Here is a 42,489-nt window from a genome sequence, read left to right on the forward strand (position 1 = left end):
TCAAGATCTCGCCGGATGGCCTGAACTGGTCGCCTGAAGCGAGCATCGGCACAAAGGTAGCTCTCAAAGACGGGCGAGGAATTGGGTCCTCCCCCTTCGTGAAGTGGGTTCCCACCGGCGGACCTAAAGGTATGGTCATCATCGCCTCGAAATGGTCACTGGACACAGCCGGCGCCATCGACGGCGGCCAGAACTTCTACGTCAACTACAACCTCGGCGACGGTCCCTGGGAAAGGCTCCCCTACGCCGTCACCTACGACGCCTCCGACACTCAAGGCGGGTCCTTCACCGGCTTTGCCCAAGGCTTCGACACCAGCGTTGACGGCAGGACGCTCTACCAGGCCACCAACGTTGAAAATCCTGCTACCACATACAACGACGTTCGAGTCGGCTCGATCCCCTTGGACGCCCAGCAGTACGAGGCCGAACGCGCAGTCCGGCAGGATGCAGCCCTGGTGAACGATCCGGATGCGTCCAACGGCTCAAAAGTAGGCAACATCAACAATGCCGGCAGCTCGGTCACCTTCACCGTGAGGGTGCCAACTGCAGGAACCTACACACTGAATATGCGCTACACGAACGGAACCGGAGCAAACAGCTCGCACGCCGTCAAAGTCAACGGGGGCACATCGACTACCTTGAACTACCCGGCGACCGTCGACTGGGGGCGCTACGGCTGGGTGCAGATGAATGCTACTTTGACGGCCGGAGCCAACACAGTGTCCTTCACCAAGGGAACCTCCTTCGCCGAACTTGATGTCCTCCAGGTCTTCAACCCTTCCAGCAGCCTGGATCCGCAATTCCGGGTTACCAACCGCAACAGCGGCAAATCTCTGGAAATTCTCAGCGCTCTAACAACCGACGGCGCGGGAGCCGGACAGTGGGCCGACACCGGCAATGCCACACAGCTATGGAGCATCAAGCAAGCCAGCTTGTCGGTTCGTGCGTTGGCGGTCCGGTACGGGGTTCACAGGCGAACGGTGAGGCAGGCACTGGATTCAGCGTCATACCGCACGCAGGATCCTGGCCCGGCTCATCGAAGAGCACGGTCCGCAGGAGCTCTCGTATTCCACGGTGCGTGATTACGTCAGGGTCCGCCGGGCCCAGATTGACCTAGAGGCAGGACGCCGCGTTGAGGTGTTCGTTCCGCAGGAACACGCGCCGGGCGCCGAAGCCGAGGTGGACTTCCGCGAGGTCTATGTCGTGCTGAACGACCGCTTCCGCGGATGGGAAGCCCAAGACGATCACCGGCGAATCAATGGCAGGATCCGCACCATCGGTCAGGACTCCGAGATTGAACGGCCGTTCCTGGCCTCTTTGCCGGCGGAAGAATTTGATCCGGGACTGGTGCTGAACCCCAGGGTTGATAGGTCCTCGATGGTCACGGTCCCAATGGTGAAGTACTCCGTCCCAGCCCGGCTCATCCGTCGAAGGGTCCGGGTCTCACTGCGGGCGTCCGAGCTCGCAGTCTTCGACGGCCACACCGTGGCCGCCAGACACCAGCGGGTCCCCGCCCGCTCCGGTCCTGGCCCAGGGCATCGCCCGTAAGAGTTCGGAACAGGTGAACATCCCCGATGCAGGAACCCAAGGTCCCCGCGGAGGTGAATCCGACCTCATGCCACGGGCGCCGGCGGGCACTGGGGTAACTCCCCTCGAAACTTTCCCCAAAAGTGTCCGATACGGCATCCGGGTGGGGTAATTTGATCGCTATGTTGACCGGATTCAAGAATTTCATCATGAAGGGCAACGTCGTAGACCTTGCCGTCGCCGTCGTGATTGGTGCCGCCTTCGGTGCCGTAGTCACGGCCCTAGTCCAAAGCGTTCTCATGCCGTTCATCGCGGCCTTGGTCGGATCTCCGAACTTCGATAGCTTCGCCGTCGTGACCCTCAACGGAAACGACATCAAATTCGGTGTCCTGCTCACGGCAATTGTTAACTTCGTGCTCGTGGCGGCAGCCATTTACTTCGTCATCGTCGTGCCCATGAACCACATGGTCGAGCGCCGCAACCGGCGCCTCGGCATCAACCCGGACGTCAAGGAAGAAGCTGCCGAAGACCCCCAGATTGCCCTGCTCACGGAAATCAGGGATTCCCTACAGCAAGGCCGCATGCCCTAATCAAGTCGGCGGACCCAAAGCCCACCAAAAATCAGCTGTCAGGCTGAACCGCGGCCCAATTGCTTCGGCACGCTTACGTTCCACAGACCGACGCTGCGATAGCGTGTCTCTCAGCGGCGCAGGGATAAATCCCGGCGTTCGCGCAGCCGCAGGCTGGCTGTGCTTGTTTTCCGTCATCGATGAAAGGACATGAAAGTGGCTGTTTCGATTGAATTGGGCAAGGCATTGGACAAGGCGTACGAGAACTCGACTCTGGACGAAGTCCTGTCGGCCCCGCCCTCGGCTCTTGCCGGCCTGACCGAAAAGCACGACGAACTGCTTGCCGGTATGGGAATCAAAACCATCCGCGATCTGGGAAGCAACAAATACTTCGCTACGGCCGGTGTTCTGGTCGCACTCTCCGGCAAGGTCGGGTAGTCGGTCTGGACTGTTAGCGCGTCTCACTGAAAAGGTCCGGCCCGGCGCACGCCAAGTCGGACCTTTTCCATTCCAGAATGGATTTCTCCCACTCAAGAGATCTGACATGCTACCAACGACGGCACCCCGACTCCATACCCCCGGGCGGCATCTGCCGTTCCCTAGCGGGATACAGGAACCCTTTACCCAACCGGTGCGAAAAGCCCCGAGGTGCCGTGTTGCCGCAGGATCAACAGCCGCGCCCATCCTCATCTGAACCCATAGAACGCCGGCCTCCGACGACCCAGACGCCCCCGCGCACGAGACCTACGCACCGTACCGCGAGCCCAAGACCCACAACAAGGCTCCGTGAACCTGGGGCCACTTTCAACCGCCCCTTTGGGGCCAAAAATACATGACACAATCAGTCTGCCTAGTGCATAAAGCCGCGCCCTACGTTCCGCAGAATGTCCGGTAGGGGCCGAAGCTCTCTGGCGCAGGCCCGACAAACTTTTCCAAGCCCGAGCGCTCACTGAATGGCGAAGTTACCGCCGCGAGCAACTGTTCGGTGGGGACCATGTTCCCCTCTGTTGCCGCGGAAAGCGCCTCTTCCACCAAGTGGTTGCGGGGAATATAGATTGGATTGACCCGGTCCATGGCATCACCATCAGGCGTGAGAGCACGCCAACGTTCCAGCCACGAATCGAACGCTGCCAGATCAAGAATCATGCGGCGAGTGGGTTCAGTCTGCCCGCGGGCGGCCTTTCCCAGGTTCCGGAAAAACGAGGTGTAGTCCGCACGTGACTCCTGAACCAGCTCAAGCAGGTCATCCACCAAAGGTGAGGCAACGTCGTCGTCGATTCCCTCAGGTAGCCCAAGTTTGGCCTTCATGCCCTCGAACCAGGTGGCGCTGTATTGCTGGCGGAACCCGTTGAGTGCCTCGACGGCATGGGCCACCGCCTGCTCCTCATCCTCATGGATAAGGGCGGCGAGTGATTCGGCGAAACGGGCGAGGTTCCACTCGGCAACCAACGGCTGGTTGCGATAGGCATACCGTCCGGATTCATCAATGGAGCTGTATACCGCACCCGGATCGAAGCCTTCCATAAAGGCGCACGGACCATAATCGATGGTTTCGCCGGACACAGTCATGTTGTCGGTGTTCATGACACCATGCACGAAACCGACGAGCATCCACTGGGCCACCAGCTTCGCTTGGACCGCAATGACGCCCTTTAGGAGACCGAGGTAGCGGTTGGCTTCCCCAGCAGCGGACGGGTGGTGGCGTTCGATCGCGTGATCAGCAAGGCGGCGCAACAGATCCATGTCGTTGGTGGCTCTGGCGTATTGGAAACTGCCTACCCGCAGGTGACTGCTGGCAACCCGGGTCAGAACGGCGCCCGGCAGGAGAGTCTCGCGCTGAACCGGACGGCCCGTTGCGACGACTGCCAGAGACCTCGTGGTGGGAATGGTCAGAGCATGCATAGCCTCGCTCACGATGTATTCGCGAAGCATGGGCCCAACCACCGCCTGGCCGTCGCCGTTCCGGGCAAAGGGAGTCCGCCCCGAGCCCTTGAGGTGGACGTCGCGGAGCTTCCCGTCAGCGCCGGCGATCTCACCCAACAGGAGGGCGCGCCCATCCCCCAAACGCGGTGAGTACCAGCCAAACTGGTGACCGGAGTATGCCATCGCCACCGGGGTTGCGTCCTCCGGGAGGGAATTACCGATCAGCAGCCGCACGCCCTCCGGGCTGCGGAGAAAACCGGGATCAAAACCGAGCTCGACGGCGAGCGCCTCGTTGAGTGCCAAAAGCTGCGGATCAGGGGCTTCCTCCGCCCGCCAAGGAATAGCCATCTCAGGAAAGTCCCGGGCGAAATGGCCCTCAAAGGCGACGGTGGTATGCGCAATTTCGCTCATCATTCAAGGATAGCGATGCGGGAAGGGCCGCCGCAGGCGGTGCCTAGATCATTCCACCGCGCTCGCCGATGATCAGTTCCAAGGATCGGAGCACAGCGAACGGGACAACGCCGCTGGTGCGCGGGTTTTGCGGCGATACTTTGTTGCAGATTTCAAAACGGTAATTCCCGCTGTTTCCTGAAGCCTCAATCAAGTGCGTCGTTAGCTCGGCCGCCGGGTCGGCCCTTACGGAAACGGCCACAGTGTCCCAGTCCTCTACTGCAAGGGCGACGGCGGCTGCCACGTTGAGCGACTTCGGGAACAATTGTGTGGCTCGGGCGGCGGACCCTGCAAAGATCTCAATGGGGCCGGCAGTATTCCGAATGCGATCAGCCTCAACCTCGTCCATCCAGGGCTGAATCAGGGAACCCGGGAGCTTGGTTGTGGTTATCCTGACGGCGTCATAGCCCGTTGCGCGGGCGCCCGAAGCCAACAGGTCCAGGCCACCAATGGAGCCCGGGGTCAAGAAAAGCCTGCCCCGGCCCGCGGCGGACAAGCGTTGGGAGAGGTGTGGGTCCGCAAGCGCCCCGAGCGATGTAGCGAGCAGGTCTACACCCGCAGAAAGCACGGCCTCGCCATGCTCAATCAAGACCTCCTGCCCAGCACATTCAACCAGTAGGTCACAGAGCTCCAACGCTTGGTCCATCTCAAGCTGGGGTGCTGGCGCGTTGTCTATGGCGCTGCGGCAAATGATTCCCTCAAGGATGGCCCCCTTGACTTTTCCAGCGGCAATGTCAGCAGCAACACGAGCCCCAATGGCTCCATGTCCGATGATTCCGATCCTGCGGGCTCCTGGCTTCATTCGATTCCTTGCTTGATGGAGTGGATGGACGAACCCGCGCCGTGATCGTCTAGACGTTCAGGGTAAGTTCGTCCGCGGAGGAAGCCTTCGGGTCATAGGCGACGATGGAGGCTTCAGTTTTTTTCAGTAGCAGCGCCAGTTGTTCGATCTCCTTGGCGGTCAGGCCGGCGAGCATATTGCGCTGAGTTTCCAGATGCTTTGAAATGACCTCGTCAATGAGCTTCTTGCCGTGGTCCGTCATCTGGGCGTACACAACACGACGATCCTCCTTCGACCGAACCCGCTCAATAAGGTTTTGTTCCTCCATGCGGTCCAGCCGGAAGGTGATGCCGCCCGTGGTCAGCATGGACGAACTCGCCAATTCACCAGCCGTCTTCCGGTGCGGAGGTCCGGATCGACGCAAGTTCGCCAAAACATCAAAGGATGCCAACGTGAGCCCGTACTTCTCATAGTTCGCATCCTGCACAGCTCGCTGCCGTGCCACCAGGCTCTGCAACCGGCCAAAGACGCCGATGGTCTTGGGATCAAGGTCCGGGCGTTCGCGATGCCAGTCTTCAATAATGGCGTCCACGGCGTCCGTGTCTGTGTTCCGCGATTCGGTGGTCATGCGCACTCTCTCCTTCATTCGGTCTAAGCATCTTAACACTGAGCTTCCCAACGAAGGCAGCAATCGTGAGCACTTTCCACCAGCATCTTGCAGCGTCTCCCATTATATCTTAGTCTTGAGATAGTTAGAGTCGAGGGAGATCGAATCCATGATGACTCTTGCGAAATTTGGCAATTACCAATCCGAGAGAGGTCCATCATGCGCGACGTTATCGAAAGCAAGTTACCGGAACTTGAGGAGCTGATTGATTCGGCCATCGCCTCCCGTGAGAGCCGGGTTGTTGACTTCAATACCCTGAAATTCCAGACCAAAATGGGTGAAAAATTCCGACGCGGACAGGTCCGCTACATCGGTTCCGGAGCTACCGGAGACCACTCGGACGATGGCAACATCCTCCAGGCGGAACACTTCACCTTCTCCAACATGGTGCTGCCCGCCGGATGCGTAGGTCCTGAGCACACGCACCCGGACGTCGAAGAGGTGTTCTTTGTCCTCGAAGGAGAGGTGGAGTTCAGTGTGCACGACGTCGAAGACGGCAACAAGAAGGCGAGCCGCGTGCTGGGTTACCGCGATCTGATCCGGGTCCCGGCCGGCGTTCCCCGGAGTTTGCGCACTGTCAGCGAAGAAGACGCAATTATCTGCGTGATCATCGGCGCCAAGAAACCGGAGATCCCGTTCTATCCGCCGACGTCGGAGATGTATGGCGTAACCCGCTAAATCTTCAACAACCCGGGTACTGGCCGATGCGGCCGGTACCCGGGTTTTGTTTTGCTGAATTACTAGGGACACAAAAGAGCCTGCAGCTCGAGGACTTCGAGCTGCAGGCTCTTCGACGGGCTAAGCGATTCCTTCTGAGAGAATTGCGGCCTGCTTCTGTGCATCGGCATCATGCACCCGGCGGATTCTGGCTACTCCAAGATCGTGCTGATACAAATGCTCGTCCTTATCCGCATCTGCAGCCAGAGCCTCCAGGAGTTCCCGGTCCTGTTCCAAGACCACCCAGTGTTTTTCCTCAAGAGTTGTCTTGTACATGAATCGCCAGACGTCCCGCTCCCAGTCGGAAACGGTCCGGGTACGCCAGTGGAAAACGGCGGAGGTATGGGCATCGATGGGAGTGGACATTCCTACGATCCCGAACGAACCCCCGGGACCTGCTGAATCGGCGTACGGGATCTCCAGATCCACGTAGTCCATGGATTCACGGCAGTACTCCACCCAGTCAAAGTTCTTGCCGCGCTGATCCGTTTTCTCAAAGAAGAATCCGCGGTCGGTCTCACGGATGCGGAAGCGGGCACTCGTATCACCGCCAAACATCGAATGCGAGTCACGGTGGAGGAACGCACCGTGCATCGGATCCAGCACGTTGTCCATGTAGAAGCGCCACGGACTGTTCCATTCCGCGTAGTTGGAAAACCAGGAAACCTCGGGATTGGCCAGGCGGTCGGGCAGTTTGAACTCCGTCACCTCCGAGTCCTCCGTCAAAGGCATGAAGGCAAAGATCATGTCAGCGCCTTCCTGAACAGCCAGCGACGCCGTCACCGTCTTGCCCTCAAGCGCGCAGCCCGGCATGCCTGGAACCGAAATCACGGTGCCGTCACCGTTGACCTGAACGCCGTGGTACTTGCACGCCACCCGGTCCCCGAGGTGTTGGCCCACGGACAAAGGGGCGCTGCGGTGGGGACAGCGATCCTCCAACATCCGGATTTGCCCCCTGGCATCACGGAACAGGAGCCAATCCACGCCCAGCCGCCGGACTTTGACCATGTCGCCGGGTCCAACGAATCGCGACGGGTAGATGGGATACCATCGGTCCCTCAGTCCCGTCGCCGCCAGTTCTGCGGCGTCGAGTTGGCGGCGCGTGCCGACGACAGTTTTGACCTTGGCCCTGCCGGCCCTGGCTCCGGCTGGAGCGCTTGCAGTTGCAGTTGTCATGTCCTACTCTCCCAGTCGTCGCATTTCGGAACGGAATCGGGTTTCATCCCAGGGTTGACCGTCCGGGGCGTTCAAGCCCAAATTGTTCAGGCCCGAGACGATTGCCGGCAGTTCGTGGCTACCACTGGCAAAAATCTCGGACAGGGCTCCAGCGAGCTTGAGCTCATAAGGATTGGGCGGACCCACCCGGGACTGGTTGGCGTCAAGATATTGTTCAGGCACTGTATTCCTCCTGTGTTTGGGTGACAGTGTGCAGACCTTCAGCGATGTTCATGAATGATCTGCTCCACTCATTGAATGAGTGAGATCGGCTCTGGTGTGCTGGAACAGCGGTGTTGTCGATGATGACAAAAACCCCGTTACTGATGCCGCCGGCGATGCTTTGCGGTATGGAGATATCGGTATCGATGTCAGGCGCAGCGGCAATGACCAACGACGGCGCCCGCACCCGCCGGAGCGTGGCCACAAATCCCTCAAGAGACATGTCCACCAACGGGTCACCAAGGATGAGGCTCTTGACCTGCTCCGGGTGCAGCGCAGCGAGCACTATTGCGCCGTACGCGGCTGTTCCGCTGGCCAGAATGTGCGCAGGACCTGCCGTTGAGTCGTAAAGCGCGGACGAGGCTGCTTCAACCCACTCATCCATCTGACCAGGCGGTCCGGCGACGTCCAAGGCAACGCCGATTCCGGGTTCCCAGGCACGGGCTCCCAAAGCATCAAGCTGATGGTCAAACCATTCGCCGGCTCCCCCGCCACCGTGCAAGCACACGACGTCATGCTGTGGCATGACATCGCGGAGTGGCATGATGTCGCCGGGCGCATGGCCAGGGCGCGGATCTACTTCCGTACTTGATTTCATGTGCTCCCCTGCTCCTCTACTGATGTGGGGTTGGAATATGCACCGGCGGAACGAACGCACCCGGTACGGGATCCAAAGCGGTAACGTCGATCTCGATCACCGCGGGCCCCCGAACCGCGAGCGCTTCCACCAAAGCCCCATCAAAGGAGCCGGGGCCCCGCACCCGCCAGAACGGCAATTTCAGCGACTGGGCCAGCAAGGCAAAGTCCGGTGTGTGCAAGTTGACTCCTGCCTCCGCAAAGCCGTTGGCCTTCTGCATGTTGCGCAGGACCCCGTAGCCGCCGTCGTTGAAAACGAGCACCACGCACCAGACCCCTGAGCCGGCAAGGGAGGCGAGTTCACCAAGATGAACGGCCAGGCCGCCGTCGCCTGCAATCACTACGGTGGGAACGTCCGGGCGGGCGCAGGCCGCTCCAATGCCCATGGCCAAGCCCTGGCCGATGCCGCCTCCCAGCGGAAAGATGTTTGTTTCACGCGAGTACATCTCCAGCAGGCGGTTACCCCACTGGCTGGAGGGTATGGTCACATCACGTGCAACAACGGATTCCCGATCCAGGCGGTCCCTGATGCTGTGGCAGATTTCCGCATAACCGCCGATGTACTCAGTCAGCGCGGCCCTTACCTCGAGGCGTACATTGTGCACCTGTTGCGACCAGCCGGGGTCCACAGAGTGGCTACCCACCTGGCTGACGATCGCCTCCAAAATCGCGCGGGAGTCGCCCACCAGACCCACCGTGGCCGGATACACGCGGCCCACGGCTTCAGGGTTGAGATCCAGCTGGATGTGGGTGGCGGGCAATTTGAGTGAATAGTGCTGCGTCTCGTTGGAACGGAAGTGCGTGCCAACACTCAGCAACACATCAGACTGTTCGATCAGCCGGACGGCGGCGGGCGTGGTAGCAAAGTTGCCGATGACAAGATGGTCATCTTCCGGAACCACGCCCCGGCCCGAGTTGCTGGTCAGCAGCCCCGCGCCGAGATGGTGCAGCAGAGCGGCAAGTTCCCTTTCCGCACCGGCCGCTCCTCCGCCGGCCCAAATCAGAGGTCGCTTGGCACCTGCCAGGAGCCGAACGGCTTCGGCGACAGCATCGGCGTCGTACTCAGGTAAAGGCTTCACCTGTGCATCGATGGGGCGCTGGTCATCCGGGTGGGCCAAATACTGCAAATCTGTAGGCCACTCGATGCTGGCTGGTGTGTGAGGCGAGGAGAGCAGGTGTGCGATTGCCTCCTCCAGGTCCGCCTCCGCATCCTTGCCATTGAAAATGGTGCGGGCATAGCCGGAGACCGCGTGGAGCATCTGCAATTGGCGTGGGACCTCATGGATCACGCCACGGTTGCTGCCCATGAATTCGCTGTCGATCTGGCCGGTAATGTGCAGCACGCGGCTTCCCGCGGTGAGTGCCTCCACCATGGAACCCGCGGCGTTGCCGGCTCCTGTGCCAGTGCTGGTCAGGGCAATTCCGATTTTGCCGGAGGCGCGCGCATAAGCGTCAGCCGCGTTGACTGCGGCTGCCTCGTGGCGGACGGCAACAAAGTTCAGCTCCCTGTCCACTGCCTCGACGAGAGGAAGATTGTGGATGCTGATGACCCCGAAAGCCGTATCGATGCCGTGGCGACGCATTACACGGACCAGGACGTCGCCGCCGGTTGGCCCCCTTGGGACCGTTGCTTCTTGTGTCACTGACATATTTGGATCTCTTTCGTAATGAAGTTCCGCTGGCTAGACATAGCGCCCAACGCCACCGCCGACGTCGATTGTTGCTCCTGTGGTGTATCCGCTGAGGGGCGAGAGCAGGGAGACAATATGGAAAGCCACCTCCTCAGCCGTGCCGAAACGGCCCAGCTTGATGCCGCGGTTGGCGGCGATTTCCGCGCTCCAGGCCTCGTAGTCGAGTTCAGAGCCGGCTTCCTCGAAGCGTCGCCGCCACTGGCCGGTGTCCACCAGGCCGAGCAGGACCGAATTCACCCGCGTTCCCTCTGTTGCCAAATCTTCGGCAAGGGAATGCGTGAGGTTCAGCAGCGCGGCGCGGGCAGCAGAGGTGGCAGCCAGGCGCAACTCAGGTTGCCGGGCGAGGATTGCGTTGACGTTGACCACTGAGCCATGGGCCGATGCAGCCAGGGCTGATCTGGCGGAACGAACCACGTTCAGGACGCCGAAGATCTTCAGGCTGAACTCATCACGCAGCTGCTGGTCCGTGGTGTCCTGGAGTGTGGCCATCAAGGATCGGCCGGCGTTGCAGACCAGGCCATCGACGGCGCCAAAGCGGTCCAAAGTGCCCGCGATAAACCTGTTCGTGGCATCTTGGTCCGTGACGTCGCACGACGCAAGGTAAATCGAGTCCTTGTCCGCCCAGGAAAACTCCTCGAATGCTGCCTCCAAGCGGCCGGCGTCGCGCGCGCAGGCAGCAACCTGCGCACCTTCGCTCAGCAAATATCGGGCGGTGGCAAGCCCGACGCCGGAACTCGCCCCGGTGACAACCACCGTGCGGTCCTTCAGTTGCAGGTCCATATGTGGGACTCCTTATTAGTGGTTTTCCGCTGCGGGCGGTTCAGTAATCCAGGGCTTGGTTGGCCTGTCACTCCAATGGCCTGTGACTTCAGTGGCCCATGACGAAGCCGCCGTCCACCACGATCGTCTGGCCGGTGATGAAGCCTGCAGCATCGGACAGCAGGAACTGGACGACGCCGGATACGTCCTTGGGTTGTTGGTCCCTGGGCAGCACGCGGTTCTCTTCGTAGAGACGGTAACGGGAGGCCGGCACTGACTCGGTGGCTTCCACCCGGGTCAGCCCCGGGGCGACGGCGTTGACGCGGACTCCGGCTGGTCCCGCGTCGCGGGCCATTGTCCGGGTCATCGCCAGGACAGCCCCTTTTGATCCGACATAGTGGACCAGCCGTGGAGAGCCGTAGAGCGCTGCGTCTGATGCGATGTTGACAATGGAGCCAGCCTTGCTTTGGGCCAGCTGGGCGTAAAGGTGTTTGCTGACCAGCCAGGTCCCGTAGGCATTGATAGTCATCACCCTTTGGAAGAACTCCTCTTCCAGTTCCCAAAAGGCGTCGCCGCCTACGCCGTCGGCCAATGCCGCGTTGTTGACCAGCGCATCAGCGCCGCCCAGCTGCTGGACCGCCGCGGCCAGATCCGCAACCGAGGTTTTGTCAGCGATGTCAGTGATGATCGCCGTCGCATCAAAGCCCCGTCCGCGGAGTGTTGCGGCAGCGTGCTCAGCGAGGTCTGCATTCTTCTCGGCAATGACTATTCGGTCTCCGCTGCTTGCCAATCGATCCGCGATGTCGAAGCCAAGTCCCCGCCCTGATCCAGTAACTACTACGAGGCGCGTCACTGGATGCCCTCCCAGAAAGCGAGGATGGCAGCGGACATCTCCATCGGCTTTTCCTGCACTGCGGCGTGCCCTGCACCGGGAATGATGCCCAGCGTGGCACCGGGGATGTTCTCTGCAAGGACCTTGGATTCCGCGACGCCAGTGATCACGTCGTCCTGGCCCACCAAGACCAGCGCCGGGATCCGCAGCCGAGGAAGCAGGTCCGTGGTGTCGCACTGCGCCATCATGGTGGCGGCCGACGAAAAGCCGGACAAGCGGACGGCTGCCATGTCCGCCCGAACAGCTTCGGCCACCCAAGCCGGGGCGGACGGTGAGACCAGCCTTGCCGACCGTCGGGCCGCGAGCATTTCGGGACCGACGGCGGCCAGTTCCGGAACGCGGGCCAGCATGCGTTGCGCCGCGGTCTTGGTAATTCCCGAACCCCGGGTGCTGTCCGCCAGCACAATGGACCGCACTGCCTCCGGTGCTTGAGCGGCAATCCGGGTGGCGATGACGCCTCCCCATGATGTGCCGATCAGGTGGGCGGGGCCCACATTCAGTGTGGCCAGGATGTCGAGCACCAAAGCAGGATGATCCAAGCCTTCCGGTGGTGCTGCCGATTCGCCGTACCCGGGAGCATCCCAGCAAAACGTCTGGTATCCGTGGGCACTCAGCAGCTGAGCCAGGGCACCACAGGATGATGCGGCTCCCCCGATGCCGTGCATGAGGAAGACCGGGATACCTTCCCCGCGAATAACAAGGGAGACCCCGTGGACAAATTTCCGGCGTTCGGTAAAGGTGTCAGTCGCCACGGTTTCGATCGACGCGACTTCGGTGGACGCGGTTTCGGTGGACGCGGTTTCGGTGGACGCGGTTTCGGTGGCGATCGGCAAGGAGCTGCTACGCATGGGCTTTTTCTGTGGCAGGAGCCTCCAGCATGGAGAAGTAATCCTCACGTCGAGGGACCACCAGCGACCTGTACCCGCTATCCGGAACGCCGGCCATGGCGCTTCGGACCGCGGTAGTGGGCGGACCCGCGGTTCCCCATTGGTCGGAGAGTTCAGGCGTCCGCTCCCAGGTGCGGCACAGCCAACTGTCCTCATCCACTTGGGCTACTTCGGAGGTGTATTCGCAAACCAGGCCTGAAGGGTCTGTGAAATACGAGAACGTGTTGTCGCCCGGACCGTGCCGGCCCGGCCCCCACTGAGGAGCGATGTTGTGCCGCTTCAGGTTGCCAATGCCGCGCATGAAGTGATCAATGCTCTGCATCTCGTAAGCCACATGATTGACCGAGGTCCAGGGAGCCTGGTTGAACGCGATGGCATGGTGTTCGCTGTTGCACCGCAGGAAGGCCATCTGGTGCTCGGACCAATCTGAAATACGCATCCCCAGCACCTGTGTATAGAAGGCTGTGGCGCGGTCAATATCCACGGTGTTGAGCACCACGTGGGCGATCTTGCGCGGTAGGGCCCGTCGGCCGGCTGGCTCTTGACTGACAACGGCGTGGACGTTGGCGGAAAGTTCCACCAGCCTGCCTTCGGGATCCACCAGCTGAAGACCGTAGCCACCGGCAGCATCATCCAAGGGACCCGGCTCACGGAAAAGCGGAATCCCCAGAGAGGTCAGCTTAGTAGCTGCACGGTCAACGTCCTGCGGCGTGGCCAGGGCGAAGGAGACGCCGCCCAGGGCATTCTGCTCGCCTCTTTCCAGCCTCAGGATGTGATGTTCGGACCCGGTCCCGCGGAGCCAAAATTTGTCAGTGTCCTCCTCCACGGTGGAAAGGCCCCAGACTTCATGGTAGAAATCCTTGGCTGGCCGGGTATCGGGCACTTTCAGGGACACAGAACGCAGGGACCGCAGATTGCAGACAGGCTCTGCTGAGAAATAGTTCATGGGAATCAACCTTCAGTCGAGTGATGTTCGTACTAGAGATCCAAAATCAGTTCCCGGGACCGGCAACGTGAGACGCAGACAAACATTGATTTGTTCTCTGCCCGTTCGGCCGGGGAGAGCAGGAAATCGCGGTGCTCAACGTCCCCCTCGATGACCCCGGTTTCACAGGTTCCGCAGATGCCTTCTGCGCATGAGCTGGGAACGTTGATGCCGGCGTCGTTCAGGGCATCCAGAACTGAAACATCGGCCCCAACGGCGATCCGCTGGCCAGTGCTCTGGCAGATGACGTCGAAACTTGTCTCGTCGAGTTCCTGTCCGGGCACGATGTCCGGTGCTTTGAACCGCTCAATCCTCAATCGCGATTCATCTGCCATGGCGCCAGCTACAGCCTGCATCAGGGATTCAGGGCCGCAGGCATACACCAGGGCTTCAGGCGGGAGCGAGCCGACTGCCTCCGAGAGATCCGCATAGTTGCCGTTGGCTTCGTCGGCAGCGTGGATGCTTATTCGGTGCCGGGGCAGGTCTGAAATCTCTGACAGGAAGGCCATGGTGGAACGCGACCGGCCGGTATACAGCAGGGACCAGTCAGCTCCTTTTGCTTCCAACCGCCGCACCATGGAAATGATCGGGGTGATGCCGATGCCGCCAGCTACCAAGGCATACCGTTCGGCGTGATCAAGCTCGAAGTTGTTGCGCGGGCCCTCAACCTTGATAAGCGTTCCCACCGGCAGCTCATCATGGATCAGCCTGCTGCCACCGCGGGAATCGGGGGTTCGCAGCACTGCCACAGTCCAGCTGGTGGAGTCTTCCGGGTCCGAACACAAGGAGTATTCGCGAGTGAGCCCATTGGGCAGGTGCAGGCTTAGGTGGGCGCCGGGAAGCCACTGCGGGAGTGCCGCCCCGGCGGGATCAACAAACATCATCCGGATGACGCCGTCGGCTTCCCAGGTTTTCTGCTGCACCCTGAGCGTCAGCACCTTCGATTCGGCGGCAGCAGGGGTCACCGTCGCACGGTTCTGAATTTCCACACTCATTGGTCTTCATTTCCTCCGGTGGGCGATTGCTTCGATTTCCACCGTGGCTCCATACGGCAGGGCGGCCACCTCCACAAACGAACGCGCCGGGCGCGGCGATTCGAACAGCAGTTCGTAGTGGCTGTTGGCTTCGTCCCGCAGCGTCACGTCGGTGACGAAGTAGGTGGTTTTTACCACGTCCTCCAAGGACATCCCGACGGCTCCCAGTCGCTCTGAGAGCCTCGCGGCTGCGGCTACCAGCGCTTCGGAGCGACCGGGTACGGCAATACCGCTTTCATCCACCGACAATGCACCGGAGATAAAGCCGAATCCCCCGGCTACAAAGGCGGGGCTGTAGGGGTGAGCATTCATTGACGTACCTTTCGAACGCAAGATGGTGGTAGCCGGTCCAGCTAGTTGCCGGCCCATGGGATGGATGCACCCGAGAGGTCGATGTAGATGCTCTTCTGGTGCATATAGGATCGAATGCCGTCCCGGCCCTTTTCAGTGCCCAGACCGCTTTCCTTAAGCCCGCTGAACGGGGTGGAGATACTGAACTGCTTGTAGGTGTTGACCCACACGGTCCCGGCCGAAACGGCCCGCGCTATTTTCCAGGCCAGTCGGTAGTCAGCGGTCCAGATGCCGCAGGCCAAGCCAAAAACGCTGTCGTTGGCCTGAAGGATGAGATCGGCTTCATCGTCGAACGGTAGGACCACGGCCACCGGACCAAAAATTTCCTCCTGGCAAATGAGGTCCGAGTTGCTCACGCCAGCAATGATGGTGGGCTCATAGAACGCACCAGCCTGCAGCCGGGGGTCCTTGGGGGCAGCGCCACCGCAGAGGATCTGCGCACCAGCCAGCCGCGCGTCTTCAACCATCCCGGCGACGGCGTCACGGTGGGCATGGGCCACCAGCGGCCCTACCTGGGTGCTTGGGTCCGTTCCTGGTCCGACCCGAAGGGCTTCGGCACCCTTGACGAGTCTTTCAACAACGGCGTCATAGACCGATCGCTGGATGAACACGCGCGAGCCGGCAATGCAGCTCTGCCCGCTCGAAGAGAAGATGCCATAAAGCACGCCCGCCAAGGCCTGGTCCAGGTCGGCATCAGCAAAAATAATGGTGGGCGATTTTCCGCCCAGCTCCAAGGTGATGGGCATGATCTTCTCGGCGGCAATATGGCCCAGTTGGCGCCCCGTGGAAGTGCCGCCCGTGAAGGAAATCTTGCCTACGTCAGGGTGTCGCGCGATCGCATCGCCTACGACGCGGCCGGGGCCTGGAAGGACAGAGAGCAGACCTGCAGGTAGGCCGGCCTCCTCACAAATCCGTGCCAACAGCAGCGAAACCCAAGGAGCCCAGACCGGCGGCTTCACCACGACGGCGTTCCCTGCAGCAAGTGCCGGAGCCACCTTTTGTGCGTCGCTGGCAATCGGCGAGTTCCAGGGCGTGATGGCACCCACGACTCCGATCGCTTCATAGGTGGACATGCTGAGGTAGTTCCCACGAGGGGGCGTCAGTGCATCCTCCATGGTCTCCAGAGCGGACGCGGTGAAGCGGAAGGTGGCTGCCGCGCTCATGGCGAGCGCCCTGGTTTCCACGAGTGTCTTACCTGTGTCCAGCGTCTGGAGTTCGGCAATGCGATCAGCGTTGATCTCGATGGCTGAGCTGATGCGGTGCAGGACAGCAGCGCGTTCGTGAGGGAGCTTCTTTGCCCATCCCGACTCTTCCACGGCTTTCAGGCCGGCAGCCACCGCGGCGTCCACATCCGCCGTCGTTGCTCCGTGGAGGGTGGCGAAAACCTCAGAGGTAGCGGGATTGACCGATTCGATCAGCGCACCGCTGCCTCGGGTCCAGACGCCGCCCACGTAGATCTCATCCCGCGTATCAGGAGCGACCACCATCTGGGCGTCCAGCCGGGCGTCCGCAGGGCTGGGCCGGGAAGTGTTTCCTACAAGGCTGTCCGTACTCATCTTCAGCTTCCGTTCATCTCTCTGTCATGCCCACGCCGTGAATTCATGTGAACTACGTCATAGGGAAAAGAATATCAGTAGTAAGATACTTTCTGTCAAGATATTTAGGTTCAAAGTTAATTTTCCTGAACAGAGTCCAGGGGATGTTGAGCCAGCCTCAATTACAGAACGACGGCGGCCGGCCGGCTGGGCGCAGCTGGTAACCTGCCCGCTCCAACACACCCTTGTGGATCGGTACGCTGGTGTGCGCCAGGGGCAAACCAGAGGTCTGATTCTTGGCAGCGATAATCTCCGCCATGATGGAAACCGCCGTTTCAGCGGGCGTGGAAGCGGAAAGGTCCAAACCGATCGGCGAGCGGAGCGGTGCCAGCGACTGGTCGGTGTGGCCCAAACCAATCAGCCTCTGCCGACGGTCAGTGGCAGTTCGGCGTGACCCCATCGCGCCGATATACGAAAAACCGTGCCTCAGGGCTACATCGAGGACTGGAACATCGAATTTGGCATCATGCGTCAACACACAGATAGCGGCATCAGGGGCGAGCTTTCCCAGAGCGAGTTCTTTCTGCAGGTAGCGCGCCGGTTGATCGATCACGATCTCATGGGCTGAGGGAATTCGCTTGGCCGTCGCGAAGACAGCGCGCGCATCGCAAACAGTGACGTGAAAACCAAGGAAAGCCCCCAGTTGGGCCAACGACGCGGAGAAATCGATCGCCCCGAAGATGATCAGCCTGCGGGCCGGACGGTAAACATCGATCAGCAAGGACAGTGGCTTGTCAGTACCCGTGGCCGCCGGAAGAGTGACCGACGTCGTGGTTCCGGAGGCTATGGCCTCCTGGACCGCATCCCCGGCGGCGCGGAGTGCATCGGGAGCAAGGACGGTATCTGCAAACAGCCCTTCGATTTCCGCATTGTGCAGGACCAGCTCAGAGCGACCCACCAGGCTAGGTGCGCCGTCGAAGATGGTGACCAGGGCGCAGGGCATATTAGCATCCAAGGCCCTCTGCAGTGATGCAAAATCCGGGCAGGAGGCCGGATCGTGGGTTTGGATGAAAATCTCTACGCTGCCGCCGCAAGTCAGCCCGATGCCGAAACCGTCGTCGTCTGAAATGCCAAAACGGTGGAGTTCCGGCACACCACTGGCGAGGACGCCGGCCGCTGCTTCCATCACACTTGCCTCTACGCATCCACCCGAAACTGAGCCGACCGGCAATCCGTCTTCGGTGACCAGCATGGACGTTCCGACTGCCCGTGGTGCGGATCCTTCCGTGCGGACCACCGTAGCCAAGGCGACACGTCGTTCGGTCAGCAACGACGCCTCCAGCGCCCCCATCACCTCACGCATTGCTGTCAGCCTTGCCTTGGCGCGCACGCGCATGGAGGATGCCGTTGTAAACGCGTTCAGGCGTCATGGGTAACGACGTGAGCTGTGCCCCGGTGGCGTCAGCGATGGCTTGCGCAATTGCTGGAGCAATCGGAAGCATGCCACCCTCGCCCATCCCTTTGCTCCCGAAAGGTCCGGCGCCATGGCCCTGTTCCTGGGTGATGGAGGAAAAGCGCTGGGGAATGTCCTCAGCCAAAGGCACCCGATAGAGGAGCGCCTCGCCATTAAGCAGCTCACCGTCGTCGTACCGCAGTTCCTCGAAGAGTGCCTGGGCCAATCCGAAGACGGCGGCGCCCTCGTCCTGGCCGCGGCAGCCCAGCTTGTTCACCACCTTGCCGGCGTCGCCACTGACAACCAGCTGCAAAAGCTCCACTCGTCCGGTTTCCGGATCCACCTCCACTTCCGCAGCTGCCCAACCGATCTCCCAAAACATGCAGGGCGCTTCCAGGGGTGCACTGCTGGAGGAACGGACCTTAAAGTAACCGTCGGCAGTGAACTCGAATCCTGTTCCGCCGAATCTGTCCATAATCAACGGCGGAAGCTCATAGGTGGTGCCTTCAGCGTCAACGATGTGCCAGTTGTCCAGACGGATCGATTGGCGGTCCAGTATCAGGTGTTCAGCAGCCATGTCCAACACCGAGCACTTCACTCGCTCAGCCGCCTGAAGGACTGCATGACCCATGACCGCGATGCCCGAAGATGCATTGGTGCCTTGGTCGAAGGGGGTGTTGTCAGTGTCAATTGCGGCATACTTCACCCGGCCCGGATCGCAGGCCAGTGTCTCTGCCACAATTTGGCACAGCGCCGAATGACCCCCTTGGCCCATTTCCACCAGGCCACAATTCAGGAAGACATCACCGTTGGTGGTCACCTTGACCCGGGCTTGGGCAGGTTTGTTGACGCCACCACCATCCTTGATGCCGATGGCAACCCCCATGCCACGGTTACCTGAGCGCTGCCGGTCGCGATAACCGATGGCATCCGCCACCAGGTTCAGCCCATGCTTGAGATCCGAATCGATGGGAGTTTCTCCTGGAACGAACTCCTCGCCCAAATCCTTGGCGTTCTTGAGCCGAAGCTCCAGGGGATCGAAACCCAGCCGCTCGGCGATCAGATCCACTTGGCGCTCGCTGGCCCAGGTGGCCTGGGTTGCTCCGAAGCCACGGTAGGCGCCGGCAGGGACGGTGTTGGTGATCACCGCTTGGCAGACCGAATCTATCCGTTTCCAGCGGTAGGCTCCGGGCATCCGATACCCGGCTTTCTCCGCCACCAACGGACTGGCATCCGCATAAGCGCCACCGTTGAGCAGCACACGGGACTGGCGCGCCATGAACTCGCCATCTGCCTTGAGCCCGGATTTAACCGTGAGGATGGCGTCATGCTGGCTCAGCGTAAGGAAGACTTCTTCGGTGCTCATGCAATAGCGAACCGGCCGCCCAGCCGACAACTGTGAGAGCCGGATGGCGATCGCCTCCGTTTTTGGGCCGTTCTTGGCGCCAAAGCCGCCTCCCAAAAGTGGGACATTGACCCGGATGTCGTTTTCAGGCAGCCCAAACACCCTGGCCAGTTCCTTGCGCATTGGGAAAGGGCTCTGGGTTGAGGTCCACACTTCGATTTCATTCGCTGTGGCCTCGGCAACGGTGGCAAACGGTTCCAGGTGCATGTGGTTCATCCGGGAGAAGGTAAAGGTGTCCTCGAAGATGTGGTCGCAATCGGCCCAGACGCTCTCCTCTCCCGTTTCGTAGCGGAATTCGTAGCTGACGTTGTGCGCGGTGTGTGCCGCTCCCGAAGCGCCATCGCCGTACTCCGGATAGGCGGCGAAGGGCTGGTCGGGAAAAATGGCAGGTGCTGACGGATCCATTGCTGCTCTTGAATCAAAGACCGCCGGCAGCGGTTCGTACTCAACCCGAATCAAATCCAAGGCGGCAAAAGCGGTGCGTTCATCCACGGCGGCCACAGCAGCAACGACGTCGCCGACGTAGCGGACCGCGTCTGTGGCAACAATCGGCTGGTCTTTGACGTAGGTGCCGTAGGAATGGAGCCCACCGATTTCCTCGCGGGTGACTACGGCAGTGACTCCTGCCAGGGCGCGGGCGGCCGAGGCATCGACGCTGAGAATCCGGGCGTGCGCGTGTGGGCTTCGCAGGACCTTCGCGTGAAGCATCCCGGGCTTCTCGATGTCCACTGTGTAGACGGCGCGGCCGGTGACCTTGGCGGTGCTGTCCAGGCGTGGGCGGTCGCGTCCGACGATGGGCGCGTGCGGAGTGAAAGGAATCACGATCCCGGTCATTCGGATGCCTGATCCTGCTGCTTGGCCCCAGCCAGTTCTGCGGCACGCTCCACGGATTCCAGGATCATCTCGTAACCCGTGCACCGGCAGGTGTTCGAACTTATCCAGTCCCGGATCTCTTCCCTGTTCGGTTGCGGATTTTGCCGCAGCAGCCCTGTGGTCAACATCAGCATGCCCGAGGTGCAGAAGCCGCATTGGAAGCCGCCACATTCCCTGAATGCCTGCTGCTGGGCACTCAAGGTGCCGTCTTGGGCAGCCAAGCCCTCAACCGTTTCAACACGCGCACCCTCAATATCGAAGGCAAACGTGGAACAGGCAGCTACAGGAAGGTCATCAACCAAAACAGTGCAGGCACCGCAGACACTACGCTCACACGAGGCACGGACCCCTTGCGTGCCGCAACTGTTGCGCAGCAAATCCAAGACCGTAGCACTCGTGGGGACACAATGCCGTTCCGGGCTCCCGTTCAGCTCAAATTCAACCTTGTGGGTGAACGTTTCCTGGCTTGATTCCGGTGATTCAAGGCTCATGGCTGCCTATCCTTTCCTTTGGTTACCGGTTGCTTCGGCAAGAAGACGGCGGCACAGAACGCCCACCAGGTGTCGTCGGTAGTCGATGGACCCCGCGTAGTCGCCCGCCTCGTCCGGAAGCTGAGCCGCCAGAACTTCGCCCACGAAGGCCGGGTCAAGCTCGGCGATGTCAGTTGCCTCGGCTGTATGCGAGAGCACAAAAGGCTGCCGGTATTCACTGCCACAGACGGCCGAGACGGTAAGGCCGGCCGTGTTCTTTCGCACCGCGAGGGACACGGTGCTGAGCGGGCGCATTGACCGCTCGTAACCGAACCACAGCAGGGAGGCGGTGTCGACGGTGACGGCGGTCAGAATATCTACGTTCCCAAGGGTGCGGTCCCAGAGTGAGTCCCGATCCCAGAGCGATGAAACTGGCAGGACTGCAATGTCTCCACCTTCAAACTGCATCTGTGCACCGAGTGCCGACAGAATGACAGGCATTTCGTATCGATATCTACGGGCAAGGAGATTGCCTCCGAGGGTGCCGCGATAGCGGATTCGAACTGTGGCAATTGATCCCCAGGCTGCAGCGAGGGCCGGGACGGATGACAGGATTTCCGGGCTTCTGCTGCCTTCAATGTGGCTAACCAAGGAGCCAATGCGCAGAATCCCGGCCTCATTGGATATTTCACGCAATTCCTTGATTCGCTGCAGGGAAATCAGAACCTCCGGCTTCAACCCTTCGCGGAATTGCGCCACCAGATCTGAACAACCCGCCGCAATCACAGCTTTTGGATGGTGCCGGGTGAGGGCCACAGCCTCTCCCAGCGAAGCAGGCCGATGCAATATAAATGGTGGAAGGGCGGACTGGCTCTGGGCTATCAGCCCCGCCCCTAGTTTCTGGCCTCGCATTGGTCAGCCTTCTTTCGCTTTGGCCCGGCTTTTGTCGCGGCACCTTCGCCGGACAAAACGTGAGTTCCATATCACCTGGGCCGGGCGGCCCGCACACAAGGGCCACCCGGCAAGGCTCCAACAACCCTTACGCCGGGCGATCACCCTTCAGCGTGACCCGGTGCATCAGCCTGTAGTGCGGGTGGTAGTCCCCCACCGCGTAATGTTGGGTCGATCGGTTGTCCCAGATCACCAGGGAGTTCGGCTCCCAACGGAAACGAACCTGGTATTCCGGCGTTCTGGCGAGATCGGTGAGCATGTTCCTCAGCGCGTCCCCCAGCTGGGTGGAAATGCCCGTGAGCCGGGTGGTGAACAACGCGTTGACGTACACGAGCTTGCGGCCGGTTTCGGGATGCTTACGCACTACAGGGTGGGTCATGGGTGGATACTTACGGCGGGTCTCCTCGTAGCGCGCCTCACCATCGGGACCCTGGCGGACAACGCCGGTCAGTTCCTTTTCCCAGTCGTGTACTCCCTCCAGACCGTCAATGACGCTTTTCACGTTCTCCGGCAGGGCGTCATACGCGGCGGTCATACTCGCCCAGAGCGTGTCGCCGCCGCATGGGGGTATTTGCTGGGCGTGGAGGCAAGTAGCCGAATTCGGCGTTGCCTGCCAGGTCAAGTCAGAGTGCCAGACGTCGGTCCCAGCAGCCCGGCCACGTGACTCCAGCACCTCAATGTGCGGATATTCGGGGAGCGAGGGGAAAAACGCACTTACTTCCTGGGGGTCGCCAAACACCTTGGCGAATTTGATCTGATCATCCGGCGTAATGTGCTGATCGCGGAGAAACAGTACTTGGTACTCCAGGAAAGCTTCCCGTAGTTCCTCCCGGCATTCGGGGGTGATCTCTTCTCGTAGATCCAGTCCATGGATATACGCCCCAATGGTGGGTGTTGCTTGTTCCAGCGTGAATGTCTTGAACTGTTGATCGTTGCCGCTCATGGTAGTTCCTTCCTTTGTTGGCGTGTGATACTGCGCCCGTCTCTGTCATCGGTGACTGATCCAGACGAGCTGTTCCTGTTGGGGAATGCTTGCGTCAACTCACTCCGAGTACGTAGGTGTGGCGACTTCATCAATTCCCGTCGCAGCGCTGGCTTTGCGGGCTCGCGATGCCTTGTTTTGGATGACCCGTCCAAGCGAAAGAGCGCAAATGATTGACACGGTTCCGGCGACGAAGACGTAAAGCGATGTTGAGACAGACGCATTTGTCGCAGCAAACAACGCACCGGCAATAAGGGGTGCAATGGCGCTGCCGAAGAGATTGCCGAGCGTAGTAGCCAAGGACAGTCCGCTATAACGCACCTTTGCGTCAAAGGCGGTGGAGAAGTATGCCGGCGTCAGAGCCCATGGGATGTATACGGCTACCGTTGCCGCAAAGTAGCACACGGCGATGAGGCCATAGGTGCCCCCGTCCAGCGCAAAATACAGTGGGAAGGCAACGATGACGATGAGCGCAAGACCCCACAGGTACACCCGCTGTCCGCCGAATTTGTCTGAGAGGGCACCGGCGAGCGGCGTAACCACGAAGCCAATAGCAGAAGTTACGATCACCAGGACCAACATCGACGTCGAATCCAGCTCGCCTGACTTTCCCGCGTAGACAAAGTTGTACACGGTGATCAGGTAGAAGAAGATTCCCGGTGCCAGGCTGGCGCCAGCCACAAGGAACACTTGTTTGGGGTGTGTCCGGAGTACCTCGACTACGGGCAGACGCACAACGCCGTGGTCAGCCTTGACTCGATTAAACTCCGGGCTCTCCGCCACCTTCATCCGGATAACCAGGCCAGTGATAACCAGTACGGCACTGAGGAGGAACGGGACCCGCCACCCCCAGGCCATGAACAGGTCTTCGGACATCGACTCCAGGGGTATGTACAACGTCATGGCCAGGATCAGCCCGACTGCAACGCCTGCCTGCGGCCAGCTACCGAAATAGCCCCGCCGACCCTTGGGTGAATGTTCGGTAGCCATCAGCACGGCGCCACCCCACTCGCCGCCGAGTGCGAACCCTTGAGTCAGCCGCAGCACCACCAGCAGGACGGGGGCGAACACGCCTATCGCGTCATATGTGGGCAACAGTCCGATCGCTACCGTGGCGATGCCCATGATCAGGATGGTGAGGACCATCATTGGCTTTCGGCCCGCCCTGTCACCGAAGTGACCGAAGACGATGGCCCCAATGGGACGGGCGACGAAGCCGGCCGCGAAAGTAGAGAACGCAAGCAGGGTCCCGGTCGTGGGGTCGAAGCCTGGAAAGAAGAGCTGATTGAAAACGAGCACCGCCGCGGTGCTGTAGATAAAGAAGTCGTACCACTCGATAGTCGTGCCGATGAGGCTCGCGAAGGCGACCTTCCTCGGAGAACTCGCGCCCGATGGTTGTGCGACCACTGCACTCATATTGTGCCTCCAGGTAATTTTGCGAACAGTCGGCCCCGCTGTGCGTGGACCGTGGTGATCAGGGCTGCCTAAGGCACCTGTCTCAGAATGAGCTTTGAAGTGATGCAGATTACTTCAGTAGTAATTATCTTATTACTGAGATGCTTTGTGCGCAAGATCTCATTTTTGATGGATCGATGCGGTTGTGGGTGCCATCAGGCCCCTTGCAATGTGTTCGAGAATTTCCTGGATGCCTCGGATGTCCCGAAGGAATGGAGTGCGGACAACACTGCTGATCACGTGCAGGGCCGCTTTCACTCGCGTCCTGACCACCTCTTGATCCGCTCCCGGGTAAACGTCCTCCACCAGCGAGGCCAGATCGGTGACGTAGTCGCCCTGCGCCTCCATCAAGTTCTGCAAGTCCCGCTCGGGAAGGTGCGGACGTTCGGACACGGCCAATTGCAGGAATTCCGGGCTGCCCAACGAGAACGAAATGTACGAGGAAACGGTGCGCTGGAGTGCCTCAGCTGCATCAGCGGCTTCAGAGAGAGCGCGCCACATGTCCATCCACCGCACTTCTTTGGCACGATGCAGTGCTGCGGCAAGCATTTCCGCCTTGCTGTCGAAGTGGCGGTAAATACTGGGACCTGCGACTCCAACTTCGGCGCCGATGTCGTCAAGACTCACGGCTTCAAACCCAAACGCGGCGAACTGTCGGATTGAGGCAGCCAGCAGTGCCTCACGGCGGCTACGGGGCATGGCAATCGACGCGCGCCGGTGATTCGCCGACGCTTCAATCGGGGGCAAGGGCATGACGAGTACTGTGCGGGCGAGCGTGGCCAACTCGAATTCTTCATCCACCCGCGAGAGCCGGTTAGGGTTCAACGAAACGCTGATCATCACAGCAAACATGGCCCAAGCCCTCAGGTCGGCCTCGGAAGTGGGCACTGCATCGCTGCCGGACTGCAGTTTGCTGCTGATGGCGAACTTGATGCCGCTGGCAATATCGAAGCGGATGGCAGGCGGGAGATGGCGGGATTCACGCTCCCACAGCACGCCGTTTTCCCGGTGCTCCAGAAGTGCCCGACCCAGAGCCGTGATCAACTGTTCGAGGTCGCCGTCGGGAGTCTGGGTAATGCTATCCAAAAAGGGCTGGAGGCTGGCCACAACTGCCTCGCGAAGCAGCTCGCCCTTGCTCGGGAAATGTCGGTAAAGGGCGGATGGCTGAACCGCCATGGCTTTAGCCACATCGGTCATGCTGACTTGCGCGTATCCCTTCTGCGCGAAGAGGTCACCCGCCGCAGCAAGTATGAGCGCTCGCCGGTTCCTCGGCCTGGTGCCGCGCTCCGGGGCGGTGGAGGACTTATTCATGTTCTTAAGATTAGTCAGATTCACTTATTGCGCAATAGCCCGCGGCGTGCCAAAGTTTAAGAACAACCTGCGAAACACTGCCCTTCACTTACTGATAGGCCAGTTGCCGCGAGATAGCAGTGCCTCACCCTAGCGGGAAACGTGATGGTTCCCCGCAAATGCGAGCACCGGCCGGAGCATCCCGGCGGCCGATGCGTATTCACTTACGGGACGCCAACTGTGTGTTAGACCCAGAGAAAATCGGCGCTGGGCCCAGAGAAACACTTCCCGTAACCCAGAGCACCGTCTCTAACAAATGCACCGTCCCTACCAATGCACCGTCCCGTGACAAAGGAGTCCCACATGAAACGACGTGCAATAGTCGCTGTTGCTGCACTTTGCAGCTTCGCAGTTCTAACTGGCTGCAGCACCGGGAATGACGCCCCCAATGCCTACGCCGTTAAGACGGACATTCCGACGGCAGCAGCGATGGATCCCGCAATTCTCGACGCCGCCGTCAAGGAAGGCTCGCTGCTGGTTTACGGCGAGGCGAATGAGGCGTCCATGAAGCCGGTCCTGACTGCTTTCCAAAACCAGTATCCGGATATCAAGACCAGCTACATCAGCCTGGGTGGAACGGAAAGCTTCCAGCGGTACCTCAACGAGAAGGCCACTGGGGGAAAGACCGCGGACGTCATCGTCAGCCTCCAAGGCGCGAACTTCCTGGATCTGGTGAAGCGTGGTGACATCCAGGACTTCACACCACCTGCTGCCGCGCCGCTGCCGGCCTTCGCGAAACTCGCCCCCGGGGTCTTCGCCATGGAACTGAACCCGGTCATGGCACTGATTAACACCACCCTCCTGCCGGAATCCGAACAACCCGATTCCCTTGAAGCACTCGCCAAGATGTCCAGTGACCCTAAACTCACAGGGAAGATCGTCACCTATGACGGCACTACGGAGTTTGGTTACACCGTTAATCACGCCTACATAGCCAAGGCGGGAGAGGCCGGATGGAAGGTCCTGGAGCAACTCGGACAAAACACCAAGGTCGAAGCCAGCGCAGGGCCCATGTACAACAAACTCCTGCAGGGCGAGTACACCATGTCCTATTTCCAGTCCGGCGCGACCCGGCCACTCATCACAGGCGCTGCCGCGAAGGTGCTGAACTACAAGTTCTTCGCAGACGGAACACCCTTCATGCCCCGCGGTGCCGGAGCGACCACCGGAGGCAAGTCACCCAACGCGGCCAAAGTGTTTGTGAATTTCCTGATTGACAAGGCGGGCCAAACGGCCGGTTGCGCCGGCGGGTTCGCACCCTACCTGGACGGGGTGGACTGCCCGGTGAACCTCGCGAAGGTCACAGAGCAATTGGGGGCGGAGAACATCAACATTGCCAAGTGGGATGAGGCCCTGGTGAACGATGCACCGGCCTTCAAAAATCGCTGGAAAGAAGCATTCGGGCGATGAGCAGCTCCACACTTACCCACCCCAAAACCCCGTCACCGCCGCCCGGTACAGGCAACCTCAAGCGGGCATGGCTGCCGGAGAAAGTCATCCACTACGGTGTCTGGATCCTCGCAGTCCTGCTGATCCTCGGCCCGATCGTGCCGATCGTTTGGTCATCACTCTGGTCCACCCCGCTCTATGAAAGCAGCGGCAGCGGCACTCTGGACAACTTCGGCAAACTTGCGACTGATCCACTCTGGTGGTCAGCCGTCGCCAACAGCCTGCAGTTCGCACTTTTCGCCACCCTCGGCTCTGTTGTGGTTGGAACCACGGTGGCCTTGCTGGTAGCCCGCACCGACCTCCCGTTGCGGAGGATCTATTCAGCCCTGATTGTCCTGCCCTTGGTCCTGCCTGGGCTGGTGCTCATCGTTGGGTGGCAGTCGATGTGGTCAAAGAACGGATATGCCACCCATTTGCTCGAAGAGTACTCGCCGTTCACTGTTCCCTTTGACCTCTACAGTGTTGCAGGAATGGTGGTCATGGGTACGGTCCTTGGCTCACCGGTGGTCTATCTCTTTGCCCGGGGAACGCTGTCCTCAGGCGATTCGACGCTCGAGGAAGCCGCACGCTGCGCTGGCGCCAGTCCCCTCCGCGCCTTGCTCTCGGTGACTCTGCCGCTGCTGCGTCCGGCATTGCTGAACTCAGGACTGCTGGTCTTCGCGTTGGCGCTGGAAACACTGGGGATTCCCCTCATCCTTGGTACTTCAAAGAACATCAACATGATGTCCACCTACCTGTACAGGCAGTGGACCGGAAGCGCCGACGCCGGTGGAGGAGTTCTGCCCGCTGGCGCCGTCATGTTGTTGCTCGCCGTCACTCTGCTGCTGTTGCTGCGCAATCGCCTGGCCGGCGACCTCGCCCGCTTTACGACGACCGGCGGAAAGTCATCCAGACCGGCGAACGTTGTTAAATTGGGCCCCCTCGGCTGGCTGCTCTCCGCTGTCATAGGAATTGTTCTGGGCTGCGCAACCCTGGTGCCGCTCAGCGGGGTGGTTCTCGCCTCTGTCACCGCCCTTCTGACGCCGGCCATCAACCCGTTCAGCGTTCTGACACTGGACAACTTCTCAGCGATCTTAACCAACCCGCTCTACACCGGAGCAATCGGCAACAGCTTGTTGATTGCCACAGTTGGCGCCGCCATCGCCACCGCTTGCATCGCGGTCATCGCGTTGGTTGCCCACCGTTCCAACTTTCGGTTCCGCGGATCCTTGGAGCACATCGTGCTGTATCCCCGGGCCGTCCCGGGCTTGATCACCGGCATGGCCTTCTTCTGGACGTTTGCCATCCTGGACCGCTCCGGAACCTTCAGAGCTACACTTTGGGCGGTCGGAATCGCCTTCGGGGTCCGCGCACTCGCCATGGGCTATGCCGCGTTCTATCCATCGCTTGCCGCGCTGGGTGCGGACCTGGACCGCGCCGCACGCTCGGCCGGGGCGGATTGGTGGACGGCGATGCGCACCATCATTCTCAGCCTGCTGAGGCCAGCCATGGGCATCTCATTCGTCCTGTTGTTTGTAGCAATGCTCAATGAGGCCGACGCCGCAGTTTTCCTGGTAACCCCCGAAACCCAGGTCTTGGGACTGGCAATGCTTCAAATTGCAGCAAATGGCCTCGGGGGCACCGTCGCCGCCCTCGGAGTCATCCAACTCGTCATCACCGCAGCTGTCCTGGGCGCAGGACGCATTCTGTTTGGAGTTCGCCCTCATGCCTGATCTGGTCATTACCAATCTCACCAAGAAGTTTGGCCGTCTGACGGTCCTGGACAACGTGTCGGTGACCGCTTCCGACGGGCAGATCCTGACGTTGCTTGGCCCAAGCGGCTGCGGCAAGTCCACAACGCTTTGGTCCATCGCAGGACTGCTGAAGCCCGACGGCGGCAGCATCGTTGTGGGCGAGCAGACCTTGTTCAACCATGATTCCTCCGCATTCCTGCCGCCGGAACGCCGTGATTGCGGCGTTGTTTTCCAGTCTTATGCCGTGTGGCCGCACATGAAGGTCCGCGATAACGTGGGCTATCCGCTGCGGCTCCGACGCTACAAGTCCGAGGCACTCCGCCGACGTGTGGACGAAGTGCTTGAGCTGGTTGACCTTTCCGATCAGGCAGACCGCTATCCACATCAGCTCTCTGGTGGCCAGCAGCAACGAGTGGCGCTGGCGCGCGCGTTGGCATTCCCTCCGCGACTGCTGCTTCTGGACGAGCCGTTTTCCAATCTTGATGCCAAACTGCGCGAACGTACGCGCGATTGGTTGCTTCAGTTACAACGCAAGATTGGCGTCACCACGGTTTTCGTGACGCACGATCAAGACGAAGCCCTGGCAATGAGCGACAAGATTGCGGTCATGTCAGCCGGAGCCGTGCGCCAAATTGGTACGCCGGAGCAGATCTACAACGATCCCGCAGATCTCTTCGTTGCTGACTTCGTTGGCACCAGCAACTTGCTGGAGGGGACAGTCATTGGCCGCTCAAAGGGGATCCTGACGATCAAGATCGACGGGTTGGACCAAGCGATCCACGTACCATCCTCCATTACCGCTGACGGCGTCGTGGTTGCCGTTCGTCCGGAGGCGCTGGCGTTGTTGCCTGATGATGCGTCCTCTGACGGCTACGAGATGACAGTCAATGGACCCGTCCTTGAAAGGTCGTATCACGGGCATCACTTCCGTTACCGGGTGGGCGTCGGCGAGCAGGCCCTGGTGGTAGAAACCCGAGAGCGCACGGATTCCTCCCATGTACGGGTGGGTATTCCACGGGATGGCTACAAGTTGTTCCAACCCCGGACTGCTACGGCACCCAAGGCCGCACATTGATTCCGGTCGGGTCCAGCCACCCCATCAGGATCGATCTGTTCAGCGACACTATTACCCGGCCAACGGAGGCCATGCGGCAGGCCATGGCAAACGCCGAGGTTGGGGATGAACAAAAGGGTGAAGACCCCTCCACCAACGAACTGATTGCCCTGACGCGGGAGCTTCTGGGCAAGGAGGAAGCGGTTTTCCTGCCATCAGGAACGATGTGCAACCAGATTGCCTATGCACTGCACTGCCGGCCCGGCGATGCGATTCTTGTTGATGACAGCGGCCATTCGCTGCGCCATGAGGAAACCGGGGCGCCCGCCTTGGCCGGAGCTATGTACAGGCCCATCAAGGCAGATCGTGGCGTCTTCTCTGTTGCCCAGCTTGAAGCGGCGCTCCGCCCGGAGGGAAGGTCATCGGCCCGGAATGCGGTGCTCTCCATTGAACAGCCATCCAACCTCGGAGGTGGCACGTGCTGGTCTCTGGAGGGCATCACATCAGTGACGAGGGTGGCGCAGGCTCATCGGATCAAAACCCACATGGATGGCGCCCGTCTGCTCAATGCGGTGGTGTCCACCGGCGTATCCGCCCACGATTTTTGTGCCCTGTTTGACTCAGTCTGGCTGGACCTCAGCAAAGGCCTGGGCGCTCCCATGGGAGCGGTGCTGGCCGGCGACGCTGATTTCATCAATGAGGCGTGGCGGCTCAAGCAACGGTGGGGTGGTTCCATGCGTCAATCAGGCATTGTGGCAGCAGCGGGTACTTTTGCCCTCCGCAATAACGTGGACAGGCTGGCAGATGATCATGCGAATGCCCGCCTGCTGGCCGAGCTGCTGGCCGTCCACCCCCACATTTCGATCGACCCACTGGCAGTTCAGACAAATATTGTCCTCTTTGACCTGGTCGACTTCCCCGTCACGGCTGCGGTGCTGGTGGACCGCCTGCTTCAGGAGAGCGGGATCCGGATGGGCGCTTTTGGCCCGTCCACGATTCGTGCCGTCACCCATCTCGACGTTGACATGGAAGACGTACGCCTCGCCGCTGGCGCGCTCAGGGAGTTGCTGGACGAAACCTACTCGATGCACGTAAGCACAAGGAGCAACTAACATGACCATCACCTTTGATGTGACGGACCGTCCCGTACCGTACAGTGTCAGCCGGGCCGCCCGGACAGGTGACGACGTCACCGTGCTGCTCAATGCGCGTGTTGTTGATCCCGAGTCGGGTACCTCTGATTCCCTGAGCGATGTGTGGCTCCAGGCAGGGCAGATCTCCCGTATTAGTCCTGCCGGCAGTGAGCCCGGCATGGGCAGCGTCCTGGATCTCAAGGGCAGGTTTGTGGCTCCCGGACTGATGGATGCCCATGTTCACCTGGCCTTCGATGGTGGTGATGACCCGAAGGGAACCTATCAGGGCAGCAGCGATGAAGAGATCATTGCGCAGGTTGTGGCGAATGCGCGGATTGCGCTTCGTGCCGGGACGACCACCGTGCGTGACTGCGGGACACCCCGGCACCTGCTGGCCCCCATGAGGGCAGCTCTGGGTATGGTGTCGGACGTCGCCACGGTGGTTCATTGCGGTGCGCCAATCTGCCGAGTGGGCGGGCACGGTCACGACATGGGCGGAGAGGTACGCACCCGTGAGGACATCGAGACCATCATCGCCGAACAGCACGCGGCCGGCGCCACGTGGATCAAGGTCATGGCCAGCGGCGGCGGCTTTACTCCCGGAACCAGTCCGAGCGTCTTTGAATTCGACCCCACGCTGCTCCGTGAAGCAGTGGTCATCGCCGGCTCGTACGGCATGAGGACTGCAGCCCATGCCCATGCCAGTTCCTCGATGGCCGCGTGTATAGAGGCGGGCGTGCACTCGTTGGAACACGCCTCCATGCTGGGGCCGGATGAGCAGTGTGCGCCCGATCGCGAGCTGTTGCGGAGGGCGGCCGATGCCGGGATCCACATTGTGCCGACCGTCGTCGTAGCGGACATCGTCTCCCGGCAATTGCGGGAGGGTCACCAAGTCCTGTCCAACCCGCAGGATCGAAATGTAGTGGCGCGATTGGAATCGCGGTTCACAAACGTGACCGAGTTCCTCCACTCCGGCGTGTCGATCGTGGCAGGGACGGACGCAGGCCCTGCGCACGTCACCTTTGATCTCATTGCCAGCGAGTTGGAACGCTATGTCGACGCCGGACTGGCAGCACAGCATGCACTGAAGTCTGCCACGTGTGAAGCCGCCGACATGCTCGGGTTGGAGTCGCAAGTGGGTCGCATCCGGCCCGGCCTGTGGGCTGACCTCATCGTCACGGCAGCGGACCCCCTGCAGGACATCAGCACCCTCGCAACGCCGCTTGGAGTGCTCAAGCGCGGACTACTGATCACACAGTAGCCAACCAACACTGACCAACCAACACTCCCCTTAAGGCACGCAATGAACCTGACCCCAGTCAGCCATGACCTGGCGCCGAAGACCGCCTCGACCTTCCAAGACCCCCAACTGGACGCACTTGCCGCTATAGAACGCCGCGTTCTGTGGCTTGCGACATCCATAATCCACCACGCAAACAAGGTGCGCCCGAACCCATCCGGCATCAAGGTGGGCGGACACCAGGCCTCGAGTGCCTCCATTGCCACGATAATGACCTCGCTCTGGTTCGGGCAGCTTCGCGCCGAGGACCGCGTCTCGGTGAAGCCCCACGCCTCGCCGGTGCTCCACAGCATCAACTATCTGCTGGGCAGCTTGGATGAAAAGTACCTCACAACGCTGCGCGAGTTCGGCGGACTGCAGAGCTACCCCAGCCGTGCCAAGGACCCGGATCCCGTTGACTACTCCACGGGCTCCGTCGGCATCGGGGCCACCGCGCCGATCTGGGGTGCCATTTCGCGTCGATACATCGAGACCGTGAGCGGCACACCGAACCGTGGACGCCAGTACTCGCTCGTTGGCGACGCCGAACTGGATGAGGGTGCCATCTGGGAGGCCGTGCTGGACTCGAACGTCGCGGATCTTGGTGAGATCGTTTGGATCGTGGACCTGAACAGGCAGTCCCTTGACCGGGTGGTGCCAAACATTGCCGCGGGCAAGATCGAGCGACTCTTCGAGGCCACTGGCTGGCAGGTCATCACGGTGCGCTTCGGGCATCTCCTGGAGAGCCTCATGGCCAGGACAGGAGGGGACTCACTCCGGAAGCGCATTGTTGAGATGTCAAATCCCGAATACCAACGGCTGCTGCGCTGCTCGGCCGAAGAGCTGCGCCGAAGACTCCCTGGTGAGGGCGCAGGGGGTGCGGCCATCGCGGAACTTATTGCCGGCGTCGAGGACCAGACGCTGATCCGGGCCATCAGGAACCTGGGCGGGCACGACCTCGCTGCGTTGCGTGAGGCCTACTCCCGGATCGATGACACCCGTCCCACGGTCATCATTGCTTACACCGTCAAGGGCAACGGACTGCCCACCGAGGGCCATCCGCAAAACCACTCCTCGCTGCTTACCGTCGATCAATACCGCCAACTGGCAGACACAATGGGCGAAGACCCAGACTCACCATGGACGCGGTTCGATCCCGTGAGCCCCGAGGGGCAGCTGGTACGGACCACAGCGGAAACCCTGCGGCGCACGGTTGAACCTGCGGTTGCCCCGCCCGCAGTACCGGCAGATTTCGGCAGAACGCCCTCGGGAACAGGCACCACACAGGCAGCCCTGGGCCGCACTTTGCTGGACGTCACCCGTGCGGCGCCCGCCGTTGCCCGTCGATTGGTGACGGTCAGCCCGGACGTAAGTTCCAGCACCAACCTTGCCGGCTGGCTGAACAAAGTGGGCGTGTGGTCAGTGGAAGAGCGCCCTGACTGGTTCAGCGACGACACCGAGACCGTCATGCACTGGCGTGAAAAGCCCACGGGGCAGCACATCGAACTTGGCATCGCGGAGGTCAACCTTGTCAGTCTCCTCGGCGAGCTCGGCGCAACGTGGAGCCGCTGGGGCCAGCCGCTGTTCCCGATCGGCGTGCTCTACGACCCGTTCGTCGAGCGAGCCTTGGAACCGTGGTCCTACGGGATCTACGCCGGCGGCCAGTCGATCCTGGTAGGCACGCCTTCCGGTGTTACCCTCGCTCCCGAAGGCGGGGCCCATCAGTCCATCAAGACGCCGTCCATCGGTCTGGAACAGCCGGGCTGCACCAGCTACGAACCGGCCTTCGCCATCGACGTCGAGTGGACCCTCCTCGCCTCTATGTCCCAACTCGGACGACCGGACGGCAAGTCCGCCTACCTGCGGCTCTCCACGAAACCGGTCGACCAGCAACTGGCTGCCGTCCCTGACGACCCTGCCGCCCGTGAGCGCCGCCGTCGCCAAGTGGTGGCTGGCGGCTACGTGCTGCGCGCGGCCGCGACACCGTCCGCGACGATCGTGGCCATGGGCGCTTTGGTCCCGGAAGCGCTGGCAGCCTCCGAGCGACTCGCCGCGCAAGGCACCCCCGTGGACGTTGTCTGCATCACCAGTCCCGGGCTGCTCTACGAAGCGCTGCAGGGGCGCAACGGACAGAACCAGGATGCGCCGTCCTGGATCCTCGATCAAATCCTGCCGTCAGGGCGCGCCGTCCCCATGGTCACCGTGCTCGACGGCCACCCCCACACACTCGCGTTCCTCGCCGGTGTGCATCAAGTCAAAAGCCGCAACCTCGGCGTAGACACTTTCGGCCAGGCTGGCGGCCTTGAGGACGTCTACCGCTACCACGGGATCGACACCGACAGCATCGTCCGCGCTGTCCTGGATTTGGTCCAGTGACAGGGACCTCGGGATCACCCCTTGAAAACCGGCGCCCGCTTCTCCTGGAAAGCCCGGAAGCCCTCGGCGTAATCCTCGGTCTTGCAGAGGCGGGCCTGCTCAGTGTTTTCCTCGGCCATGGAGGCCCAGAGGCCAAGTCGCTGATCGCGGATGTGGGCCACGAGTTCCTTGGAGGCGTTGAAGGCCTCGGTGGCACCAGTAGCCACCCGCTCGACGATGGCCCGGGTCATGGCAAGCAACGCATCATCGGGCATCGCACGGCTGAACATTCCCCGTTCAACGGCCTCGGAGCCAGAGATCAGATCGGCTGTGTAGATCAGGTCCAACGTGCGATGCATGCCCAGACGCTCAGTGAAGTACCAGTGCCCACCGGAATCCAGGGTGGCGCCCAGCTTGGCGAAAGGTGAACCAAATTTGGCATTCTCCCCCACGTACACCACGTCCGTGGCCAACAGCAGTCCGAGACCGACACCCAGGCAGGCACCGTGCGCAGCGGCAAAAGTGGGTGCCGGGAATGCGGCCATCTTCTTCAGGAGCGGCTCCACCAGCCCACCGAGATACGCCTGCGCGTCATCGGTTTCGGGGGTAACGCCGGCAATGTCGCGACCGGCGCAGAAGGCTCGCCCCTCTCCGCGAAGCAGCAGGGCCCGCACCTCACCGCGTGAGGCGGCGGCAGCGGCGTCGTCGTACGCCTTGTCCAATTCGGCAAGCGCGTCCTCGTTGAGCGAGTTCAGCTTTTCGGGGGCATTGAGGACAATTTCGGCTATGCCGTTGGCAATGGAGAGCTCGATCATGGGGACTCCTTAGACGTCGAAGTCGACGGTAACTTCTTCGCTGGTGGGGTGGGACTGGCAGGTGAGGACGTAGCCCTTATCCAGCTCGTCCTGCTCGAGGGCGTAGTTCTCATCCATGGACACCGTACCCGTCACCAGCTTGGCGCGGCAGGTGCCGCAGACCCCGCCCGCACACGCGAACGGAACATCGGGGCGGACACGAAGGGCAGCGTTGAGGATGGACTCGCGGGCATGCGTGGGACTCGCCACCTCGCCCGTCAAGCCGTCCAGCTTGAACGTGATCTTGTAGGTTTCCTTCGACTCGTCCTCCACAACGGGACGGCCGGCATTGCCCTCAGGGCGGTCCGGACGGCCAGTGGTGAACAGCTCGAAGCGCACGTGCTCGGGCTTCACACCACGGGCAGCGAGGGTGTCGCGGCACAGCTGGACCAGCTCGAAGGGCCCACACAGGAACCACTCGTCCACATCCTCGGAATGGATGGCACTGCTCAGCAACGCCTGCAGCTTCTCGGAATCGATGCGGCCGGTCATCAGCGGCGCGATCCGCTGCTCGCGGGACAACACGTGGTGCAGCGCCAGGCGCGAAGGGTACTTGTCCTTCAGGTCCGCCAGTTCCTCCAGGAACATGACGTCCATGGCGGCTTTGTTGGCGTAGATCAGGTCAAAAGTGGTCTCAGGGTTGGCGGCCAGCAGTGTCCGGGCAATCGCGATCACGGGCGTGATGCCCGAGCCTGCAGCGATCGCAACGAAGTTCCCGGGCTCCCCCGCCAACTCCTCGGGGTGGTTCATGGAGTTCATGACGTTGTGCTGGACCGCCGAGCCGTCCTTGCCGTGCCGCGAAATAAACGCGCCCTGCGGGCTCATGACGTCCAGGACGTCACCGGCCTTCAACTCCGCGTTGGCCCAGGTGGAGAAAGTGCCGCCCAGGTCCTTTTTGATGGCCACCCGGATCTCGCTGCTGCCATCCGCGAAACTGCGCGGCTCTGCGCAGATCGAGTAGCTGCGGCGGACCTCGTGCTGCTCACCATTCTCGTCCGGCAGCGTGGTGCGCAGCGCGACGTACTGGCCAGGGAGGTAGTCATACTGACCGGCCAGCTCGGCGGGAACAGCGAACGTCACCTCGATTGCGTCGTCCGTAAGGCGCCGGACTTCCGAGACGGTCAGGGAATGGAAAGACGCACGACGGCGGCTGGCCGTCTGGGTTTCGGTGGTCATGGAATTCCTTAGAGGACTTTGAAGTAGTCGAACGGTTCCTTGCAGTCCTGGCAGACGAACAACGCCTTGCAGGACGTGGAACCAAAGCGGGTCAGCTCCTTGGTGTTCAACGACGAACACTGCGGGCATTTCACAGCCAGATTCAAACGAACGGGACCGGAGTGGCCGCCGGCTTTTGAATGGCCACTTGGAGGGGCGATCCCGTACTCCTGCAGCTTGGCCTTGCCGGACTCGGTCATCCAGTCCGTAGTCCAGGCCGGGGAGAGCACCAGGTTGACGTGCACACTCGCGTAGCCCTCCTTTTCGAAGGCCTTCCGCACATCGTCAGCAATCGCGTCCATGGCCGGGCAGCCCGAGTACGTAGGCGTGATGGTGACCTCGACGGCGGTACGTGAGGTGCCGCCGTCGTCCGCTTTGTCCGTGGGCTGCTTCGCATCAGTCGCCTCGACGACGTGGACGCCGCGGAGAATGCCGAGGTCCTCGATGGTGAGGACCGGGATCTCCGGATCGCAGACCGTGGACGCGATGTCCCAGGCCCGCTGCTCTTGTGTCCGCATCTGCGTCCCTGACAGGCTCGTCATGGTGGTCACCAGCTCGCGCCGGGGTGTTCGCGGGCCAGGACCTGCATCTCAGCGAGGATGTAACCCAGGAACTCGGAGTGCTTGCCGCGACGGCCGCCACCGAGTGCTTGCGGTACGGCGGGGATGTCCAATTCGGCTTCGGCCATGATCTCGCCGGTGAGCCGATCGAATTCAGCTCGCAGGCTAGAGGGCTGAACAGTCACGCCAGCCTCAGCCAGGCGTGCAGTGAGCTCATCGTCCTCGAAGAGTTCGTCCACATACGGCCATACGAGCTTGAAGCCCTGGATGATGCGGGCGCGGGACTCGTCCGTTCCGCCAGCCAGGCGCAGCACCCACTGCGCGCTGTGGTCGCGGTGGTAATCAACTTCCTTCACGGCCTTTGCGGAGATGGCCGCGACGGTGTGATCAGTGGAGTCCATGAGCCGCGAGTAGAGTTCGTACTGGTAGTAGCTCACGATGAATTGTCGGGCGATGGTCACCGCGAAGTCCCCGTTGGGCTGCTCGAACAGGTGCGCGGAACGGAACTCGTGCTCACGGCGGAAGTATGCGAGATCGTCCTCGGACTTGTCCCATGCGGCACCGGCATAGGTCAGGAACGAGCGCGCGTGGCCCAACTGGTCCAGAGCGATGTTGCCGAGCGCAATATCTTCCTCAAGCTCAGGAGCACGGGAAATCCAATGGCCCAGGCGCTGGGCCAGGATCAGTCCGTCGTCGCCGATCCTCAGGGCAAACTCGGCAACGTCCTCGCTCGGCTTGACCTGTCCACGCCGTACTTCAAGGGCGATGTCCTCCGGACGGAGGGCGTTGCCCGGCGTGATGCGGGTGGCGCTGGCTGAACCGTCGCCGGAAGCTCCCGCTCCGCGGACGCCCACGGAGATATCGCCGTGGCCTTCAATAGCGAAGTCAGTGTCTTTATCAGTCATCACAGGTGCTTCACGCCTTCGCTCTTGGTGTAATACGTTGCGTGGCGGTAGTCCTTGCCCTGCGGCGATTCGAAGAAGGCACCCTTGGAATCCGGATCGCTGGAGGTGATGGCATCGGCTGGGACAACCCAGATGGAGACCCCTTCGTTGCGGCGCGTGTAAAGATCGCGTGCATTCCTGAGGGCCATGGCGGCATCAGGAGCATGCAAAGATCCTGCGTGTACGTGCGACAGGCCCCGACTGGAGCGCACGAACACTTCCCAGAGGGACCACGGGGTCTCGTGGTGCTGTTCAGTGGCGGCTGCGACTTTGGGCGCCTCGCGCTTGATCTCGCTGGCCGAGCTTGCCGGTTCTTCCGGGTTACCGTGGGGAGCCATTATGCTGCGTTCACTTTCTCTGCTTGCTTGCGGGCGTAGGCAACGGCGGCTTCGCGAACCCAGGCACCGTTTTCGTGTGCCTCGCGGCGGCGCTCGACGCGCTGCGAGTTGCAGGGGCCGCGGCCGGCCAGGACTTCCTTGAACTCGTTCCAGTCCAGGGGTCCGTGCTCCCACTTCTTGGTTTCTTCGTTGAAACGGATGTCCTTGTCAGGCAGGGCCAGGCCGAGGACCTTGACCTGCTCCACCATCATGCCGACGAACCGGCTGCGCAGTTCATCGTTGCTGAACCGCTTGATGTTCCAGGCCATGGACTGCTTGGAGTTGGGTGAGTCATCATCCGGCGGGCCGAACATCATCAGCGATGGCGCGTACCACCGGTTCACTGCTTCCTGGGCCATCTGCTTCTGCGCAGGCGTGCCGTTGGAAAGTTCCAGCAGGATCTCAAAACCCTGGCGCTGGTGGAAGGACTCTTCCTTGCAGATGCGCACCATTGCGCGCCCGTAAGGACCGTAGGAGGCGCGGCACAGGGGCACCTGGTTGCAAATGGCGGCGCCATCCACAAGCCAACCGATGGCTCCCATATCCGCCCAGGAAATCGCCGGGTAGTTGAAGATCGACGAGTACCGGGCTTTGCCGGCAATGAGGTCTTCCATCATCTTGTCCCGGGTCTGCCCCAGGGTCTCAGCTGCCGAGTAGAGGTACAGGCCGTGGCCTGCCTCGTCCTGGACCTTGGCCATGAGGATGGACTTGCGCTTCAGGCTCGGAGCGCGGGTGATCCAGTTGGCTTCCGGCTGCATGCCGATGATTTCCGAGTGCGCGTGCTGCGAGATCTGACGCAGCAAAGTCTTGCGGTAAGCCTCCGGCATCCAGTCGCGCGGTTCGATGCGCGAGTCTTCCGAGATGATGCGATCAAAGTATGCCTTCCCGGCTGCCTCCCGCTCCTGCTCTTCCGGGGACAGCTCAGCGGGCACTGATTGCAGATTCTGCGATGCCATGGTTGCTCCTAATAAATTACCGACCGTTCGTTCAGAATATGCGGAGCGGGCGTTTTCAGTCAAGCGTTCGGTTCTCGTTGAAGACCCGTTGAGCAGCATGGGTGCAGCTGGGCGTTGTGACAAGGTGGTCTTTGCTGCCCGTGTTAACTTGGGATGGGACCTGAGCCGTCCAAAGCCCCCGCAAGAAAAGAGCCTCACGTGGAATCGCCCCAGCCCTTTAGGATCCTCACCGTCTGCACAGGGAACATTTGCCGCTCCCCTGTGGCAGAACGGCTGCTGCAGGCGGGGCTGAACCACGCAAGCCCAGGATCATTCGAGGTTCGCAGCGCCGGCACCCGCGCCATGGTCGGAGAGCCGATTCAGCCCCTGTCGGCCAAGATGATCAGCACCTTCCGTGGCAGCCCCGACAACTTCGCTGCCAGGCAGCTCAACCAGAAGATCCTGCGGGAAACCGACCTCGTGCTTGCCATGACGTCCAGGCACCGGGGCGAAGTTCTTCAGCTGGATGCTTCTCTGCTAAAGCGAACGTTCACTATCCGTGAATTTGCCAGGATGCTTGCCGTCCTGGAGGCCCGTGGCGATCTTGTTCCGGAGGGCGACATCGTGGAATTCTGGCGGGCTCTTCCGGCCCGGGCCGCTTCCGTACGCCATCTGGCCCTGCCAGCCGATCCCACCGATAACGACGTCGTAGACCCCTACCGACGAGCGGAAGAGGTCTACAACCAGATGGAGGATGAGCTGGCCCCGGCCATCCTGGGCATACTCCGGTTTGCGCGTCTGACGGCCCCGGCCTAGTTAGCTGTCTTTCCAGTTAGGTCGGACTAGTTAAGCCCAATCACTAACATCTGGCTCGTGCCGGGGATGCACGTCTGCAGGACAACTGCCGGGAAGCCGCCGAAGACAGCCGCTACGTTGTTGGTTGTTCCGGGATTGGGCACTTGTCCCCTTCCGGTCACTGTGTACGTGCCGTAGCCCGGGATGTTAACCGTTTGTCCCACACCGATGCCGGAGAAGCGTGCCCAACCTCCACAGAAGTCGTGCTCGGTGATGAACAATGCGTAGCCATCCGTGGGAGTGAAGTGGATGGGCCCAATGCAAGCGTCCACCAGGCTCTGGCCTCCGGATCCAGCCACGTAGATCGTCCAACCTGCGGCTACTGGAGCAGCAGCTTGCGCTGGAGCAGCCTGCGCAGGGGCCGCCTGGGCGGGGGCGGCAGCGGGTGCTGGTGCCGGCGCCGGATTGATGAGCGGAACAGCTGGTCCAGTAAGTTTCAGCACTTGCCCGGGCACGATGACCGAGTAGCCGCTCAGGCCATTGGCAGCCAGCATGTCATTCATGTTCACGCCGAACCGTGCAGCTATGGAGCCCACGGTATCTCCGCTGGCAACCGTATAAAGGTTGGTATCCACAGCTGGCGGCGCTGGTTCGGCCGGCGCAGCCGGTGCAGGTTCTGCAGGCGGCGCCGCCGCTGGCACCGCCGGTTCGACGGCGGGAACCTTGGCTTCGGCTGCAGGCGCCACTGCTGCTTCACTCGCGGCGGCCGTGGCCGGGTTGGAGTCTGTGGCCTGGTTGGAGTCAGTGGCCTGGGGAGCCGCCAGTTGTTCATTGGACACCGTTTGGCCCATATCAGCGGCGGGGTTGTTTGCCTGTGAAAGAACCCCAAAAATCAAAGGGATTAGCCCTATGACAACAATGATGGCAATTGCGATCAGAAGGACTTTATTCTTGCGAGACCCAAGCAGCAGGGTACCGCCGGGCGCGCTCTTTGACAGAGTCGTTTGAAGCTCGTCATGATAAATGTTCATTGGGTATCCCAGAATCCAAGGCGTCGGTCTGAGCACGCAGAAGTCCCATGGGAGGGGCGTATGCGATAGCGCAGAAATGTTGTGGGGAGCACCACTCGTCACGTGCGAGGGAGCGAACCACCGCTGAGCCGGCGGAACAGAATTTCAGAAACCCTAGGGAACTTAATGCTAGGAATTGGCCATTGGCACCGCACGAGTAACAGATACTCGTCTTTTTCTCCGGAGTCCGGGAATTGCACTAAGTAGTACGCATCTTTTCCGGAACACACCACTTGCCTTGATCTTTTCCTGAGCAAGTGCTGATGGATTGCAGGAGTGGTTCTTGATCCTGGCCCGGCACAGTGTTTCTTGTCAGCCACTCAGGGCCGGCACATGAAACGGCCGGCCGGCAGCGGTGGCCTCCCGAAAGGACACCGATTCCCATGGCCATCAGCCTCAAGACCACCTCCGGCAAGGTCCTCGCTTCCGTCGCACTGCTCGGCACCGCAGCCGCGGTCGCCGGCATGGGAACCTACGGCGCGTTCACTTCCTCCACCTCGGCCAGCCAGCAAGTCACCGCCGGCACCGTCACCATCGCCCTGGGCACCGGAGCGAACAACACCCTCAACGTCCCCGTCGCGGGCCTGCTGCCCGGAGACAAAGTCGAAAAGCTCGTCACCTTGGCAAACACCGGCAACTCGGACCTGAACAACGTCACCCTCACCACCTCCGCCGGGGCCACCGCCTCACTGCTCACCACAGATGTGACCAACGGCCTGCAGCTGACCATCGAGAACTGCTCGGTCGCCTGGACCGGCGCCGCAGCCCCCTACACCTGCTCCGGGACCAAGACCACGGTCATGGCCGCCGCCCCGGTGATCACCGCGAACAAGGTCCTGAACAACCTGACCGCCCTCACCTCGGCCAAAACCGACTACCTCAAGGTCACCACCGCGTTCCCCACCACGGCCAACGACACCTTCCAAGGCGCCACCAGCACCATCGCCTTCGCCTTC

Annotated in this window: 40 protein-coding genes and 1 pseudogene (1 of these 41 running past the window's edge); 13 read left to right on the plus strand and 28 right to left on the minus strand. The window is 61.2% G+C overall.

Annotation, left to right across the window (positions count from 1 at the left end; translation table 11 throughout):
* The 4 genes and pseudogenes from AB4Z15_RS06615 to AB4Z15_RS06630 form a co-directional block, all read left to right on the plus strand.
* Positions 1–1,082: the 3' portion of an exo-alpha-sialidase gene (locus AB4Z15_RS06615; RefSeq protein ID WP_442016627.1), read on the plus strand. It extends 913 nt beyond the left edge of the window; 1,082 of the gene's 1,995 nt are visible here — the last part of the coding sequence; its start codon lies off the left edge, out of view; the stop codon is at positions 1,080–1,082.
* A pseudogene (locus tag AB4Z15_RS06620) lies at positions 1,000–1,524 on the plus strand (Mu transposase domain-containing protein); the annotation flags it as partial. The gene AB4Z15_RS06615 and the pseudogene AB4Z15_RS06620, both read left to right, overlap by 83 nt.
* 185 nt (positions 1,525–1,709) lie before the next feature.
* Positions 1,710–2,117, plus strand: a complete 408-nt coding sequence (gene mscL / locus AB4Z15_RS06625; protein ID WP_442003576.1) for a large conductance mechanosensitive channel protein MscL — start codon at positions 1,710–1,712, stop codon at positions 2,115–2,117.
* A gap of 195 nt (positions 2,118–2,312) precedes the next feature.
* Positions 2,313–2,534 carry a hypothetical protein gene (locus AB4Z15_RS06630; protein WP_442003575.1) on the plus strand — a complete coding sequence of 74 codons (222 nt, stop codon included), beginning with the start codon at positions 2,313–2,315 and terminating at the stop codon, positions 2,532–2,534.
* 432 nt (positions 2,535–2,966) lie between these two features.
* Here the strand turns inward: AB4Z15_RS06630 and AB4Z15_RS06635 are convergent, their stop codons facing one another.
* Genes AB4Z15_RS06635 through AB4Z15_RS06645 form a run of 3 tightly spaced genes read right to left on the minus strand, consistent with a single transcriptional unit; the run spans position 2,967 to position 5,878 of the window.
* On the minus strand, positions 2,967–4,430 hold the full coding sequence (locus AB4Z15_RS06635; RefSeq protein WP_442016665.1) for a protein adenylyltransferase SelO: 1,464 nt from the start codon (positions 4,428–4,430) through the stop codon (positions 2,967–2,969).
* A 43-nt stretch (positions 4,431–4,473) separates the two neighbouring features.
* Positions 4,474–5,271, minus strand: a complete 798-nt coding sequence (locus tag AB4Z15_RS06640) for an aspartate dehydrogenase domain-containing protein (protein ID WP_442016628.1) — start codon at positions 5,269–5,271, stop codon at positions 4,474–4,476.
* Positions 5,272–5,320: 49 nt separating this feature from the next.
* Positions 5,321–5,878, minus strand: a complete 558-nt coding sequence (locus AB4Z15_RS06645) for a MarR family winged helix-turn-helix transcriptional regulator (RefSeq protein WP_442016629.1) — start codon at positions 5,876–5,878, stop codon at positions 5,321–5,323.
* 198 nt (positions 5,879–6,076) lie between these two features.
* Here AB4Z15_RS06645 and AB4Z15_RS06650 point away from each other — a divergent pair, with 198 nt between their 5' ends.
* On the plus strand, positions 6,077–6,595 hold the full coding sequence (locus AB4Z15_RS06650; protein WP_442003571.1) for a cupin domain-containing protein: 519 nt from the start codon (positions 6,077–6,079) through the stop codon (positions 6,593–6,595).
* Between the two features lie 120 nt (positions 6,596–6,715).
* On the opposite strand, the gene AB4Z15_RS06655 is transcribed toward AB4Z15_RS06650, so the two are convergent.
* The 18 genes from AB4Z15_RS06655 to AB4Z15_RS06740 all read right to left on the minus strand — a co-directional run bounded on the left by AB4Z15_RS06655 (position 6,716) and on the right by AB4Z15_RS06740 (position 25,741).
* Positions 6,716–7,810, minus strand: coding sequence for a Rieske 2Fe-2S domain-containing protein (locus AB4Z15_RS06655; protein WP_442016630.1), 1,095 nt, complete (start codon positions 7,808–7,810; stop codon positions 6,716–6,718).
* A 3-nt stretch (positions 7,811–7,813) separates the two neighbouring features.
* Complete coding sequence (locus tag AB4Z15_RS06660) at positions 7,814–8,032, minus strand: recombinase-like helix-turn-helix domain-containing protein (protein ID WP_442016631.1); 219 nt, start codon at positions 8,030–8,032, stop codon at positions 7,814–7,816.
* Positions 8,025–8,669: an alpha/beta fold hydrolase gene (locus AB4Z15_RS06665; protein ID WP_442016632.1), complete on the minus strand. Its 645-nt coding sequence runs from the start codon at positions 8,667–8,669 to the stop codon at positions 8,025–8,027. The genes AB4Z15_RS06660 and AB4Z15_RS06665 overlap by 8 nt, the downstream gene beginning before the upstream one ends.
* 16 nt (positions 8,670–8,685) lie before the next feature.
* Complete coding sequence (locus tag AB4Z15_RS06670; RefSeq protein ID WP_442016633.1) at positions 8,686–10,356, minus strand: thiamine pyrophosphate-binding protein; 1,671 nt, start codon at positions 10,354–10,356, stop codon at positions 8,686–8,688.
* A gap of 33 nt (positions 10,357–10,389) precedes the next feature.
* Entirely contained in the window at positions 10,390–11,178 is a 789-nt protein-coding gene (locus tag AB4Z15_RS06675) for an SDR family oxidoreductase (protein WP_442016634.1), read from the minus strand.
* A gap of 88 nt (positions 11,179–11,266) precedes the next feature.
* Positions 11,267–12,010, minus strand: coding sequence for an SDR family oxidoreductase (locus AB4Z15_RS06680; protein ID WP_442016635.1), 744 nt, complete (start codon positions 12,008–12,010; stop codon positions 11,267–11,269).
* On the minus strand, positions 12,007–12,897 hold the full coding sequence (locus AB4Z15_RS06685; protein ID WP_442016636.1) for an alpha/beta fold hydrolase: 891 nt from the start codon (positions 12,895–12,897) through the stop codon (positions 12,007–12,009). Before AB4Z15_RS06685 ends, AB4Z15_RS06680 begins: the two co-directional genes overlap by 4 nt.
* Positions 12,890–13,882: a VOC family protein gene (locus AB4Z15_RS06690; protein ID WP_442016637.1), complete on the minus strand. Its 993-nt coding sequence runs from the start codon at positions 13,880–13,882 to the stop codon at positions 12,890–12,892. Before AB4Z15_RS06690 ends, AB4Z15_RS06685 begins: the two co-directional genes overlap by 8 nt.
* Before the next feature lie 32 nt (positions 13,883–13,914).
* Positions 13,915–14,916 carry a PDR/VanB family oxidoreductase gene (locus AB4Z15_RS06695; protein ID WP_442016638.1) on the minus strand — a complete coding sequence of 334 codons (1,002 nt, stop codon included), beginning with the start codon at positions 14,914–14,916 and terminating at the stop codon, positions 13,915–13,917.
* A 6-nt stretch (positions 14,917–14,922) separates the two neighbouring features.
* Positions 14,923–15,267 (minus strand): RidA family protein, encoded by a 345-nt coding sequence (locus AB4Z15_RS06700; RefSeq protein WP_442016639.1) that lies wholly within the window; start codon positions 15,265–15,267, stop codon positions 14,923–14,925.
* 41 nt (positions 15,268–15,308) lie between these two features.
* Positions 15,309–16,862, minus strand: coding sequence for an aldehyde dehydrogenase (locus tag AB4Z15_RS06705; RefSeq protein ID WP_442016640.1), 1,554 nt, complete (start codon positions 16,860–16,862; stop codon positions 15,309–15,311).
* Positions 16,863–17,019: 157 nt separating this feature from the next.
* Positions 17,020–18,204 carry an XdhC family protein gene (locus AB4Z15_RS06710; RefSeq protein ID WP_442016641.1) on the minus strand — a complete coding sequence of 395 codons (1,185 nt, stop codon included), beginning with the start codon at positions 18,202–18,204 and terminating at the stop codon, positions 17,020–17,022.
* Positions 18,197–20,533 (minus strand): xanthine dehydrogenase family protein molybdopterin-binding subunit, encoded by a 2,337-nt coding sequence (locus AB4Z15_RS06715; protein ID WP_442016642.1) that lies wholly within the window; start codon positions 20,531–20,533, stop codon positions 18,197–18,199. The genes AB4Z15_RS06710 and AB4Z15_RS06715 overlap by 8 nt, the downstream gene beginning before the upstream one ends.
* Positions 20,530–21,063: a (2Fe-2S)-binding protein gene (locus tag AB4Z15_RS06720; protein WP_442016643.1), complete on the minus strand. Its 534-nt coding sequence runs from the start codon at positions 21,061–21,063 to the stop codon at positions 20,530–20,532. Before AB4Z15_RS06720 ends, AB4Z15_RS06715 begins: the two co-directional genes overlap by 4 nt.
* Positions 21,064–21,069: 6 nt before the next feature.
* Positions 21,070–21,954, minus strand: coding sequence for an FAD binding domain-containing protein (locus AB4Z15_RS06725; RefSeq protein WP_442016644.1), 885 nt, complete (start codon positions 21,952–21,954; stop codon positions 21,070–21,072).
* Between the two features lie 127 nt (positions 21,955–22,081).
* Positions 22,082–22,936 carry a TauD/TfdA dioxygenase family protein gene (locus AB4Z15_RS06730; RefSeq protein WP_442016645.1) on the minus strand — a complete coding sequence of 285 codons (855 nt, stop codon included), beginning with the start codon at positions 22,934–22,936 and terminating at the stop codon, positions 22,082–22,084.
* A 99-nt stretch (positions 22,937–23,035) separates the two neighbouring features.
* Positions 23,036–24,391: an MFS transporter gene (locus tag AB4Z15_RS06735; protein ID WP_442003554.1), complete on the minus strand. Its 1,356-nt coding sequence runs from the start codon at positions 24,389–24,391 to the stop codon at positions 23,036–23,038.
* Between the two features lie 159 nt (positions 24,392–24,550).
* Positions 24,551–25,741 (minus strand): TetR/AcrR family transcriptional regulator, encoded by a 1,191-nt coding sequence (locus tag AB4Z15_RS06740; RefSeq protein WP_442016646.1) that lies wholly within the window; start codon positions 25,739–25,741, stop codon positions 24,551–24,553.
* A gap of 342 nt (positions 25,742–26,083) precedes the next feature.
* Between AB4Z15_RS06740 and AB4Z15_RS06745 the strand changes: the two genes are divergently transcribed.
* From AB4Z15_RS06745 to AB4Z15_RS06770, 6 genes are read left to right on the plus strand one after another with little or no spacing between them, the layout of a single operon-like run.
* Positions 26,084–27,190 carry an ABC transporter substrate-binding protein gene (locus tag AB4Z15_RS06745; RefSeq protein ID WP_442016647.1) on the plus strand — a complete coding sequence of 369 codons (1,107 nt, stop codon included), beginning with the start codon at positions 26,084–26,086 and terminating at the stop codon, positions 27,188–27,190.
* The gene (locus AB4Z15_RS06750; protein WP_442016648.1) at positions 27,187–28,941 is read left to right on the plus strand and encodes an ABC transporter permease; all 1,755 of its coding nucleotides are present in this window, start codon (positions 27,187–27,189) and stop codon (positions 28,939–28,941) included. The genes AB4Z15_RS06745 and AB4Z15_RS06750 overlap by 4 nt, the downstream gene beginning before the upstream one ends.
* On the plus strand, positions 28,934–30,037 hold the full coding sequence (locus AB4Z15_RS06755; protein WP_442016649.1) for an ABC transporter ATP-binding protein: 1,104 nt from the start codon (positions 28,934–28,936) through the stop codon (positions 30,035–30,037). The genes AB4Z15_RS06750 and AB4Z15_RS06755 overlap by 8 nt, the downstream gene beginning before the upstream one ends.
* Positions 30,034–31,128, plus strand: a complete 1,095-nt coding sequence (locus tag AB4Z15_RS06760) for a threonine aldolase family protein (protein WP_442016650.1) — start codon at positions 30,034–30,036, stop codon at positions 31,126–31,128. The genes AB4Z15_RS06755 and AB4Z15_RS06760 overlap by 4 nt, the downstream gene beginning before the upstream one ends.
* 1 nt (position 31,129) lies before the next feature.
* Entirely contained in the window at positions 31,130–32,410 is a 1,281-nt protein-coding gene (locus AB4Z15_RS06765; RefSeq protein ID WP_442016651.1) for an amidohydrolase family protein, read from the plus strand.
* Between the two features lie 42 nt (positions 32,411–32,452).
* Positions 32,453–34,804 (plus strand): transketolase-like TK C-terminal-containing protein, encoded by a 2,352-nt coding sequence (locus tag AB4Z15_RS06770; RefSeq protein WP_442016652.1) that lies wholly within the window; start codon positions 32,453–32,455, stop codon positions 34,802–34,804.
* Between the two features lie 14 nt (positions 34,805–34,818).
* On the opposite strand, the gene AB4Z15_RS06775 is transcribed toward AB4Z15_RS06770, so the two are convergent.
* From AB4Z15_RS06775 to paaA, 6 genes are read right to left on the minus strand one after another with little or no spacing between them, the layout of a single operon-like run.
* The gene (locus tag AB4Z15_RS06775; protein WP_442016653.1) at positions 34,819–35,598 is read right to left on the minus strand and encodes an enoyl-CoA hydratase/isomerase family protein; all 780 of its coding nucleotides are present in this window, start codon (positions 35,596–35,598) and stop codon (positions 34,819–34,821) included.
* A gap of 9 nt (positions 35,599–35,607) precedes the next feature.
* A complete protein-coding gene (paaE, locus tag AB4Z15_RS06780; protein ID WP_442003545.1) occupies positions 35,608–36,813 on the minus strand; it encodes a 1,2-phenylacetyl-CoA epoxidase subunit PaaE in 1,206 nt (401 codons plus the stop codon).
* Positions 36,814–36,821: 8 nt separating this feature from the next.
* On the minus strand, positions 36,822–37,394 hold the full coding sequence (gene paaD, locus AB4Z15_RS06785) for a 1,2-phenylacetyl-CoA epoxidase subunit PaaD (RefSeq protein WP_442016654.1): 573 nt from the start codon (positions 37,392–37,394) through the stop codon (positions 36,822–36,824).
* 5 nt (positions 37,395–37,399) lie between these two features.
* Positions 37,400–38,317, minus strand: coding sequence for a 1,2-phenylacetyl-CoA epoxidase subunit PaaC (paaC, locus tag AB4Z15_RS06790; protein WP_442016655.1), 918 nt, complete (start codon positions 38,315–38,317; stop codon positions 37,400–37,402).
* Positions 38,317–38,694, minus strand: a complete 378-nt coding sequence (gene paaB / locus AB4Z15_RS06795; RefSeq protein ID WP_442016656.1) for a 1,2-phenylacetyl-CoA epoxidase subunit PaaB — start codon at positions 38,692–38,694, stop codon at positions 38,317–38,319. The genes paaC and paaB overlap by 1 nt, the downstream gene beginning before the upstream one ends.
* Positions 38,694–39,689: a 1,2-phenylacetyl-CoA epoxidase subunit PaaA gene (gene paaA / locus AB4Z15_RS06800; protein ID WP_442016657.1), complete on the minus strand. Its 996-nt coding sequence runs from the start codon at positions 39,687–39,689 to the stop codon at positions 38,694–38,696. The genes paaB and paaA overlap by 1 nt, the downstream gene beginning before the upstream one ends.
* Before the next feature lie 198 nt (positions 39,690–39,887).
* On the opposite strand from paaA, the gene AB4Z15_RS06805 reads away from it, so the two are divergent.
* Positions 39,888–40,484 carry an arsenate reductase/protein-tyrosine-phosphatase family protein gene (locus AB4Z15_RS06805; protein ID WP_442016658.1) on the plus strand — a complete coding sequence of 199 codons (597 nt, stop codon included), beginning with the start codon at positions 39,888–39,890 and terminating at the stop codon, positions 40,482–40,484.
* 26 nt (positions 40,485–40,510) lie between these two features.
* On the opposite strand, the gene AB4Z15_RS06810 is transcribed toward AB4Z15_RS06805, so the two are convergent.
* Positions 40,511–41,494, minus strand: coding sequence for a LysM peptidoglycan-binding domain-containing protein (locus tag AB4Z15_RS06810; RefSeq protein WP_442016659.1), 984 nt, complete (start codon positions 41,492–41,494; stop codon positions 40,511–40,513).
* Positions 41,495–41,916: 422 nt separating this feature from the next.
* On the opposite strand from AB4Z15_RS06810, the gene AB4Z15_RS06815 reads away from it, so the two are divergent.
* Positions 41,917–42,489: TasA family protein (locus tag AB4Z15_RS06815; RefSeq protein ID WP_442016660.1), on the plus strand; the 573-nt coding region annotated here is incomplete at its 3' end.

This window comes from Paenarthrobacter sp. 2TAF44 (genome assembly GCF_052114885.1).
GTDB lineage: Bacteria > Actinomycetota > Actinomycetes > Actinomycetales > Micrococcaceae > Arthrobacter.

Coding starts and splice junctions, on each gene's coding strand:
- mscL (WP_442003576.1), top strand. CDS start 1,710: ATGTTGACCGGATTCAAGAATTTCATCATGAAGGGCAACGTCGTAGAC.
- AB4Z15_RS06635 (WP_442016665.1), bottom strand. CDS start 4,430: ATGAGCGAAATTGCGCATACCACCGTCGCCTTTGAGGGCCATTTCGCC.
- AB4Z15_RS06640 (WP_442016628.1), bottom strand. CDS start 5,271: ATGAAGCCAGGAGCCCGCAGGATCGGAATCATCGGACATGGAGCCATT.
- AB4Z15_RS06645 (WP_442016629.1), bottom strand. CDS start 5,878: ATGACCACCGAATCGCGGAACACAGACACGGACGCCGTGGACGCCATT.
- AB4Z15_RS06650 (WP_442003571.1), top strand. CDS start 6,077: ATGCGCGACGTTATCGAAAGCAAGTTACCGGAACTTGAGGAGCTGATT.
- AB4Z15_RS06655 (WP_442016630.1), bottom strand. CDS start 7,810: ATGACAACTGCAACTGCAAGCGCTCCAGCCGGAGCCAGGGCCGGCAGG.
- AB4Z15_RS06665 (WP_442016632.1), bottom strand. CDS start 8,669: ATGAAATCAAGTACGGAAGTAGATCCGCGCCCTGGCCATGCGCCCGGC.
- AB4Z15_RS06670 (WP_442016633.1), bottom strand. CDS start 10,356: ATGTCAGTGACACAAGAAGCAACGGTCCCAAGGGGGCCAACCGGCGGC.
- AB4Z15_RS06675 (WP_442016634.1), bottom strand. CDS start 11,178: ATGGACCTGCAACTGAAGGACCGCACGGTGGTTGTCACCGGGGCGAGT.
- AB4Z15_RS06685 (WP_442016636.1), bottom strand. CDS start 12,897: ATGCGTAGCAGCTCCTTGCCGATCGCCACCGAAACCGCGTCCACCGAA.
- AB4Z15_RS06690 (WP_442016637.1), bottom strand. CDS start 13,882: ATGAACTATTTCTCAGCAGAGCCTGTCTGCAATCTGCGGTCCCTGCGT.
- AB4Z15_RS06695 (WP_442016638.1), bottom strand. CDS start 14,916: ATGAGTGTGGAAATTCAGAACCGTGCGACGGTGACCCCTGCTGCCGCC.
- AB4Z15_RS06700 (WP_442016639.1), bottom strand. CDS start 15,267: ATGAATGCTCACCCCTACAGCCCCGCCTTTGTAGCCGGGGGATTCGGC.
- AB4Z15_RS06705 (WP_442016640.1), bottom strand. CDS start 16,862: ATGAGTACGGACAGCCTTGTAGGAAACACTTCCCGGCCCAGCCCTGCG.
- AB4Z15_RS06710 (WP_442016641.1), bottom strand. CDS start 18,204: ATGCGTGAGGTGATGGGGGCGCTGGAGGCGTCGTTGCTGACCGAACGA.
- AB4Z15_RS06715 (WP_442016642.1), bottom strand. CDS start 20,533: ATGACCGGGATCGTGATTCCTTTCACTCCGCACGCGCCCATCGTCGGA.
- AB4Z15_RS06720 (WP_442016643.1), bottom strand. CDS start 21,063: ATGAGCCTTGAATCACCGGAATCAAGCCAGGAAACGTTCACCCACAAG.
- AB4Z15_RS06725 (WP_442016644.1), bottom strand. CDS start 21,954: ATGCGAGGCCAGAAACTAGGGGCGGGGCTGATAGCCCAGAGCCAGTCC.
- AB4Z15_RS06730 (WP_442016645.1), bottom strand. CDS start 22,936: ATGAGCGGCAACGATCAACAGTTCAAGACATTCACGCTGGAACAAGCA.
- AB4Z15_RS06735 (WP_442003554.1), bottom strand. CDS start 24,391: ATGAGTGCAGTGGTCGCACAACCATCGGGCGCGAGTTCTCCGAGGAAG.
- AB4Z15_RS06740 (WP_442016646.1), bottom strand. CDS start 25,741: ATGAATAAGTCCTCCACCGCCCCGGAGCGCGGCACCAGGCCGAGGAAC.
- AB4Z15_RS06745 (WP_442016647.1), top strand. CDS start 26,084: ATGAAACGACGTGCAATAGTCGCTGTTGCTGCACTTTGCAGCTTCGCA.
- AB4Z15_RS06750 (WP_442016648.1), top strand. CDS start 27,187: ATGAGCAGCTCCACACTTACCCACCCCAAAACCCCGTCACCGCCGCCC.
- AB4Z15_RS06755 (WP_442016649.1), top strand. CDS start 28,934: ATGCCTGATCTGGTCATTACCAATCTCACCAAGAAGTTTGGCCGTCTG.
- AB4Z15_RS06765 (WP_442016651.1), top strand. CDS start 31,130: ATGACCATCACCTTTGATGTGACGGACCGTCCCGTACCGTACAGTGTC.
- AB4Z15_RS06770 (WP_442016652.1), top strand. CDS start 32,453: ATGAACCTGACCCCAGTCAGCCATGACCTGGCGCCGAAGACCGCCTCG.
- AB4Z15_RS06775 (WP_442016653.1), bottom strand. CDS start 35,598: ATGATCGAGCTCTCCATTGCCAACGGCATAGCCGAAATTGTCCTCAAT.
- paaE (WP_442003545.1), bottom strand. CDS start 36,813: ATGACCACCGAAACCCAGACGGCCAGCCGCCGTCGTGCGTCTTTCCAT.
- paaD (WP_442016654.1), bottom strand. CDS start 37,394: ATGACGAGCCTGTCAGGGACGCAGATGCGGACACAAGAGCAGCGGGCC.
- paaC (WP_442016655.1), bottom strand. CDS start 38,317: ATGACTGATAAAGACACTGACTTCGCTATTGAAGGCCACGGCGATATC.
- paaB (WP_442016656.1), bottom strand. CDS start 38,694: ATGGCTCCCCACGGTAACCCGGAAGAACCGGCAAGCTCGGCCAGCGAG.
- paaA (WP_442016657.1), bottom strand. CDS start 39,689: ATGGCATCGCAGAATCTGCAATCAGTGCCCGCTGAGCTGTCCCCGGAA.
- AB4Z15_RS06810 (WP_442016659.1), bottom strand. CDS start 41,494: ATGAACATTTATCATGACGAGCTTCAAACGACTCTGTCAAAGAGCGCG.